This window comes from Ensifer sp. GW823-FHT05D09, from assembly GCF_058795755.1.
This window is the reverse complement of sequence record NZ_JBXAIA010000007.1, coordinates 114,880-171,269: the sequence shown is the minus strand read 5'-3', so window position 1 is coordinate 171,269 and position 56,390 is coordinate 114,880. Positions and strand designations below refer to the sequence as shown.

Annotated in this window: 57 protein-coding genes; 34 read left to right on the top strand and 23 right to left on the bottom strand. The window is 62.3% G+C overall.

From position 1 onward, the window contains the following. The first annotated feature begins 44 nt into the window (after positions 1-44). From AC1Q80_RS20330 to AC1Q80_RS20285, 10 genes are all read left to right on the top strand, one after another. Entirely contained in the window at positions 45-1,526 is a 1,482-nt protein-coding gene (locus AC1Q80_RS20330; RefSeq protein WP_492361603.1) for an aminotransferase class V-fold PLP-dependent enzyme, read from the top strand. Between the two features lie 3 nt (positions 1,527-1,529). Further along, positions 1,530-2,408, top strand: a complete 879-nt coding sequence (locus tag AC1Q80_RS20325; protein WP_492361602.1) for an MBL fold metallo-hydrolase — start codon at positions 1,530-1,532, stop codon at positions 2,406-2,408. Between the two features lie 97 nt (positions 2,409-2,505). Further along, positions 2,506-3,282 (top strand): sulfite exporter TauE/SafE family protein, encoded by a 777-nt coding sequence (locus AC1Q80_RS20320; protein ID WP_209788916.1) that lies wholly within the window; start codon positions 2,506-2,508, stop codon positions 3,280-3,282. 241 nt (positions 3,283-3,523) lie between these two features. Beyond that, positions 3,524-4,540: an ABC transporter substrate-binding protein gene (locus tag AC1Q80_RS20315; RefSeq protein ID WP_209788913.1), complete on the top strand. Its 1,017-nt coding sequence runs from the start codon at positions 3,524-3,526 to the stop codon at positions 4,538-4,540. Positions 4,541-4,560: 20 nt separating this feature from the next. Further along, positions 4,561-6,249, top strand: coding sequence for an ABC transporter permease (locus AC1Q80_RS20310; RefSeq protein ID WP_492361601.1), 1,689 nt, complete (start codon positions 4,561-4,563; stop codon positions 6,247-6,249). 4 nt (positions 6,250-6,253) lie between these two features. Continuing rightward, positions 6,254-7,360, top strand: coding sequence for an ABC transporter ATP-binding protein (locus AC1Q80_RS20305; RefSeq protein ID WP_492361600.1), 1,107 nt, complete (start codon positions 6,254-6,256; stop codon positions 7,358-7,360). Continuing rightward, on the top strand, positions 7,357-8,214 hold the full coding sequence (locus AC1Q80_RS20300; RefSeq protein WP_173421291.1) for an inositol monophosphatase family protein: 858 nt from the start codon (positions 7,357-7,359) through the stop codon (positions 8,212-8,214). Before AC1Q80_RS20305 ends, AC1Q80_RS20300 begins: the two co-directional genes overlap by 4 nt. A gap of 61 nt (positions 8,215-8,275) precedes the next feature. Further along, positions 8,276-9,061: a MurR/RpiR family transcriptional regulator gene (locus AC1Q80_RS20295; protein ID WP_209788900.1), complete on the top strand. Its 786-nt coding sequence runs from the start codon at positions 8,276-8,278 to the stop codon at positions 9,059-9,061. Between the two features lie 171 nt (positions 9,062-9,232). Beyond that, positions 9,233-10,018: a DUF899 domain-containing protein gene (locus AC1Q80_RS20290; RefSeq protein ID WP_492361599.1), complete on the top strand. Its 786-nt coding sequence runs from the start codon at positions 9,233-9,235 to the stop codon at positions 10,016-10,018. A gap of 242 nt (positions 10,019-10,260) precedes the next feature. Further along, positions 10,261-10,851 (top strand): 3'-5' exonuclease, encoded by a 591-nt coding sequence (locus AC1Q80_RS20285; protein ID WP_173421288.1) that lies wholly within the window; start codon positions 10,261-10,263, stop codon positions 10,849-10,851. 170 nt (positions 10,852-11,021) lie between these two features. Here AC1Q80_RS20285 and AC1Q80_RS20280 read toward each other — a convergent pair whose 3' ends face one another. The 8 genes from AC1Q80_RS20280 to AC1Q80_RS20245 all read right to left on the bottom strand — a co-directional run bounded on the left by AC1Q80_RS20280 (position 11,022) and on the right by AC1Q80_RS20245 (position 19,290). Then, positions 11,022-12,041, bottom strand: a complete 1,020-nt coding sequence (locus tag AC1Q80_RS20280) for a hypothetical protein (RefSeq protein WP_492361598.1) — start codon at positions 12,039-12,041, stop codon at positions 11,022-11,024. Then, positions 12,038-12,940 carry an SMP-30/gluconolactonase/LRE family protein gene (locus AC1Q80_RS20275; RefSeq protein WP_492361597.1) on the bottom strand — a complete coding sequence of 301 codons (903 nt, stop codon included), beginning with the start codon at positions 12,938-12,940 and terminating at the stop codon, positions 12,038-12,040. The genes AC1Q80_RS20280 and AC1Q80_RS20275 overlap by 4 nt, the downstream gene beginning before the upstream one ends. 9 nt (positions 12,941-12,949) lie before the next feature. Then, a complete protein-coding gene (locus AC1Q80_RS20270; protein ID WP_209788888.1) occupies positions 12,950-14,068 on the bottom strand; it encodes a mannonate dehydratase in 1,119 nt (372 codons plus the stop codon). Positions 14,069-14,088: 20 nt separating this feature from the next. Beyond that, on the bottom strand, positions 14,089-14,874 hold the full coding sequence (locus tag AC1Q80_RS20265) for an SDR family NAD(P)-dependent oxidoreductase (protein WP_492361596.1): 786 nt from the start codon (positions 14,872-14,874) through the stop codon (positions 14,089-14,091). Between the two features lie 19 nt (positions 14,875-14,893). Then, entirely contained in the window at positions 14,894-15,886 is a 993-nt protein-coding gene (locus AC1Q80_RS20260; RefSeq protein WP_209788883.1) for an ABC transporter permease, read from the bottom strand. Beyond that, positions 15,883-17,418, bottom strand: coding sequence for a sugar ABC transporter ATP-binding protein (locus AC1Q80_RS20255; RefSeq protein ID WP_492361595.1), 1,536 nt, complete (start codon positions 17,416-17,418; stop codon positions 15,883-15,885). Before AC1Q80_RS20255 ends, AC1Q80_RS20260 begins: the two co-directional genes overlap by 4 nt. A 61-nt stretch (positions 17,419-17,479) precedes the next feature. Further along, entirely contained in the window at positions 17,480-18,445 is a 966-nt protein-coding gene (locus AC1Q80_RS20250; RefSeq protein ID WP_492361594.1) for a substrate-binding domain-containing protein, read from the bottom strand. Between the two features lie 89 nt (positions 18,446-18,534). Beyond that, complete coding sequence (locus AC1Q80_RS20245; RefSeq protein WP_173421280.1) at positions 18,535-19,290, bottom strand: FCD domain-containing protein; 756 nt, start codon at positions 19,288-19,290, stop codon at positions 18,535-18,537. Positions 19,291-19,495: 205 nt separating this feature from the next. On the opposite strand from AC1Q80_RS20245, the gene uxuA reads away from it, so the two are divergent. The 3 genes from uxuA to AC1Q80_RS20230 all read left to right on the top strand — a co-directional run bounded on the left by uxuA (position 19,496) and on the right by AC1Q80_RS20230 (position 22,147). Continuing rightward, positions 19,496-20,701 carry a mannonate dehydratase gene (uxuA, locus tag AC1Q80_RS20240; RefSeq protein WP_492361725.1) on the top strand — a complete coding sequence of 402 codons (1,206 nt, stop codon included), beginning with the start codon at positions 19,496-19,498 and terminating at the stop codon, positions 20,699-20,701. Then, the gene (locus tag AC1Q80_RS20235) at positions 20,698-21,390 is read left to right on the top strand and encodes an RraA family protein (RefSeq protein WP_492361593.1); all 693 of its coding nucleotides are present in this window, start codon (positions 20,698-20,700) and stop codon (positions 21,388-21,390) included. The genes uxuA and AC1Q80_RS20235 overlap by 4 nt, the downstream gene beginning before the upstream one ends. A 217-nt stretch (positions 21,391-21,607) precedes the next feature. Continuing rightward, positions 21,608-22,147 (top strand): ribonuclease H family protein, encoded by a 540-nt coding sequence (locus tag AC1Q80_RS20230; RefSeq protein ID WP_492361592.1) that lies wholly within the window; start codon positions 21,608-21,610, stop codon positions 22,145-22,147. 57 nt (positions 22,148-22,204) lie between these two features. Here AC1Q80_RS20230 and AC1Q80_RS20225 read toward each other — a convergent pair whose 3' ends face one another. After that, positions 22,205-22,510 carry a hypothetical protein gene (locus tag AC1Q80_RS20225; protein ID WP_492361591.1) on the bottom strand — a complete coding sequence of 102 codons (306 nt, stop codon included), beginning with the start codon at positions 22,508-22,510 and terminating at the stop codon, positions 22,205-22,207. A 367-nt stretch (positions 22,511-22,877) separates the two neighbouring features. Between AC1Q80_RS20225 and AC1Q80_RS20220 the strand changes: the two genes are divergently transcribed. From AC1Q80_RS20220 to AC1Q80_RS20205, 4 genes are all read left to right on the top strand, one after another. Beyond that, positions 22,878-24,485, top strand: a complete 1,608-nt coding sequence (locus AC1Q80_RS20220; RefSeq protein ID WP_492361590.1) for a sensor histidine kinase — start codon at positions 22,878-22,880, stop codon at positions 24,483-24,485. Continuing rightward, positions 24,482-25,081, top strand: coding sequence for a response regulator transcription factor (locus AC1Q80_RS20215; RefSeq protein WP_327795817.1), 600 nt, complete (start codon positions 24,482-24,484; stop codon positions 25,079-25,081). The genes AC1Q80_RS20220 and AC1Q80_RS20215 overlap by 4 nt, the downstream gene beginning before the upstream one ends. 116 nt (positions 25,082-25,197) lie before the next feature. After that, a complete protein-coding gene (locus AC1Q80_RS20210) occupies positions 25,198-25,686 on the top strand; it encodes a GlcG/HbpS family heme-binding protein (RefSeq protein WP_492361589.1) in 489 nt (162 codons plus the stop codon). 564 nt (positions 25,687-26,250) lie between these two features. Next, positions 26,251-26,511, top strand: coding sequence for a DUF1127 domain-containing protein (locus AC1Q80_RS20205; RefSeq protein WP_492361588.1), 261 nt, complete (start codon positions 26,251-26,253; stop codon positions 26,509-26,511). 161 nt (positions 26,512-26,672) lie between these two features. Here AC1Q80_RS20205 and AC1Q80_RS20200 read toward each other — a convergent pair whose 3' ends face one another. Continuing rightward, positions 26,673-27,476, bottom strand: coding sequence for an APH(3'') family aminoglycoside O-phosphotransferase (locus AC1Q80_RS20200; RefSeq protein WP_492361587.1), 804 nt, complete (start codon positions 27,474-27,476; stop codon positions 26,673-26,675). A 216-nt stretch (positions 27,477-27,692) separates the two neighbouring features. Between AC1Q80_RS20200 and AC1Q80_RS20195 the strand changes: the two genes are divergently transcribed. From AC1Q80_RS20195 to AC1Q80_RS20165, 7 genes are all read left to right on the top strand, one after another. Then, positions 27,693-28,097, top strand: coding sequence for a VOC family protein (locus AC1Q80_RS20195; protein ID WP_492361586.1), 405 nt, complete (start codon positions 27,693-27,695; stop codon positions 28,095-28,097). Between the two features lie 180 nt (positions 28,098-28,277). Continuing rightward, the gene (locus tag AC1Q80_RS20190) at positions 28,278-28,601 is read left to right on the top strand and encodes an ArsR/SmtB family transcription factor (RefSeq protein ID WP_173421271.1); all 324 of its coding nucleotides are present in this window, start codon (positions 28,278-28,280) and stop codon (positions 28,599-28,601) included. Continuing rightward, the gene (locus AC1Q80_RS20185; RefSeq protein WP_209788855.1) at positions 28,598-29,008 is read left to right on the top strand and encodes an SRPBCC family protein; all 411 of its coding nucleotides are present in this window, start codon (positions 28,598-28,600) and stop codon (positions 29,006-29,008) included. The genes AC1Q80_RS20190 and AC1Q80_RS20185 overlap by 4 nt, the downstream gene beginning before the upstream one ends. Positions 29,009-29,084: 76 nt before the next feature. Continuing rightward, a complete protein-coding gene (locus AC1Q80_RS20180; protein WP_209788852.1) occupies positions 29,085-29,297 on the top strand; it encodes a hypothetical protein in 213 nt (70 codons plus the stop codon). Between the two features lie 11 nt (positions 29,298-29,308). Next, positions 29,309-29,794 (top strand): DUF1801 domain-containing protein, encoded by a 486-nt coding sequence (locus AC1Q80_RS20175; RefSeq protein WP_209788849.1) that lies wholly within the window; start codon positions 29,309-29,311, stop codon positions 29,792-29,794. Positions 29,795-29,948: 154 nt separating this feature from the next. Then, complete coding sequence (locus tag AC1Q80_RS20170; RefSeq protein ID WP_173421267.1) at positions 29,949-30,149, top strand: hypothetical protein; 201 nt, start codon at positions 29,949-29,951, stop codon at positions 30,147-30,149. A gap of 91 nt (positions 30,150-30,240) precedes the next feature. Then, positions 30,241-30,429 carry a hypothetical protein gene (locus AC1Q80_RS20165; protein ID WP_209788846.1) on the top strand — a complete coding sequence of 63 codons (189 nt, stop codon included), beginning with the start codon at positions 30,241-30,243 and terminating at the stop codon, positions 30,427-30,429. Between the two features lie 83 nt (positions 30,430-30,512). On the opposite strand, the gene AC1Q80_RS20160 is transcribed toward AC1Q80_RS20165, so the two are convergent. From AC1Q80_RS20160 to AC1Q80_RS20115, 10 genes are all read right to left on the bottom strand, one after another. Continuing rightward, positions 30,513-32,195, bottom strand: a complete 1,683-nt coding sequence (locus tag AC1Q80_RS20160) for an ABC transporter ATP-binding protein (RefSeq protein WP_492361585.1) — start codon at positions 32,193-32,195, stop codon at positions 30,513-30,515. Further along, positions 32,192-33,136, bottom strand: a complete 945-nt coding sequence (locus tag AC1Q80_RS20155) for an acetamidase/formamidase family protein (protein WP_492361584.1) — start codon at positions 33,134-33,136, stop codon at positions 32,192-32,194. Before AC1Q80_RS20155 ends, AC1Q80_RS20160 begins: the two co-directional genes overlap by 4 nt. 60 nt (positions 33,137-33,196) lie before the next feature. After that, positions 33,197-34,816: an ABC transporter substrate-binding protein gene (locus AC1Q80_RS20150; protein WP_492361583.1), complete on the bottom strand. Its 1,620-nt coding sequence runs from the start codon at positions 34,814-34,816 to the stop codon at positions 33,197-33,199. A 30-nt stretch (positions 34,817-34,846) separates the two neighbouring features. Continuing rightward, positions 34,847-35,767, bottom strand: a complete 921-nt coding sequence (locus AC1Q80_RS20145; protein WP_209788838.1) for an ABC transporter permease — start codon at positions 35,765-35,767, stop codon at positions 34,847-34,849. A gap of 110 nt (positions 35,768-35,877) precedes the next feature. After that, entirely contained in the window at positions 35,878-36,726 is an 849-nt protein-coding gene (locus AC1Q80_RS20140; RefSeq protein ID WP_173421261.1) for an ABC transporter permease, read from the bottom strand. Beyond that, positions 36,726-37,307: an ANTAR domain-containing response regulator gene (locus AC1Q80_RS20135; protein ID WP_492361582.1), complete on the bottom strand. Its 582-nt coding sequence runs from the start codon at positions 37,305-37,307 to the stop codon at positions 36,726-36,728. The genes AC1Q80_RS20140 and AC1Q80_RS20135 overlap by 1 nt, the downstream gene beginning before the upstream one ends. Continuing rightward, positions 37,304-38,440 carry a transporter substrate-binding protein gene (locus AC1Q80_RS20130; RefSeq protein ID WP_209788831.1) on the bottom strand — a complete coding sequence of 379 codons (1,137 nt, stop codon included), beginning with the start codon at positions 38,438-38,440 and terminating at the stop codon, positions 37,304-37,306. The genes AC1Q80_RS20135 and AC1Q80_RS20130 overlap by 4 nt, the downstream gene beginning before the upstream one ends. 320 nt (positions 38,441-38,760) lie before the next feature. Next, positions 38,761-41,253: a TonB-dependent receptor gene (locus tag AC1Q80_RS20125; protein ID WP_492361581.1), complete on the bottom strand. Its 2,493-nt coding sequence runs from the start codon at positions 41,251-41,253 to the stop codon at positions 38,761-38,763. A 96-nt stretch (positions 41,254-41,349) separates the two neighbouring features. After that, positions 41,350-42,342, bottom strand: a complete 993-nt coding sequence (locus AC1Q80_RS20120) for a FecR family protein (RefSeq protein WP_492361580.1) — start codon at positions 42,340-42,342, stop codon at positions 41,350-41,352. Then, positions 42,342-42,866 carry an RNA polymerase sigma factor gene (locus AC1Q80_RS20115; RefSeq protein ID WP_492361579.1) on the bottom strand — a complete coding sequence of 175 codons (525 nt, stop codon included), beginning with the start codon at positions 42,864-42,866 and terminating at the stop codon, positions 42,342-42,344. The genes AC1Q80_RS20120 and AC1Q80_RS20115 overlap by 1 nt, the downstream gene beginning before the upstream one ends. A 543-nt stretch (positions 42,867-43,409) precedes the next feature. Here AC1Q80_RS20115 and AC1Q80_RS20110 point away from each other — a divergent pair. The 5 genes from AC1Q80_RS20110 (at position 43,410) to AC1Q80_RS20090 (ending at position 47,820) form a co-directional block, all read left to right on the top strand. Next, positions 43,410-43,706 (top strand): hypothetical protein, encoded by a 297-nt coding sequence (locus AC1Q80_RS20110; protein ID WP_209788822.1) that lies wholly within the window; start codon positions 43,410-43,412, stop codon positions 43,704-43,706. A 97-nt stretch (positions 43,707-43,803) separates the two neighbouring features. Next, positions 43,804-44,187, top strand: a complete 384-nt coding sequence (locus tag AC1Q80_RS20105; RefSeq protein ID WP_209788820.1) for a hypothetical protein — start codon at positions 43,804-43,806, stop codon at positions 44,185-44,187. An 87-nt stretch (positions 44,188-44,274) separates the two neighbouring features. After that, the gene (locus AC1Q80_RS20100; RefSeq protein ID WP_173421255.1) at positions 44,275-44,949 is read left to right on the top strand and encodes a response regulator; all 675 of its coding nucleotides are present in this window, start codon (positions 44,275-44,277) and stop codon (positions 44,947-44,949) included. Further along, positions 44,946-46,415 (top strand): sensor histidine kinase, encoded by a 1,470-nt coding sequence (locus AC1Q80_RS20095; RefSeq protein WP_492361578.1) that lies wholly within the window; start codon positions 44,946-44,948, stop codon positions 46,413-46,415. The genes AC1Q80_RS20100 and AC1Q80_RS20095 overlap by 4 nt, the downstream gene beginning before the upstream one ends. A 163-nt stretch (positions 46,416-46,578) precedes the next feature. Next, entirely contained in the window at positions 46,579-47,820 is a 1,242-nt protein-coding gene (locus AC1Q80_RS20090) for an adenylate/guanylate cyclase domain-containing protein (protein WP_173421253.1), read from the top strand. Positions 47,821-47,864: 44 nt separating this feature from the next. Here AC1Q80_RS20090 and AC1Q80_RS20085 read toward each other — a convergent pair whose 3' ends face one another. Beyond that, positions 47,865-48,503: an alpha/beta hydrolase family protein gene (locus tag AC1Q80_RS20085; protein WP_173421252.1), complete on the bottom strand. Its 639-nt coding sequence runs from the start codon at positions 48,501-48,503 to the stop codon at positions 47,865-47,867. Positions 48,504-48,700: 197 nt separating this feature from the next. Further along, positions 48,701-49,456, bottom strand: coding sequence for a histidine utilization transcriptional repressor HutC (hutC, locus tag AC1Q80_RS20080; protein ID WP_173422210.1), 756 nt, complete (start codon positions 49,454-49,456; stop codon positions 48,701-48,703). Between hutC and AC1Q80_RS20075 the strand changes: the two genes are divergently transcribed. Next, a complete protein-coding gene (locus AC1Q80_RS20075; protein ID WP_173421251.1) occupies positions 49,367-49,597 on the top strand; it encodes a hypothetical protein in 231 nt (76 codons plus the stop codon). The genes hutC and AC1Q80_RS20075 overlap by 90 nt on opposite strands. 453 nt (positions 49,598-50,050) lie before the next feature. Here the strand turns inward: AC1Q80_RS20075 and AC1Q80_RS20070 are convergent, their stop codons facing one another. Continuing rightward, on the bottom strand, positions 50,051-50,230 hold the full coding sequence (locus AC1Q80_RS20070) for a hypothetical protein (protein WP_492361577.1): 180 nt from the start codon (positions 50,228-50,230) through the stop codon (positions 50,051-50,053). Between the two features lie 419 nt (positions 50,231-50,649). Between AC1Q80_RS20070 and repA the strand changes: the two genes are divergently transcribed. From repA to AC1Q80_RS20050, 4 genes are all read left to right on the top strand, one after another. Further along, the gene (repA, locus tag AC1Q80_RS20065; RefSeq protein ID WP_173421249.1) at positions 50,650-51,846 is read left to right on the top strand and encodes a plasmid partitioning protein RepA; all 1,197 of its coding nucleotides are present in this window, start codon (positions 50,650-50,652) and stop codon (positions 51,844-51,846) included. 3 nt (positions 51,847-51,849) lie between these two features. Then, a complete protein-coding gene (repB, locus tag AC1Q80_RS20060) occupies positions 51,850-52,854 on the top strand; it encodes a plasmid partitioning protein RepB (RefSeq protein WP_492361576.1) in 1,005 nt (334 codons plus the stop codon). A 155-nt stretch (positions 52,855-53,009) separates the two neighbouring features. Further along, entirely contained in the window at positions 53,010-54,305 is a 1,296-nt protein-coding gene (repC, locus tag AC1Q80_RS20055) for a plasmid replication protein RepC (protein WP_492361575.1), read from the top strand. A gap of 237 nt (positions 54,306-54,542) precedes the next feature. Further along, positions 54,543-54,884: a hypothetical protein gene (locus AC1Q80_RS20050; protein ID WP_492361574.1), complete on the top strand. Its 342-nt coding sequence runs from the start codon at positions 54,543-54,545 to the stop codon at positions 54,882-54,884. Positions 54,885-56,390: the final 1,506 nt, after the last annotated feature.

Below are 56,390 nucleotides of genomic sequence, written 5' to 3'. Positions count from 1 at the left end.
ACCGATCGATTAGACTTATCGTCTGTCCGACCCGGGAGGAAACGATGACGATGCCGTGCCCACGCCAGCCACGCATGAGCGGCCCGCTCGATGCGTTTCGGGAAAGCCTTGCCGGCGACGATACAATCTCGGCGCTGCGGGCGGGGCTGGTCGGCAAGACTGCCAAAATCGAGGGTCCCTTCGGCGTCAAGAACCTCGTCTATGCCGACTATGTCGCCTCCGGCCGGGCATTGATGCAGATCGAGCAATTCATTCTCGAGCAGGTACTGCCCTACTACGCCAACAGCCACACCGAAGCGTCCTACTGCGGCGGCTTCATGACCCGGCTGCGTCGCGACGCGCGCGCGGTGATCGCCGGTTGCTGCGGAGCCGGACCTGAGCATGCCGTAATTTTCGCCGGCTCCGGCGCCACCGCCGGCATCAATCGGCTCGTGAACCTGTTGGGGGTCACCGAGGCGGTCGCCACTGGGCGGCGTGTTCGCATCCTGATCGGACCCTATGAACATCATTCCAACATCCTGCCCTGGCGTGAAAGCGGCGCCGAAGTGGTCGAGATTGCCGAATGTCCAGCGGGTGGGCCAGATCTCAGCGCGCTCGGCGACGCGTTGCTACAGCCGGCCGATCTCACGATTTGCGCCTTCTCCGCCGCCTCCAATGTCACGGGCATCGTCACCGACGTTGCAGCCGTCACCCGGATCGCCAAGGCTGCGGGCGCAAAGATGGTGTGGGACTATGCCGGCGCCGGCCCCTACCTGCCGATCGACATGTCGCCCGACGACGACGCCAAGATCGACGCGGTGGTCGTCTCGCCGCACAAGTTCATCGGCGGGCCGGGCACGTCGGGTGTCCTGATCCTGCGACGCGACGCGGCTGTCACGGCAAAACCATCCTGGCCCGGCGGCGGCACGGTGAAGTTCGTTTCGCCGACCGGCCATGACTACAGCCAAAGCCTCGAGGCGCGCGAGGAAGCCGGCACCCCGAACGTCGTCGGCGATATCCGCGCGGCACTCGCCTTCCTCGTCAAGGAAGCGATCGGGGCTGCGGCAATGCAGGCCAGAAACGCGGACTTGACCCGCCGCGCAATCGCCGCATGGCGCGGCAACGAGCGACTGGAACTACTTGGTCCTCTCGGGCCGGAGCGGTTGCCAATCTTTTCCTTCCGCGTCAGGGACGGCAAGGGCGGCCATGTTCACCAGCAACTGGTAACCCGCATGCTCAGCGACCGCTTCGGCATCCAGGCACGCGGCGGCTGCGCCTGCGCCGGACCCTATGTGCACCGGCTCCTGGGAATTGACGATGGCCAGTCGCAGCGCCTGCGCGAGGCCATTCTTTCAGGACAGGAAATGCTGAAGCCGGGTTTTGTCCGGCTGAACTTCAGCGTCCTGCTTTCGGACGAGGAAGTGGCGTTCATCCTCGAGGCCGTCGGCCAGCTTGCGGCCGACGCGGCCAGCTACGAGCAACATTATGATTTCGATCCGTCGCGCGCCATTTTCTTCCCGCGCGCCGCACTTGCACTGGGGGCGTGAGCGATGACGAGGCCCGACATTGCGGCTTTCTTCGATCCGCGAACCTGGTCCGTGCAATATGTGGTCAGCGATACGAAAACGCGGGCCTGCGCAATCATCGATCCGGTGCTCGACTTCGACGAGAAGTCCGGCGCGGTAGCGACTGGCAATGCCGACCGGCTGCTCGACTTTGTCCGCGCGCAAAACCTCGACGTCCAGTGGATCCTGGATACCCATCCGCATGCCGACCACTTTTCGGCCGCCGCCTATCTGAAGGCCAAGACCGGCGCCCCCACGGCCATCGGCGCGCATATCGTCGATGTGCAGAAACTCTGGGCCGACATTTACAACTGGCCAGGCCTGAAAACGGATGGATCGCAATGGGACCGGCTGTTTGATCGCGGCGACACGTTCCGGATCGGCACTCTCGAGGCCGGAGTGATGTTCTCGCCGGGGCATACGCTGGCGTCGATCACCTATCGCGTCGGTGACGCGGCCTTCGTGCACGACACGGTGTTCATGCCGGACAGCGGAACTGCGCGCACCGACTTCCCCGGCGGCAGCGCCAACGCGCTTTGGACGAGCATCCGCGATATCATGGCTCTGCCTGACGACACCCGCATCTTCGTCGGTCATGACTATCAGCCTGGTGGCCGGGAACCGCGCTGGGAAAGCACCGTCGCCCAGCAGAAGACGGACAACATCCATCTGACGCGCTATGCCTGCGAAAGCGAGTTCGTCGCGTTCCGCGAGGGACGGGATCGAACGCTGCCGATGCCCAAGCTCATCCTCCACGCCCTGCAGGTCAACATCAACGGCGGCCGGCTCCCGGAGCCGGAGGAGAACGGCCGGCGCTACCTGAAATTCCCGATCGATGCGCTGCGAGGGGCGGCATGGTCCTGAAGCCATTGCCTTCAAGACAATGCTCGGCACCAGGGCTTTCCACCGGCCCGGGTGCATCGCTGGTGCCGTCGGCTCACCCTCGACGGAGCTGTCGACCATGACGCTAGACGTTGTCCAGTTCGTGTTGGCAGCATTGTGCGGCGGTCTCGTCGGTTTCAGCCTTGGATTGTTTGGCGGCGGTGGCTCGATTCTGGCCGTCCCCCTGCTCGTTCAGGTCGTCGGCGTCAGCAACGTGCATGTGGCAATCGGGACCAGCGCCGTCGCGGTTGCGGCGAACGCGCTGTCGGGATTGGCGATGCATGCGCGACACGGCACGGTCAAATGGCGCTGTGCTAGCCTTTATTGCATCACCGGCATCGGCGGTGCGTGGATCGGCGCCACGCTCGGCAAGGCACTGGATGGACAAAGGCTCTTGCTGCTGTTTGCGGCGCTCATGGCCGTCGTCAGCGTGACGATGTTGAGGCGGCGACACCTGGTCGGTGATCCGGCGTCGAGCTGCACGCCCAGAAACGCACCGAAGGTGCTCTCGTTTGGAGCCGGAACCGGCATTGTCTCCGGCTTCTTCGGGATCGGTGGCGGCTTCCTGATCGTGCCGGGCCTGATGGTTTCCACAGGCATGCCGACGATTAACGCAATCGCCACATCGCTGGTGGCGATTTCCGCATTCGGCCTGACCACCGGGGCGAGCTACACATTCTCCGGCCTTGTCGATTGGCCTCTCGCTTTTTCATTCATCGGCGGCGGAGCGCTTGGCGCCCTCACGGGTTGCCGCGCCGCCCATGGCTTCAGCAAGTATCAATCCACGTTGAACCTGCTGTTTGCGGCACTCACTTTCGCCGTCGCAATCGGTCTGGCGCTTTATGCCTTGCGATAGGATCGCAGGCGCTTGCCGGAAAGCGTTTCGGCGACACTCTGGCGCCACAGAACGATGCCCCACCGAGAACAGTATCTGTGACGTGTCTTCGTCGCCCGGCGACAAATGTAGCTAACCTACATTTCTTTTGACATATGTAGCTTTCTTCATTATGACGATGATCACGCACGGCGAGTGAGACCATGAGGGCCCAAGAAGGGCTCTCGGATGAGGCCGATGCGATCGTTCGGAGGAAATCGATATGTCACGCCGTTTCGCGCTGGCTTCAGCGCTTGTTGCCCTATGCTCAGTTTTCTCGTCCGGCAGTGCGCAAGCCGCCGGAATGACCGTCTATTGCCCGATGTCGGAAGACGATTGCGCCTCCGTCCTGAAGGCGTTCAAGGACGATACCGGCATCGAAGCGCAGTTCGTGCGCATCGGCGCCGGCGAAATCCTCGCCCGCATTCGGGCGGAAAAGAGCAATCCGCAGGCCGGGCTTTGGCTTGCAGGCGCTGCCGACAACTTCATCCAGGCCGCCAATGAGGGCCTGCTGGCACCGCACAAGAATGCCGGCATCGATAAAGTTGACCAGCGCTACACCGACAAGGACGGCCGCTGGACCCCCATCTCCCTCTCGCCAATCGTCTTTGCCTACAGCCAGGCGGTTCTCGATGAAACCGGCGCCAAGCCGCCGACAAGCTGGAAATCCTTTGCCGATCCGGCCTTCAAGCAGAGCGTCGCTCTGGCTCATCCGGCATCGTCGGGAACAGCCTATGTGGCTCTCGCCTCGATGGTGCAGCTTTTCGGCGAGGAGCCTGCCTTCGAGCTTATGAAGACGATCGACGAGAACGTGGTTCAGTACACGCGCTCCGGCGTCGCGCCATCGCGCATGGTCGCCAACAACGAGATCGCGCTTGCCATGGCCTATACGCAGGACATCGAGGCCGCATTGGCACAGGGCTATCCGGTCGGCTACGCCTTTCCCGAAGAGGGAACCGGCTTCGAGGTGAATGCGGCGGCGGCCATCGCCAACGCGCCTGAGGAGCAGTCCAAGGCTGCCGCCAGCTTCCTCGACTGGGTGCTCACCGAGAAGGGCCAGGCTGCCATCGGCGCAACGTTCCGCGGGCCGATCGTGCCGGGCTACAAGAACCCTGAGGCCAAGATCGACCTCTCCAACGTGAAGATGATCGACTACAACTTCAGCTGGGCCGGCGAGAATCGCGCGCGCCTGCTGGAGCGCTACGAAAACGACGTGCGCCACAAGGCCGACGCCAAGTAACGCCGGCAAGGAGCCTCGCCATGACCCTCGTCTCGCAAGCGACCCCGTCCGGGCGGACGGGGGCATCGCCGGCCTTCCTGCGCAAGATTGTCGTCGATCCCTGGCTGTTCGGCATTTTCGCCGTCGTCACGGTCTCGGTGCTCGTCTTTGCCGCCTTGCCGATCTTCACCGTTCTGAAGCAGGCCGTCATCACCGACCGCGGCTTCGATCTCGCCGCGCTGGCCGAGGTCCTGTCCAAGTCCTTTGTCTGGGAATCGTTGTTCAATACGCTGTTGCTCGGGGCGACCTCGGCCGTGATCGCCACCTTGATCGGCTTCGTTCTCGCCTTTGCGGCAACGCGTACGACCATGCCCGGCAAGACCTTCGTGCATGGGGTGGCGCTGCTGCCGATCATCTCGCCGCCCTTCGTCATGGCGCTCGCGGTGGTGATCCTGTTCGGGCGCTCGGGCCTCATCACCCGTGAGCTGCTCGGCATCCGCAACGCCAACGTCTACGGCTTTCACAGCCTGGTCCTGATCCAGTCGCTTGCCTTCACGCCGATCGCCTATCTCAACATCCGCGGCATGTTGCAATCGATCGACAGTGCGCTGGAAGATGCTTCCGCCTCGCTCGGCGCCTCGCGCTGGGTCACTTTCTCGCGGGTGACGCTGCCGCTCGTCACGCCGGCGATCCTGAGCTCGGCGCTGCTCGTCTTCGTCAAATCGGTGGAGGATTTCGGCAACCCGATGCTGATCGGCGGCAATTTCAACACGCTTGCCGTCGAAGCCTATTCGCAGATGGTCGGTTACTTCGACCTGCATTCCGGCGCGCTGCTCGCGAGCCTCATGCTGGTGCCGTCGATCACCGCCTTTCTTGTCCATCGCTACTGGGTCAGCAAGCGAAGCTACGTGACGGTCACCGGCAAGCCGACGGCTCAAACGATCCGCATTTCCGGCGCGGCCGTGGTGCTGCCGCTTTCGATCCTCTGCTACGCGATCGTCTTTGCGATCCTGCTGTTCTACCTGACGGTCATCTACGTCTCGTTCACGCGGCTGCCGGGCATCGACAACACGCTGACGTTCGACCACTACGCAACGGTTTTCACCGCCGGATTCCAGACACTTGCCAACTCGTTGCTGCTGGCGGGGATCACCACGCCTGTGACAGCCATTGCGGGCATGTTCATCGCCTATCTCTTGGTGAGGAAGGCATTTCCCGGCAGTTTTCTTCTGCGCTGGGGCACGCTGCTCTCTTTCGCCGCGCCCGGCACCATTCTCGGCATCGGCTATGTCAGCACCTTCAACGCGCCACCGCTGCTCCTGACCGGCACGGCTTTCATCGTGGTCGCCGCCATGGTGGTGAAGAACCTGCAAGTGGGCATCGAAGCAGGCTCGAACCAGCTTCGCCAGATCGACAAGTCGATCGAGGAGGCCTCGATGACGCTCGGCGCTTCCAACACGCGGACCTTCTTCCAGATCACCCTGCCGCTGCTCAAACCGGCGCTGTTCACCTCGCTATCCTATGCCTTCACCCGGTCTCTGACGACGCTCAGCGCAGTGATCTTTCTGGTTTCGGCCAACTGGACGCTGATCACGGTCACCATCCTGTCGCAGGTGGAAACGCTGAAGATCGGGGTCGCGGCGGCCTACTGCAGCATCCTCGTCTTCGTCGTGCTCGCCATCCTGGCGCTCATGCAACTTCTCCTGTCGTCGACATCGCCCAAGAGGTAATCCCATGTCGAAAGTCATTTTCTCCAATATTTCAAAGCGCTTCCCCGGGGCGGCCGGCGTGGCCGCAGGCCTTGCGGTCGATCGGCTCAACCTCGTCATCGAAGAGGGGACGCTGGTGACCTTGCTTGGCCCCTCGGGCTGCGGCAAGACGACGACGCTGCGCATGCTTGCCGGTTTCGAGACGCCCTCGGAGGGCGCCATCACAATCGGCGGGCGCGACGTCACCAATGTCCCCGTCAATGCCCGCAATGTCGGCATGGTGTTCCAGAGCTACGCCCTCTTCCCGCACATGACCGTGCGTGAAAACGTCGAATACGGCGTGCGGCTTCTCAACCTGCCGCGGCAGGAGATGAAGGACCGGGTCGGCTCCGTCCTTGCGACGATGGCGCTCGAGACCTACGCCGACCGCTCGCCCTCACGGTTGTCGGGCGGCCAGCAGCAGCGCGTGGCGCTTGCCCGCGCCGTCGTCACTCAGCCGAAAGTGCTTTTGTTCGACGAACCGCTCTCCAACCTCGACGCACAGCTCCGCGAGCGTATGCGCGACGAACTGCGCGCCATCCAGCTTCGTCTCGGGATCACCAGCCTTTACGTTACCCACGACCAGAGCGAGGCCATGGCAATTTCGGACCGTGTCGTGGTGATGCGCAACGGCGTCATCGAACAGGACGACACGCCGCTCAACGTCTATTCCCGTCCCGGCACCGGCTTCGTCGCCGAATTCATGGGCAAGGCAAACATTCTGAATGGCCGTATCGAGGCGGTTGACCAATCCACCCTGTCGATCCGCATCGCCTCCACGGTTGCCTTCACGTTGCCGCGCGGCAGCCGTGCCTTCAGACCGGGCGAAGAGGTGCGCTGCGTCGTTCGGCCGGAGCATATCCGTGTCGATGCAGAAGGAGCGATGCAGGCAAAGGTGCGCCGCGTTGTGTTCCAGGGCGCCTATGTCGAATACCTGACTGATCTGGAGGGGCAGGAATGCGTCTTCCTCGACAGCAATTACTACCGCACGGGCGTGGCTGAAGTCGGCCAGATGCTGCGCCTGTCCGTCGACAGCCAGCCCGTCTGGATCCTGCCGAACAGTGAAGCCGCCGACATGGGAAAAGCCGCATGACCATCAACCAGCCCATCCTCCACAGTCTCTACGAAACGATCACAAGCGTTGCCAAGGAAGCCGCGCTCGCTGCAGGCGCAGTGGCGCGCAAGGGCTTCATCGAGGCGAGCCCGGAGACGCTGCAGACCGAGCAGAAGGCGGGTTTCTTCGACATCGTGACCGCCTGCGACAAGGCGGCGGAACGGGCCGCCTGCGACATCATCTGGTCGCGACTGCCGCAGTCGCGCATTCTCGGCGAGGAAAGCGGCTGGCAGGGTGAGGGCGAGACGACCTGGATCATCGACCCGATCGACGGTACCAGCAATTTCGCCTCCGGCCTGCCGTTCTTCTGCGTCTCGATCGCTGCCTACTATGCCGGCGAGCCGGTCTGCGGCATCGTCTACGATCCGATGCGGGAAGAGCTGTTCATGGCGAGCGACGGACGCCTGACGCTGAACGGCGACGTCGTCTCGCCTTTTGCGCGCGCCAACAGCGATCGCCATGTCGAACTGCTGAGCAACGCCCCCTATGAAGGCGAACGGCCCGATCTGGCGGCGCTCGAGGCCTATGCCGATCTCGTCACCTCGTTTCGCGCCGTTCGGCGCCTGGGCTCCTGCGCGCTCCACCTTGCCTATGTGGCGGTCGGCCGCGTGGCCGTTTCCTACGAGTCGAAATTCAGCGCCTGGGACATCGCCGCCGGCGTACAACTGGTTGCGGCCGCCGCCGGGCAGATCATCGCTCAGGACGCAAACGGACGACGCCTCGAGGCAAACGAGCAGGCGCTTGGCGCCGTGAAAAGGCTCGTTGTCGCGCAGGCCGGTTTTGACTATCAATCGTCCTGCCTGTCGAAGCTGATGGCAGACGGCAGGTTGTAATCCGCAATTGCGAAAGACGCTTCATGACACGAGCATCCGAGATGTCGGTACGATGGGTCCCATGCTGGATCTGATCAGGCAATCCCTGTCCCAGTTCACGCCCGCCGAGCGCAGGATCGCGGAAGCGATCCTCGACACGCCGAGCACGGCGATCACCTGGTCGATCACGGATGCTGCGCGCGTCGCCAAGGTCAGCGAACCCTCGATCATCCGCTTCTGCCGCAGGCTCGACTGCGACGGATTTCCGGATTTCCGCCTGAAACTTGCCCAGCAGCTCGCCGTTCGCCAGTCCACGGCGACCGTCGCCGAGAGCGGAACCGATCCGTTCGCCGGCATGGTGGACGACATCTTCAATCGGGCGGCGGAAGCGTTACGGGAGACGCGGCATGACCTCGACCTCGATTCCCTGCGTCGTGCGGTCAGCCTTCTGGCGCGCGCCCGCCGGATCGACGTCTATGGCTACGGCGGATCCGGTTTTCTGGCAGGCGAAGCCCAGCATCGCATGGCCTCCCTCGGGATCGCGAGCGTCGCCTATTCCGATCCGACCTTGCAGATGGTCTCGGCGGCACGCCTGTCCCCCTTGGATGTGCTGTTCGTGCTCTCCTTTTCCGGCCGCACCAGCTATCTGATTTCCAACATCGAGATCGCCAAGAAGTCGGGCGCGCGCATCGTCGCCATCTCTCCAGGCGGCTCGATCGTCGCCTCGCTTGCCGACGAGAACATCAATCTCAATGCCTACCGCACGTCCGCGGGGCCACTCATCGTTCCGACCGGCCGCGCGCCGATGTATGTGATGCTCGACGTTCTCTTTGGGCTGCTGGCACCGGAACTCGGAAAGACCGATTGAACCGTCCCGGGTGAGGCGCTGCTGCGTGCTGCAGCGTCCCGGGCGCAGGACACGCCGGCAACCGGAATGTCGTCACACTTGTTACTCCCATCGAACCCGTTCCGGTGCGAAACTACCTCCAGAGCAATCTTGCGCGAAAACGCCCGCGCCAACGAGGAGGTTTCAACCGCCATGACGACATCTGCGGAAAAAGGCGGTCACCCCGCCATGCTGACACCACCGGTCGTGTCGCCACGGGCCTGGGAGGACGCCCGCCAGCAGCTGCTGGTGAAGGAAAAGGTCCAGACCCGCGCGCGCAACGCACTTGCCGCCGAACGCCGGCGCATGCCGTGGATGGCGGTGGAAAAAGCCTATGGCTTCGACGGCCCTGCGGGCAGGGCCAGCCTCATCGACCTGTTTGCCGGTCGACGCCAATTGATCGTCTACCGCGCCTTCTTCGAACCGGGCGTGTTCGGCTGGCCGGATCATGCCTGCAGGGGTTGCTCCATGGTCGCCGACCAGGTTGCCCACATCGCCCACCTGAACGCGCGTGACACAACACTCGTCTTTGTTTCGCGCGCGCCGCAGGCCGACATCGCGCGGCTCAAGGCGCGCATGGGCTGGGAAATCCCATGGTTCACCATCACCGACGATTTCGATGCCGACTTCGGCGTCGCCGAATGGCACGGTACCAACGTGTTCTACCGCGACCGCAAGCGTGTGTTCCGCACCTACTTCATCAACAACCGCGGCGACGAACAGATGGGGAGCACCTGGAACTATCTCGACATCACACCGCTCGGGCGCCAGGAGGTCTGGGAAGATTCCCCTGCGGGCTACCCCCAGACGCCGACCTACAAATGGTGGAACTGGAACGACAACTATGGCGCGGACGCCGTGCCTGACAAGAAATGGGTCGAAGTGTCGGATGCCGGCGAAGCGGCGTTCCGGGACCGGCAACAAAACGAGATGCCATGAGCGTGCCAATCGCATACGCAAAGTGTTTTGCCGGCTGTTGAGCTGCGCAACATCGGCAAGGGTCGCGAAATAGGGGCTATGGCGACGGCATCAAGCGCTGGGCGCGGTTGTCGCGCCAATACCGAGCGAGCTTTGCCGAATCGCCTGCATATCGCTACAGCATTCGTCGCACGTTCAACAGAACGGGCGAAGGGTGTTGCAGCGCCTCGGTCCTGCTGCACAAGACCAGCCGGAAGAATGCCTTGAAGACCATCGCCATCGATTTCGAAACCGCCAACGAGCAGCGTGGCAGCGCATGTTCCGTCGGTCTGGCCTGGATCGAGGATGATCGTGTCGTGCGGGTCGAGGAACGGCTGATCCGCCCGAAAGACATGCGCTTTTCCTCCTTCAACATCGCCATTCACGGCATTCGCCCGGAACACGTCGAAGATGCGGGTGAATTTCCCGAGGTGATGGACGAGTTCGCCGACGACTTTCGCGGCGCGACCATGATCGCCCACAATGCGGCCTTCGATTTCAGCGTCTGGCGTTCCTGTCTCGATCTCTACCGGCAGGATTACCCGGACCTGTCCTATCTCTGTTCTGTGAAGATGGCGCAAAAGGTCTGGCCGCATCTCGGATCGCACAAGCTCAACATCCTGGCCGGCCATCTCGGCCTGACCTTCGCGCATCACAACGCAGCCGAAGACGCGGCCATCTGCGCCGAGGCGGCCCTTGCAATTACCAGATCTCTGCGCGTTTCAGAGGTCCGCGACGTCCCGGTGGCAATTGGCATGAGGCCCGGCCGATTGTTTGCCAACGGCTACGACCCCTGCACCTGCCGCAAGAAGTGATCGGCAGGCAGGCGCCCGAACGAAAAACCGTTCCAGTTGACGAGGGCCTTACGCGACCCTTGTGTAACCTTCATGGTGGCACCGCTTGTCCCGATGGATACAGAACCGGCAGCGACAGAGGCGCAAGAGGTCAGGAGCGGTCCAGACGCCGACGAAATGACGTAAGGACTTCAGCCCAGGGCTGCGGCTTCAACCGAGAGCCGGTAGCGCGTGATGAATGGCTGATCGGGATGGAAAGACAGCGAGGTCGGGCTGGCCGGCGAAGCCACCGGGTTGTCGGCCGTCGACACCGCGGGGCCGAGGTCCAGGGCCGAGCAAACCGGCTCAACGCCAAGTGCCAGATGTTTCCCGTCCCATGGATAGGCTTTCCGGCCGCGATTGCTGTACCAGAGCAGCAGACTTGGAAAATGCTCCTTCTGCCACGCGAGCCGTGCACGAAACCCCTCGTCCCGATAGTGCAAGGCGACCGTGCCGTCGACGCCGACAAGCTGCAGCAGTTCCTCGGCATTCTGGTCAAGCGGTACGGATGTCGCATCGACGGTGGTGCCGTCGCGGGCATCGACGCTCTGGAGCTTCGACCATCGGCGATCTGGCGCAAACAGGGCAGCGCCCGGCTCCACATCACCGGGAAAGCTGTGCGTCTCGTTGTACTTTCCCGGTTCGAGCCTGACGGATCCGGGGCGGGGCGTCAGGCGGAAGGTGGGGTGCAGGCCGATCGGCAACCGGCACGGTCGCCGCACCTCGATTTCGAGCGTGATATCGATCGCGGCGGCGTTCGGGTCCGGCACGATGGACCGGCGCACTTGCCTGACCGGATGGTCCTCGGGGTAGCTGCACGTCAAGACGATCTGCCGATCGCCGCAGTCGCCCCAGTTCCAATGCACGTTCGACCCGTGGCCGTGCGGCACATCCGCGCCGGCGAAAGTCTCGCCTGCATCGGACCAGCCGGTGCCAAGCGGGCGTGAACCATCGCTGCCAAACGGCACGCAAGGCCATTCGCCGCGCAATTCCTGAAGGATCGGTGGCAGCGCCGTTCTGTTCGGATCCCCGCCCCAGGGCGCCACATGCAACGGGTTGACCTGCCGCCCGTCGGGCAGCAGGAAGGTGACCGGCCCGAGCATGCCGCCCAAAGATTGTACCGCCAGGCATCCATGCGCCCAGGCCAGGCCGCGCCTTGTCGTCTCGGTCATGCCGAAACGATCCTGCCAAAACGGTTCTCCGCCAGCCCTGGAACCTCGACCCTGAGAGAGTACAGGCTACCGGCGAGCCGCTCTCCCGGTTTCGAGAGGATGCTCGCCGTCGTGACATAGAGCGTCTTCAGGTCCGCGCCGCCGAAGGTGCAGGTCGTGATGTTGGTAACCGGCATTTGGATGACCTCCGTCACCGCGCCCTCAGGCGACACGCGCGCGATGCAGCCGCCGCCGAAACGGCAGTTCCAGAGATAGCCATCGCTATCCATTGCCGAGCCATCCGGAGAACCGCGGGAGAAATCGGCAAGGAAGGCCCGTTCGTTCGAAATCGAGCCATCAACCACTGCGTAATCAAAGGCGTAGATCTCGTTTGCGAGCGTATCGGCGAAATAGAAGGTGCTGCGATCGGGGCTCCAGCACAGCGTGTTGGAAATGCCGAGCCCATGCCGCCATTCGCTCACATTTCCATCCGGTGCTATGCGGTAGAGAATGCCCTCGCCTGCTGCCGTCTCGCCAAGTTCCCCATTGGGCAGAACGTTGTTCTTCATCGACCCGACCCAAAAATGTCCGGCCGGATCGGCGCGCCCGTCGTTCAGGCGCACGCGCGGGTAACCGGGCAAGCGGAAACCATGCTCCTCGCGCCTGTCGCCCTGCGGCCACCACCAGACGAGCTTCGAGGCGAGCGCCAGAAGGAACCGGCCAGGCTCGCTTGTCAGTGATACCGCCACCACCGGCTCTTCGAACATCCAGGAGCGCACGGCACCGCTCGCCTCATCATAGCGATGGACGAGGAAGCGGTTGATGTCGCTCCAGTAGAGCACCTGCTCGGATGCCGCCCAGACGGCGCCCTCGCCGCATTTGTCACCGACCGGGGCTACACAGGTGATCGACCTCTCCATCCGCGTCTCCTATTCGGCCGCGATATCATGGACAAGCGACCGGGACGGTCCGAGCGCATGGGCGTTCTGCACCAGCGCCCGCATGTACCCAAGCGCAAACGCCTTGCCCGCATGCCAGGAGGCGGCACAGGTCATGGCCGGCGTATGGTCGGGGATCATCACGCCTTGATAGTTCTCGTCGCGCAGGATGCGGACGATTTCGGCCATGTCGATATCGCCTTCGTCGACGAATGTTTCGACGTAGCGCGGCATCTTGCCCCTGACATTGCGGAAATGGATGTAGCCGATGCGGCCCGAGCGCGCGAACCGGCGGACATGTTCGTAAATATCGCCGCCCGGCATTTCCTGCAGCGAGCCGAGGCAGAGCTCCAGCCCGTTCGATGGGGAATCGACGATCGACATCAGCCGATCGTACTTCTCCGGCCGGTTGACCAGACGGGCCGTGCCACGCAGCACTTCCGCCGGCGGGTCATCGGGATGGGCGCCGAGCATGACACCAGCCTCTTCGGCAACCGGGACGACTTCCTTCAGGAACCGGGAGAGACGGTCCCAGATCTCGGCATTGCTGACCGACACCGGCTTTGCGCCAGGCAGCCCGCGCCGATAGCGCATGTTCCAGACCATGCCGTCGGGGATCGGCGCATCCGGATCGGGCACGGCACCCGGCGCATCCTCGACGCCGAAGCCGACGGATTCCGCACCGCCGCGCGCATAGGGGCCGCGCGTCCAGCCGTAGACGCCGGCGAGCGAGAAGTTGTAGCCGATGCAGGGCACGCCCGCCTTCCCGGCATCGCGGATCAATTGCTTCAACGCCTCGATCTGCGCGCCGCGTTCCGGACCGTCGAGAAGGATGTCGTGCCAGAAGCGCGGCGAAAAATTCTCGATCGCGGCAAGCTCGAGGCCGGCAGCACGCACGTCCTGAACGAGCGCCGACAGCTCCTCATAGGTCCAGAGGCGGTCGGCCGAGCAATCGCCCCACCCACCGGTGTCGCCGCTGTCGATCTTCGGGTCCTTGCCGGCGAAATAGTTGGTCAGGTGCGCAACGATATGGGTCGCGCCGGACTGAAGTGCGAAGCGATAATTGTCGGGCGTGAGCTGTTCACGGTAGAGGCCAAGGCCGATTTTCATCTTGTTCTTTCCCTGTGCGATTATTTCACGCCGATGCCGGCGGTGAGCCCGCCGTCGATGCGGAAATCCGATCCGGTGATGAAGCCGGCACGATCGGAGGCGAGATAGGCAACGAGTTCTGCGACCTCCTCCGGCTCGCCGATGCGGCCGACCGGGTGGGCCGCACCGAAGCGGGCGAAGGCGTCCTCTTCGCTGACGCCCTCGCCGCCATAGGTGCGCGCGGCCAGCGACAACAGCGGCGTGCGAACGGAGCCTGGGCTGACGGAGTTCACCCGCACGCGGATGTCGGCGTGATCGAGCGCCATTGCGCGGGTCAGCGCATGGATGGCGCCTTTGGTGGCGACATAGGCTGCGACGTTCTGTTGGCAGTTGTGACCCTGCACCGAGGAGATGTTGACGATCGCCCCGCCGCCGCGCTTGTCCATCTCCGGGATGGCAAAGCGTCCGGTCAGATAGATAGAGCCGACATTGACGGACAGGCACCGGTTCCAGGTTTCGAAGCTGGTGTCGAGAACGGTGCCAAAGGGATGGACGGCGGCGGCGTTGACGACAATGTCGAGCCCGCCATGGCGCGATACGACGTCGGCGACGGCGGCCGCCACCTCTGCCTCGACCGACACGTCGGTCAGTCGCGAGGCCATGGCAAGGCCGCGCTCGCCGGCGATCCGGTCGAACGCCGCGTTCGCCGCGGCATCGTTGCCGCAAGCGAGAACCTTGGCGCCGGCCGTAGCAAGCCGGATCGCCGATGCCAGCCCGATGCCGGAGGTTCCGGTGATGAGCGCTATTTTTCCTGCAAATTCAGTCATGATCAGCTCCGAATTCCCCTTAGCGCACACGTTCCAGGACTTGATTGAGAAGCACGGCGCCAAGGATGATCCCGCCACGCACGACGTACTGCCAGTACTCGCTGACATTCATCAGCGTCATGCCGTTGGAGATGCAGCCGAGGAAAAGCACCCCGATCAGGGTTCCCCAGATCCGGCCCTTGCCGCCGAACAGCGAGGTGCCGCCGATGATGACGGCCGCGATCACGTCGAGTTCCATGCCGGTGGCGGTCGTGCCGGTGCCAGCGCCGATCTGCGAGGCGATCAGCGTTCCCGAAATCGCCGTCAATGCCCCGGTAAGACCGAGCGTCAGCGCCTTCACCTTCCAGATGTCGATGCCTGAAAGCCGCGCTGCCTCCATGTTGCCGCCGACCGCATAAACCTCGCGGCCGAAGCTGGTGTATTTCATCAGGAAATGCATGGCGGCGAAGGTGAGTGCGAAGATGTAGACAGGGAACGGTATGCCGAAGAGATAGCCGCCGCCGAGGAAATCGAAGCCGGCCGGAAAGGTCGACAGCGGAAATCCGCCGGTGATGAGATTGGCGACACCGCGAAGGGCGGCAAAGAGGGCGAGCGTGGTAATGAAGGTCGGCACGTTGAACCATTGCCGGAAGCGGCCGGTGAGATAGCCGAGCGAGAAGCCGACAGTGAGTGCCACGGCAAAGCCGAGGATGACCGCACTCCAGCCGCCGATTGCGTCCGTGTAGGCATCGGCGAACCAGGCGACGATGCAACCGGCCAGCGCCACCCCGGCGCCGACAGAAAGATCGATCTCGCCCGAGATGATCACCGCCGTCATGCCGAAGGCGATGATCCCCAGCATCGCCACGGTTCGCAGCACGTTGAGGATGTTGGCGGTCGAGGCAAAACCCGGTGCCATCAGGATGAGGAACAGGACCAGAGCCGCGAGGATGATCTCCATCGGGTAGGTCTTGAGCAGTCGCAGCGAGACGTTCTGTCCCCTGTCTTCTGCGGTCTGGCTGACAAGTGTCATTGGGAGGCCCCTTCCATGCATAGGCCGTAGAGTTGGGTAAGGTCGATGCTGGTGGGGTCCACCTCTGCCACCACATTGCCGTGGTGCATCACCAGAATGCGGTCGGCCACTTCGAGGACCTCCTCGAGCTCCGTCGAAACGAAGATGCTCGAAAGACCCTGCGATGCCTTCTGCCATATGATATCGAAGATCTGCCGCTTGGCCTGGACGTCGACGCCACGGCTCGGCTCGTCGAAGAACATCACCGACGGAGCCCTGTTCAGCCACTTGCCGATCACCACCTTCTGCTGGTTGCCGCCCGAGAGCGAAGACACCGGCAGTTCCGGATCGCCGCACTTGATGTGCAGGTCGGCGATCTGGCGGTCGATAAACGGCTGTTCGCGCCGGCGGGAAATGAGACCATTGCGTGCAATCGGACCGAGACTTGCCATGCACAGATTGTCGGCGGTCGGCAGCGACTGCACGAGGCCGACCTCCTTGCGGTTCTCCGGCGTATAGCCAAGGCCGGCGGCGCGCATCTGACGCGGCGTCGCCCCCGTCATCGACCGTCCCTCAAGGTGAACCGTGCCGGCATCGATCCGGTCGGCGCCGAAGATCGCGCGCATGAGTTCGGTCCGGCCCGAGCCGAGCAGACCGGCGATCCCGAGGATTTCGCCGCGATAAAGGTCGAAGGAGACGTCGTTGAAGTGACCTGCCCGGGTCAGGCCGCGTACTTGGAGCAGCGGCTTCACCCGGTCGATCGTCTGTCGCGGCGGACGCGTCGCGCGGGCGGCGTCGCCGAACATCATACCGACGATCTCGGAGGGCGAGGTCGCGCGCATCTCGACCGCGCCCATATAGTGACCGTCGCGAATGACCGTGCAGGTGTCGGCGATCTCGAAAAGCTCGCTCATCCGGTGGGTGATGTAGATCATCGTCACGCCGCGCGCCCGCAACCGCTCGATCAGCGCGAAAAGCTGCTTGACCTCTTTCGAGGCCAGCGCCGATGTCGGCTCGTCGAGCAGCAGGATCGACGGGTTGAACGACATCGCCTTGACGATCTCGACCACCTGCTGCTGCCCGACGCTGAGCGCTGAGACCGGCTGACGGGAATCGATCGAAAGTCCCATGTCGGACAGAAGGTCAGTCGCGCGGCGATGCAGCCCTTTCCAGTCGACGACGCGAAAGCCGGCACGCCTGGTGTGCGGCAGGCGACCGAGAAAGATGTTCTCGCCGACGGAGAGTTCCGGCACCAGCGACAACTCCTGGTGCACGGTCACGATACCGGCATCGAACGCATCGTGCGGCGAGGTAAATGTCTGGTCTCGTCCGTTGACGCTGATCGTGCCCGAGGTGGGTTCGGTGACGCCGGCGAGAAGCTTGATCAGCGTCGATTTGCCGGAGCCGTTCTTTCCCATCAGGGCATGAACGCGTCCCGGGGCAAAATCATGGGTAAACTCCGACAGGGCGACCGTCGGGCCGTAACGCTTCGTGACGGATCGGAATTCGAGCCGCCCTTGAGCGGCATCTGTCCGGGGTTGTGAGTAGGTCATCCGTGGTTTCCGGTTGGCGCAGCAATGGATGGGCAGGGCCAAAAGACCCCGCCCCGCAACCTTACTTCAGAGCCTTCAGGCCTTCCTTGTAGGCAGCCACGCCGTCGGCATTTGCGCGTGTGAGCGGAAGGACGGGAACATTGACCTTCGTTTCGAACGTCTTGCCTTCCAGCAGTTTCTGCGCGGCCTCGATCGCCTGCTTGCCGACCTCGAGAGGCTGCTGCGCCGTCGTCGCCTGCAGCACGTTGTCCTTGTCGAGCAGCATGTTGGCGAGCTGCTCGGAACCGTCGGTGCCGAAGACGAACACCTTGCCCTCGAGCCCGGCCTTCTTCACCGCCTGGACGGCGCCGATCGTGCCACCTTCATTGGCGGCATAGATCACCTTGATATCCGGATTGGCGGTCAGCATGTCGCTGGCAACGGCCAATGCCTTTTCGGCGAGCCAGGCATCCTGCTGGGCAACGATCTCGACCTGATCGGACACCACGTGCAGGAAGCCGTCGACGCGGGCGTTCGACTGCTCCGGCAACAGCGCCTTGAAGGCGAGGGTACCGATCTTGACCTTCGCGCCATTTCCAAGCGTCTTCAGGAACGGAGCGGCCGCCTCGCCGGTGCCGATGCCGATATCCCGATCCGAACTCGTCACCGTTGCCTGGGCGACATCGCCATTGGCCGACGTGCCGTAGGTGACGACGGTGATGCCGGCATCGCGCGCCTTCTTGAGGGCCGGAACGGAAGCGTCGGCCGAAAGCGGCGCGACAACGATCGAGTTGACGCCGCGGGCAATATAGGTGTCGATCAGCTGCGCTTCTTTTTCGAGCTTGCTGTCGCTGTTTCCGGCGAGAAGCTCGTCACCGGCCGCTTCCGCCGCCTTCTCCATGCCGATCTGGATACCGCGGAAATACTGGTCCTGCTGGAAGACAATGCCGGCGATGGCCTTGCCATCAGCAAGGGCGGCATTGGGTGCGAAGCTGGCGCTCACCAGAAGGGCTGCGAGCGTCAGGACGTGGCGTTTTGCAATGATCATTTTGGGTCTCCTCCCCGATGCCCTTGATCGTATTGCCGGACCCGCGGGCATAGGGGCCGGTGCTGACTGAATGCTGAAAACGATGCCGCCTATGTCTTGATCGCAGCGGGTTGGGCGCCCGATGGCGCACCGACGAATTTGAGGCCGAATTCGAGATGACGGCTCATGAGATAGGCGTAGGCAATCCGGTCGCGCGCTCTCAGCGCATCGATGATTTCGGCATGGGCCTCGTAGGTCGCCGACTGCACCGGCCGCTCCGCCTTGCCCAGACGCATGACCTCTTCGATCACCGAGCGCATCATCCGGTAGGCGGCGAGCGTCGTCCTGTTGCCTGAGAGTTCGACGATCGCCTCGTGGAATTCGTAGTCGTAGCGAGCCGCTTCCTCGACGCTCTCAGCCGTCCGGATCCGGGCGTTGGCCGCTTCCAGCCTGTCGAGGTCGGTTTCGCTTGCATGAAGGATGATGTGATCGCCGACGCCGGTCTCGATGATGCGGCGGAAGCCTTGAAGGTCGCGAAAGGAATCGGGCGATATGCCATTGTGAAAGGCAAAGAGCCGGCGGATCGCCTCGCCGTGACCGCCACTGATGACGGCGCCGACCTTGGGCCGCGTCTCGACAAGCCCATAGGCGCGCAAAACCTGCAGCGCCTCACGCACCGTGTTGCGCCCCGCCTGAAACTGTTCGCCGAGATCGCGCTCGGTCGGCAGCGCGTCGCCAATGCCGAGACCGCGTTCGGCGATCAGATCCCTGATCTGCTCGACGAGCCTGTCGACCGCCGACGTCTTGCCGACCTCAGCTGGCTCGACGCCTGTCGAATGCTCCGGTTTTGCGGAATTGTGCGCCACGCTCTCCTCCTTTGCGTTGTTCTATTTGTTGGTCCAGATTGGAAAACATGTCAAGCACCCTGCGGCGATTTCAGCGTCACTAGGAAGAATTCGGCATTATCCGCTCATTTTTACTTGAATTTATCTCTGCGTCGCTCCTTAATGCATCATCTGGTCCAACAATAAAGATCATCATCGAGATCGCAGGAGTTCAGAAATGAGGCCGATGGAAGAGTGCTTTCGCTGGTATGGCCCCGACGACCCGGTGCCGCTCAGCCATATCCGGCAGGCGGGGGCGACGGGCATCGTCACTGCGCTCCACCACGTCTATGACGGCTCACCCTGGTCCGACGATCAGATCCTGAAGCACAAGGCGCTGATCGAGACGGCAGGTTTGCGCTGGAGTGTGGTCGAGAGCATTCCGGTGCACAATTCGATCAAGCTCAAATCATCGGACAGCGCACGCTACGTCGGCTGGTACAAGGACACGATGCGGGCGCTTTCGCGCTGCGGCATTCGCACGGTCTGCTATAACTTCATGCCGGTGGTCGACTGGACCCGCACAGAACTCATGCACCCGCTGCCAACAGGTGGATACGCGCTGCGCTTCGATGCCATCGATTTCGCCGCCTACGATCTCTTCGTCTTGAAGCGGCCGGGCGTCGAGCAAAGCTATTCGCCGGCCCAGATCGAAGCGGCACAGGCGCGCTTTGCTGCGATGACCCCTGCAAAGATCGAACGGATCGAACGCAACCTGATTGCCGGCCTGCCGGCATCGGAGCGCAAGTTCGATCGCGCTGGCTTTCTCGGAGCACTCGCGGAGTACGATGGCGTCAGCGCCGAGGACCTGCATGAAAACCTCGCGCACTTCCTGCGCGAGATCGTCCCGGTGGCCGAAGAGATCGGGGTAAAACTCTGCATCCACCCCGACGATCCGGCCTTCCCGCTCTATGGCCTGCCGCGGATCGTTTCCACGGCCAATGATGCGCGCCGCATCCTGGCGGCGGCCGACAGCCCCGCCAACGGCCTGACCTTCTGCACAGGATCCTACGGCACCCGCGCCGAAAATGACCTGCCCGCGATGGTGCGCGAGTTTGGCTCGCGCATTCATTTCGCCCATCTGCGCAACGTCCAGCGCGAAGCGGACGGCTCGTTTCATGAGGCCGACCATCTTGGCGGATCGAGCGATATCCCGGCCGTCATCCTCGCTCTCCTTGAGGAGCAGGAGCGCCGCCACGCTTCCGGACGCGACGACTGGCAGATTCCCGTTCGCCCAGACCATGGGCATCTGCTCGCCGACGATATCGGCAAAGAACGGATCAACCCCGGTTACTCGCTCATTGGCCGTCTGAAGGGGCTCGCCGAAATTCGCGGCGTGATGCAGGGCATTTCTGCGGCCAGGGCCGCACAGAACGGACAGGTGACACGATGAAGACTTTTGAGAACGATGCCGATTTGTTCGCGGCCATGCGAAGCCGGCTTTTTACCGCCGTGGTCGGCGACATCCTGGACACGATGGGGCTGCAGCACCAGTTCCTGCCGCCGCGGATCAAGGCCCTGCGTGACGACATGGTGGCAATCGGCCGTGCCATGCCGGTGCTGGAGGCGGATTTCTTTACGACCGCGAGCAACGGCGGCCACGCCGAGATCAGCGCCAAGCCATTCGGCCTGATGTTCCATGCCCTCGACAGCCTGAAACCCAACGAAATCTACGTCTGCGCAGGCTCCTCGCCACGTTATGCTGTCTGGGGTGAACTGATGTCGACGCGCGCAATCCAGCTGAAGGCTGCGGGCGCGATCTGCGATGGTTATTGCCGGGACAGCGGCGGTATCCTGGCCCTGGACTTTCCGACGTTCTGCTATGGATCCTATGCCCAGGATCAGGGTCCGCGCGGCAAGGTGGTGGATTACGCCGTCCCGATCGAGATCGGCAGCATCCGCATCCGGCCCGGCGACATCCTCTTCGGCGATCGCGACGGCGTACTCGTTATCCCGCGCGAGGCGGAACAGGAGGCGATCGCCCTCGCCTTCGAAAAGGCCGAGACGGAAAACAAGGTTCGCCTGGCGATTGAGGCCGGCATGAGCACGGTCGAGGCGTTCGAGCGCTTCGGCGTCATGTAGTCGGCGAGGGCAGGAACCGCGACGGTACCCGCGTTCATGGGCGAAAGGCCCTGCCTGCCCCCAACGCCGGACTTTGCTATCACGGCGACCGTCTAAGACAGGGGGTTGGTCAGCCGTCGAGGATACCGGCGGATTTAGGGATGCGATGTGTAACGGGCAACATTCCTGCTCGTCTGGTAGATATGGGCAAAGTGGCACACAGGATCAGACCAGCGATATGAACGACGCCCTCACCATGCTCGGCTCCCGCACCCATACGGCCGAGGCGCAGCCTTCCTCCGCAGGCTTCCACGTCTTCGCCGACGGCTCGTACGAACCGAGCTCCGGCGAGGGCGGCTGGGCATTTGTCGTCTATCACGATGGAACGGAGATCGCGTCCGAGTTCGGTGGCGCCCGGCGTTCCGCCGACAACACGATGGAGCTGACAGCGCTGCTCAAGGCTACGCTGTGGGTCAACGGCAACGCGTCTGCCAAGAGCGCAATTGTCTGGTCCGATTGCGTTTACGCGGTCAATGGCTGCAACAGCTGGCGCTTGATCTGGAAGAACAACGGCTGGAAGAAAATTGTCCCGAATGCGAGGGTCCGGAGCCGAAGAATAGCGAATGCCGAGCTTTGGATGGCGATCGACCTTCAGCTCTCAAGCAACCCCGAACTGACTGTCGCCTGGTGCAAGGGCCATTCCGGGCTCGTCGGCAACGAGCGCGCAGACAGGTTTGCGGCGCTTGGGCGCCAATCTGCCCGGACCGGCGCTCGCTGATCCCGCAAATGTCTTTCGCCAGCATGGTCGCGCCAATCGCGACGGTGCTCGGAAACGCTAGTGACAGACTCGCACATTGTGGGACATCGTGGTCTCGGCATCGGCCGATCTCGTCGACGACAGATGGACGAGCGTAATGCCAAGCTCGAGAAGAAGCTCAGCAGACTTGATATCTTGGGCCGCAAGATTGTCAGTGTATCCGCGGATCGTGCAGGCGACGCATTTCGAGTGGGCCGCGAAACGGATGTCGCCCAGATCCTCCGCCTCTTCGGCAACGGCCTCCAGTGCTCCGGCGACCGTTTCCAGCATGCCGTACCGCTCACACGCACTCATGTCTTCCAGCGTCTTTGGGATCCCGATCATGTTATCTCCTTCGCGCCCGGCAGGATAAACTGCGGCGCTGGCATCACGTCGAATTCAGGTGTTGGTCTAGATATGGAGATCGCAGCGTCCATTAGCAAATCATGTCGGCCATGCGACTGCTGCATGACAGGCGCCGGCAGTTCAGTTCGAACCGGAGACCGCTTCAGCCGGGTTTCATCTTTACGCGTGCGTGCTATCAGATCGGACGGCCTCAATTTTGCCTGCGCAGATTGTCGGGCTGGAGATGCGTTGACCCGCAAAGCAGAGGCATGTTCGAATTGACCGCCCCATTTCCCTTGCACGCGCCGGACCAGGTGGAAGACGCCGGTAGGCCGGTCACGTCGCCTTCGACCGTGGAACCGTGAACGTGAGTAGCGGCCTCCTGAAATCCGGGCTCTTCGCTACGGCGCTGTGGCTCGCCGCGGTCCTGGCCTTTGCGTTTTATTCCGTCGAAGCGTCGCGGCAGCGCCTCGGCGATGAACTGACGACTGCGGGCCGGACCTTGCACCGCTTGATATCCCAGCGCGCGGCGCAGCACGACGCACATATGACCAGCCTGATCGCGCTTGCCGATGACACCGAACCGGCACGGCTGGACGCCACCCGGCAGGTAATGGAGAGCGTTGCGCGGTTTTATCCGCGCATCGCCTGGCTCGCACTCGTTTCGCTCGATGAGAAGATCGGGAACGAAGCGACGCTGACGGCTCAAAGTGGCAATGCACTCGAACCGCTGATCCAAGTCCCCTTCGGCAAAGGCGAGGATCTTTCGCCGCTGCGCGACGCGATCTCACAACAACAGCCCGGCAAGGTCTCGGCCTATGTCGGCCGAGACGGCCATTATCTACTGGCCAAAAGGGCGCAAGCGCCATCGGACACCGCGCTGGTACTTTCCATCGATGCGCGCCATTTGCTGGAGCCGGAAGAGCGGCCGCGATGGGCGCATCTGACGCTCACGCTCGACAACCATCTCCTGGTCGACCTGCCTGCCGAGGCGACAGCCGGCGCAGCCGTCTCCTTCGTCGCGCCTGCCCATTTCGAATCGACGATCGACAGCGCCAGTCAAAGGATCTCGCTATCGCTCGACCGGCCGATGCCGACCGACGCACTCCTGCCGATCAGACAGCTGATCGGCTTTGCCGCCATGGCCGGACTGGCGTCCTTTGCGCTGATGTTTGCGCTTCGCCAGCGGGCTGCCGTCCAGAAATCCCGAATGTCGACCGAGGAGGCCGAGGCCCGCGCGCTGTTGCAGGAGCGACAGGCGCTTCTTGCGCACGCCTCGCGCGTCAACGCCATGGGCGAGCTCGCGTCGGGCATCGCGCATGAACTGACGCAACCCCTGACGGCGATGCTGAGCCGCAGCCAGGCAGCACTCCGATTGGCCAGCGCCGACAAGCCCGATATCGGGCTGATCTCCGAGGCGCTTGAGGTCAATGTCCGCGAGGCGAAACGGGCGGGTGAGATGCTGAGGCGGATGCGCGATTATGCCTCCAACCGAACGCCGGAGCCTGTCACAAGCGCGATCAACGAAATCGTTGCCGAAATCGCAGCGCTGACCGGTGCCGATCTTCAGGGGCGCGGCATCCGGCTCAAACTCGATCTGACGAAGGAGGCGCTTCTGGCCGACGTCGACCCGATCGAGCTGGAGCAGGTGCTGCACAATCTGATCCGCAACGCGGCCGATGCGCTGGAGGACGCGAAGACTGCAGACCCGTTGGTCGAAATCGAGACACGAGCCATTGGTGACGAGATGAAGATCATCGTTCGCGATAACGGGCCCGGGATCGCCGCAACTGCGTTTCCCAAACTGTTTCAACCCTTTTTTACGACCAAGGCCGATGGCATGGGTCTGGGGCTCTCGCTGTGTGCGACATTGGTGGAGCGCGTCGATGGCCGAATTGAAGCGGAGAATGCTCCAGATGGCGGGGCATGGTTTACGATTACGCTGCCACGCACGGGGAAACGAGAGACGCTGTGAGCAAATACCGGGTCTATCTGATCGACGACGATGAGGCGGTACGGGCTGCTATCGCCTTTCTGCTGCGCACCTACGGCATCGATGTCGAGACGTTTGGCGATCCCCAGACTTTCCTGACGCATGTCGACGAGGAGAGACCGGGCTGCCTTCTTGTCGATCTTCGCATGCCGCTGGTTTCGGGGCTGCAACTGCATGCAAAGCTGGCCGAGCGCGGCATTGACTGGCCGACGATCATGATCACCGGCCATGGCGACGTCGCAGCCTGTCGGCGCGCCTTCAAGGCGGGGATCCAGGACTTCCTGACCAAACCGGTCGACGGTGAAGTGCTGGTGGAGGCTCTGCAGCAGGCATTCGCCAGCTTCGACGCGCGGCTCGAAAAGCGCGAGGCACGACTGCAGCTGGCCCGATTGACCGAGCGCGAGCGCGAAGTCCTCGACATGGTCGCCATGGGCTGGGCGAGCAAGGAGATCGCGGCGGCGCTCAACATCTCGGCACGGACAATCGATGCGCACAGGGCCAAGATCGCCGACAAGCTCGGCACCAGCTCAGTGGCCGAGTTCGTTCGGTTGACGATGGCGGAGAAGGGGTCGGCATAGGTTGTCCTACCTATGCCGGGTGGTGGCATCGCGGATTCTGCCGCTCGGGCTGATTGGGTAGTGCTGGTTTCGGAAAAGCGAAACGCTTCCTCCGGAACAAGGATAGGAACCACGCCATGATCAAGACCCTCCTCGCAACGGCTTGCGCACTCGTCGTCGTCAGCGGCACCGCAAAGGCCGAACTGCTCACCGAAAAGAACATCCCGTCGAGCCTTGCCGTCGAGATCGCTGTGAATGCCGTTCAGGCCTGCGCCGCCGACAAGTACAATGTGACGGCAGCGGTGGTCGATCGCGCCGGCGTGCTGCGCGCGCTCGTGCGCGCCGACAATGCCGGCCCTCACACGGTTGGGGCGGCGCGCGCCAAGGCGTTCACGTCGGCATCCTCGCGCACGCCGACCTCGAAAATGGCCGAGAACGTCGCCAAGAACCCGGCAGCCGCCGAACTGGTCAACATCGAAGGCTTCCTGGTGCTTGCCGGCGGCGTCCCGATCAAGGCCGGTGACGTCACCATCGGTGCGATCGGCGTGGGTGGCGCTCCCGGCGGTAATCTCGATGAGGCTTGCGCCGCCGCTGCCATCGAAAAAGCTTCCGGACAGCTGAAGTAATCTGAAACCACCGGTGGCCGGCTCTCCCGGCCAAGATCGTCGCGATCCCCCAGGACGGTTGCACCGCCCTGGGGCGGAAGCGTGTGGGCGATCCGGGGTCGCCCGGCACCGGCCAGTGGCGCTGAGGCGGCCTGCGACAACCAAGATGTTCTGGATCGGAACGGTGCCGCCGCGTGCGCAGAGGCCTGCCGATAGACCGGCGACAGTAACGTGTTGCCGACGAGCAACATATCCGTGACGATATAATTGCAATTCGAAATTGCGCCTTGCCGTGCCGGCAATCCCATGCGAGGTTACATTGTCTGCAACCCACACTGAAGGAGGCGTGAGATGACATATACTCTCTTTAATATGCGCACTTCTGGTGGAACCGTTGCTGTACTCCGGATGCACCGTGCATCCTGCTTTGCCCCGTCGGGTTCACAAAGCGCCTGAACGCTGGCCTTCAACGGCCCGGCATTTCCCAACTGACCTAACGTTACCGGCCCATGACGCGACGAATCGCGTCCAAGCCCAAATCAACTTTTAGAGGACCCGATCGCGTCGCAGCGTCGGGATAAACACATGCGTGAGACATCTTTGCCTGTTGCCGGCACTCTGCCGGCAGCCCTCGACGACCTGTGCCGTACGTTCGGCATCTGGAAAACAACAACCGGCCTCGTTCGGGCGGCCTGGCGGCATCACCGGCTGGTCAACCAGGCGACCGGCCTCTCCAACAGGATGCGCCGCGATATCGGGCTTCCCGAAATCGACGAACCGCCCGACGACCCCTGGATCGCTGCCTGGGCATCGCCCCGGTGGGCTCCGGCCGTCCGTATCAACTGACCTGATGCATCAACCGTCAAACCCGTCAGGGTGAGACGGTTGATGCCGCTCATGCAACACGGGCGCGACGCCAGTCGTGCCCGTGGCCTGCCCTTGCTACAGCAACGCAGCCCGTGCCGAGCACCAGGTACCGCGCAGCGGGCTCGCACCTGAGGTCCAAATCAACCCCATGTCAGGGGATCGAGACGCAGGTAGAAATCCAGACGCCCGAGATCGGGCATGGCGATGCCGAGCGCCTCGAACAAGATTGCGGTCGCCCGTTGTGCCTGATCCAGCTCAGTCCAGCTTTCACCGGCGTTGGCGGTCATCAGCGCCAGGTCAGCGTAACGGTCCGCCGTTCCCAGACGCCCGAGATCGATCATGCCGGTGCAGCGAAGGGTCTGAGGGTCGATCATGAAGTTCGGCATGCAAGGATCGCCGTGGCAGACCACCCGGTCCCTCGCCTCTTGCTCGAGGCGAACTGCAAGTTCCCGCTCCACCCGTGCCAGCAAGTCTGTCGCGGGCGTCTGCCGGTCGTCGTCGGACAGGAAATCGGGATTGACGGCATTCCGCCCGACCACGTCTGCGGCGCGCGCAAACATCGGCGCAAGGCTGCGATCGAAAGGACATTGACCGGTATCCAGCGCATGGAGCGCTCCAAGTTGCCGGGCCATGGAGGGCCAGGCCTGCAGCAAGTCGGCCGCCGAAAGCGCGGCGGCCGGCACGCCTTCGATTGCCGAAATGACCAGGCATGCACCGCACTCGGCGATATGCCAATCGATCACTTCAGGGACGAGTATGCCTTTGCCCTGCAACCACAGGAGCCGATCGCGTTCCCCGGAAAGCTCTTCGGAGCGGAGAGCCGTTGCGACTTTGGCGTAGGCGTGCCCGTCGCCGCGGCGGTAGACGAAATCTCCGGACTCGCCGGTCATGACAGGCTTCCATTCGAAGGGCAAACGCCCGAGCAATTCCTGTGTCCAACTCAAAGCGACGGCTCCCACGGTCTTGAAACGGCTTGTGTTAGCTGGGTGCCGCCAGCAAAGATTGCAACCATGGAACGACCGATAAGTTCGGCGTCATCGGCTGCCTTCCGCACTGATGCAGCTGCTGCCGATGACGGCTTGCAATGAAATGGCCACCGGTGGTCGACAGATGGTTGTCCGACCGAGCGGCAAGGCTCAAACACATGACAAGGGACGGAAATGAACCAGGCGCTCGCACTCATCGCTCTTGTCGTCCGTGACTACGACGAAGCGATCGACTTCTATGTGAACACGCTGAAGTTCGTCCTGGTGGAGGATAGCTACCAACCGGAACAGGACAAGCGCTGGGTTGTCGTCAAGCCTGCAGGTGACGGCAATACCTCCTTGCTTCTTGCGCGTGCGTCCAATGCCCATCAGCAGGACTATATCGGCGACCAGGCGGGAGGACGGGTCTTTCTCTTCCTGCGAACCGACGACTTCTGGCGCGACTACAAAGCTCTCGCGGCGCGACGCGTCGAATTCGTGAGGGAACCCAAGGAGGCGCCCTACGGGACTGTCGCGGTCTTCAAGGACCTCTACGGCAACCTTTGGGATCTTGTTCAGTTTACGGACGGCAGGGCCTGAGCGGCAGCCGAAGGCAAGACGGCGCAACAGAATATGGCGTTCGTGCCCGTCGATCCTGCGATCAGGCCGGACGGTGAAGCGTCCGATTTCAGGTCGCGGTTTTCCCGCGAGTCGGGCTTGACTTAATCATAGCTCGCCGGTTATGGATTAAACCCATAGCCAGCGAGTTATTGAATTGCCATGCCACTGCCACACGAAATCCTGTTCAAGACACTTGCCGACCCAACGCGGCGGGCCATTTTTGAACGGCTCTGCCGCGAAGGCGACCAGACCGTCGGGGCGCTTACGGCGCATGCGGGGATTTCGCAGCCGGCGGTTTCCAAACACCTGGGGGTGCTGAAGCGCGCCGGCTTGGTCAAGGACCGGCACGAGGGCCGGCTGACGCATTACAGCGCTGAACTCGGCGCGCTTGACCCGCTGGTCGGCTGGGCAAAAGAGATGACCGGGTTCTGGCAGAACCGTTTTGACGACCTTGAAGACCTGCTCAAAAGGATGGATCAATGATCGAAACTGCAACCGAAACGCTCACCGTCGTCGTTGAACGGGAAGTGCCCTATCCGGCCGAAAAAATCTGGCGCGCGCTGACCCAGCCGCACCTGATCGAGGAGTGGCTGATGAAGAATAATTTTAAGCCAGACCAGGGCCACCGTTTCAATCTCACGGCCGACTGGGGCGCGGTAGATTGCCAGGTGCAGACAGTCGAGGCCAACAGGTCGCTGTCCTACACCTGGGACACCAAGGACCTGAAGAGCGTCGTCACCTGGACGCTCACGCCGACGGGCGCCGGCACCCACCTGCGCATGGAGCAATCCGGTTTCCGGCCGGACCAGCAGCCCTACTATCACGGTGCGCAGGCTGGATGGCCAAGGTTCGTTTCGGCCCTCGAGCAGGTCTTGGAGCGGCTGGACTGACGATCTGTACCGCGCCGCGTGTTCGTGCCGGGCGGATCATCCGATCCGTTCCGGCTGGTACGTTGAGGATATGCCAATGAACTGGAACAATTGCATACGACAGGTCCACCGCTGGACGTCTCTTGTCTTTGCGGCGGTGGTCTCCGCCATCTTCGCCACCCTGGGGATAGGCAAGCAGCCGGCCGAGTGGGTCTATTTCCTGCCGCTTTTTCCGCTCGCGATCCTGCTGACCACCGGCCTTTACATGTTCTTGCTGCCCTATCTTGGCCGACGGCATTCGGCGGGTTAGGAGCACGCGGCATGGCCGGCAAGACGACAAAGCCATCGGAGAAGCCGACGGCCAAGAAAGCCAAACCTGACGGGGCGGCTCCGGTTGCGCCCAGCGAAGTCCCACTGCTGTCCGGCGGCAATCCGCAGATCGCCAAGGGCCATGGCGACGCCCCCGTCCAAGCTTACATCGCGGCGATGCCGGGCTGGAAGAGCGATGCCGGGCGGCGGCTGGACGCGCTGATCGAACGCGCCGTCCCCGGCGTCTGCAAGGCTGTAAAATGGAACTCTCCCCTCTATGGCCTTGAGGGCGAGGGCTTTTTCCTCGGCATCCACGTCTTCACCAAGTACATCAAGGTGGCGTTCTTCCGCGGCGCGTTGCTCGATCCGGTTCCGCCCGGCCAGTCGAAGCAGAAGGACGTGCGCTATCTCGACATTCGCGAGAACGACGATCTCGATGAAGAGCAATTCGTCGACTGGGTTAGGCAAGCGAGCCAATTGCCCGGTGAACGCATGTGACAATCGCCAGCGTTAACGCTCCATTAAGCATAGCGAGAATGCAGCCGTCCTACAGGCTTGGGAACGCGCGGGGCTTCACCTAAGTACACGCTCCTCACCCGATGCTGGGTGATTTGCCCGATGCCGGGTGATTTGATGGAGTGACATGATGTCAATGGAAAATGAGGCCGCCGCGCAGGCGCTGGCGCTCGATCGATCGGTCAGCGATGCCGAAATCAATATCGCCATCTCCCATGCACAAAACGCCATCGAGGCCGCGGGTGAGACCCAGTCCCCGGGGTTGCGCCGCGCGCTGCAGGTCAAGGATGCGCTCGAAGGCGCGCTGCGGCTGCGCGGCCGGGCTATTGGCCTGTGATCTCATGAATTCCGCAGGCTGAATGGCCGTCGCACAGGTCGCCAACACTGCGCACGGCCGATAGGCTCCGCACCGTCAAACAGGATCTACGATGCAACTGATGTCCATGCCGGCTGTTGCCGGCATATCCCTGGGCGTTGCGATCGCCACCATCTTCTCCCGCAAGCATCGTGGAAAACCCGGTGGCGAGAGAACCCTCGCCGCCCTGGGAAGTTTCCTGGCAACGCTTCTCGGACTGCTCGCTCTCAACTTCGGGATCTTCTGCTTGCAGCAATCCTAGATGCCGCGCACTGAAGACGCGGTCGGTCTGGCTGCTCACATCTCCCGTGCACAGCAATATCGCCGCGCTGGACACCCTCGTCGTCAGGCGACCGCTCTGAGTGCCGGATCGGGAATGGGGACTGCAGCCATCAATGCCCGCGTATAGGGCTCCTGCGGATCTTCGAACACGGCCCGGCGCGTGCCCATCTCGACGATGCGGCCCGCGCGCATGACGGCGACGTAGTGCGACATGCGTTCGATCACAGCCATATCGTGAGAGACGAAGAGGTAGGCAAGGCCCATCGTCTCCTGCAGTTCCAGCATCAGGTCCAGCACGCGGGCACGCACCGAGACGTCGAGTGCAGCAACGCTTTCGTCGGCAACAATCAGCTTCGGGTTGACGGCGAGTGCCCGGGCAATGCAGATGCGCTGGCGCTGGCCGCCAGAAAACTCGTGTGGATAGCGGCTGGCTGCATCCGGCCCGAGCCCGACGCGCCGCAGAAGATCGGCAACCCGATCGTCCTGCTCGCTCCTGTTGCCGATACCGTGGATGATCAACGGCTCGGCGATCGCCGCGCCGACCGCCATGCGTGGATCGAGCGAGGCATAGGGGTCCTGAAAGATCATCTGCGCCGAGCGCCGAACTGGCCGCATTTGGCGCTGGCCGAGCGGGCCTATATCGCAGCCATCGACGAGAACCTCGCCGCTGAACGGCACCAGCCCGAGTACCGCCTTGCCGGTGGTCGACTTGCCCGACCCACTTTCGCCAACCAGCCCCAGGGTCTGGCCGGGCAGGATCTCGAAGGATACGTCGCTGACCGCCGGGCGGCTCTCCTTGGCTTTCGAGAACCAACCCGCTTTCTTGCCGTAGTCAACCTCAAGGCCGCGCACCAATAGCACCGGGCTTGCCGTCTCCGGGTTCCCGACCAGCGGCTCAGACCCCACGCGCGGTGGTCCATCGGTGCCGGCATGGGCGCCCAATCTCGGCACCGCCGCCAGAAGCTCGCGGGTGTAAGGTGCCCTTGGCGTCTCAAAGATCGGTAGCACCCCGCCCTGCTCGACCACCCTGCCCTGCTGCATGATGACGACGCGGTCGGCCATTTGGGCGACCACGCCCATGTCATGGGTGATCAGGATGATCGAGGCGCCGAACTCCTGCTTCAATTCCTTCATCAGCTTCAAGATCTGGGCCTGCACTGTCACGTCGAGCGCCGTCGTCGGTTCGTCGGCGATCAGCACCTTCGGCCGGCAGGAGAGCGCCATGGCGATCATCACGCGCTGGCGCATGCCGCCCGAGAGTTCATGCGGATATTGCGTCAACCGTCGCGCCGGCTCGGTGATGTGCACGGCATCGAGCATGCGCAGTGCCACCGCCTCGGCCGAAACACCTTCCGAGCCCTGGTGCTCGCGGATCGCCTCGGTCAGCTGAGCGCCGATCGACATCACAGGATTGAGCGATGTCATCGGTTCTTGAAACACCATGGCGACATCGCCGCCGCGCACGCTGCGCATGGCGGAATTCGAAAGGCGCGAAAGCTCGCGTCCTTCGAGCTGGATGTTGCCGGACGCAATCCGCAGCGATGCCTTCGGCAGCAATCCCATGATCGCCAGCGACGTGACGGACTTTCCCGATCCGCTCTCGCCGGCAATGCACAGCGTTTCGCCGAGCTTCAGGTCAAAGCTGACTTCGTCGAGCACGCGCTTGGCGCCATCGGGCGTTCGTGCATCGACACACAGTCTGTCGACACGGAGAACCGGCGGGGGAGCGGATTGGGATGCTGTCACGAAAAGACGATCCTCGGGAAGTAGAAGGACACGACCCAGTTCGGGGCGTCGACGATTTCGCTGATCCTGAGATCGCCGCAGACCGAGCAGAGCAGATAGGCATCGACCGGGCTCAATCCATGCTCGGCGCCGAGCAGGTCGATCATGCGCATCAGGCTTTCGCGCGCGCCGGTCATCAGATCGGGACCGATGCCGGTGGTAACCTCGTAGCCTGCGGCGTCGAGATGGCGGGTGACCGGCCCCGGCGTTGTGAAGCGCGGACTTGCGAGACGCGCATCCTTGACGAGTTCGATGGTCGCATCGACCTCCATCTGGCTCTCGATGGCGGTGCCGCAGACTTCGCCGTCGCCCTGCGCCGCGTGCGTGTCGCCGATCGAAAACAGCGCACCCTCGACCTCGACGGGCAGATAGAGCGTCACGCCCGAGGTCAGGTCGCGAATATCGAGATTGCCGCCGACCCGACGCGGCGGCACGACGGAATGCAGACCCGGTTCGGCCGGCGCCACGCCGATCGTGCCGGCAAAGGGTTTGAGCGGAACGCGACCGCCCGGGCCGTAAAGCGCCGGCGCCATGCTGATGGCGTCATAGGACCACATGTGCAGCGCCGGCTCGCTGAACTGGTCGGCAAGCAGGCCGAAGCCCGGAATATTGGCGGTCCAGCCGACGCCGGAAGGGACGAAGCGGCGGATCGTCACCTTCAACGCGTCGCCGGGTGCAGCACCCTCGACAAAAACAGGACCGGTCACCGGATTGATCCGGTTGAAATCGAGCTTTGCCAGCGTCTCGAGCGTCGAGCCCGCACCCAACTGTCCGCCCGACGAATCCAGGCACTCGAAATGAATGGTCTCGCCCGGCTTGGCGATCAATGTCGGTTCAAAATCGCGGTTCCAGCCGAAGTGGTGTTTGGCGCGGTGAATGGTATGGGTGCAGGCAACGCACATTTTTCTCTCCCCAGATGATAAGAGGCTCCCCGGACATCGAGGTCCGGAGAGCCCAAGGGCTTATTGCTTCACGTAGATCGCGTCGTAGTTGATGACGCGGGTCGGATCGACGTAGATCTCGCCGGCACCGCCCATGCGCGGCGACTTGGCGACGACCCGGCGTTCGTTGGTCACCGGCACCCAGGGCGCATCCGCCATGATGTCGGTGAAGATCTTGCCCCACGCCGCCTGGCGCTCGCCAGCCTTGGCCGGATCCGACATGGAATCGGCAGCAACCGCGCGTGCGTCGAGATCTTCGTTGCAATACCAGGACCAGTTCCAGCCGCCCTGGACAGCACCCGAGCAGCCGAGGATCGGACCGTAGAAGTTGGACGGATCCGGGAAGTCGGCGATCCAGGCCATGCCGCCCGACCAGATCATCGGTGCTTCGCCTTCGGTGCCGCCGGCAGCAATCACGTTGGCCTGGGCCAGAGCGCGAACCTCGGCCTTGATGCCGACGGCTGCCAGATCCTGCTGGATCGCCTGGGCGATGCGCGGCTGCGGATCGGTGTTGGTGGAATAGAGGATCGTCTCGAAGCCATCGGGGTGGCCGGCTTCGGCGAGCAGGGCCTTCGCCTTTTCGACGTCGAAGGCGTAGCCGGTGAAGGCCTTGTCGTAGCCCGGCATCAGCGGCGGCAGCGGCTGGTTGGCGGGCGTTGCCCGGCCGTTGAGGATGCGAGTGATGCGTTCCTTGTTGATCGCCATGTTGACAGCCTGACGCACCTTGACGTCGTCGAAGGGCTTGACCTTGGTGTTGAGCGTCACATAGCCGGTGTGCAATTGCTGGCCGTCGACGATGATCTCGGCGCCCTCGGGCGAGTTCTTGATCTCGAGGAACTTTGCCGGCGGAATGCCGTCGCCGGCGATGTCGACCTCGCCTTTCTGCAGGCGAAGAAGCGCGACCAGCGGCTCCTGCCCGACTTCGACGGTGAACTTGTCGATGTGCGGCATGTCCTTGATGAAATAATCCGGATTGCGCTCAAAAGTCAGGCTCTGGCCGACGGTCCAATCCTTCAGGATGAAGGTGCCCGAGCCGACCGGCTTCTTGCCGAAATCGCCGGCGGCGGCTTCGACCGCTTCCTTCGGCACGACGGAGGCGAAGTTGACGGCGAGAACATGCAGGAAGGTCGCATCGGGGCGCGACAGGCGGAAGACCACCGTCGACGCGTCCGGTGCCTCGATGCCTTCGAGCGTCGTCGTCTTGCCGCCGGTGACGTCGTCGAAGCCCTTGATCGCGCCGAAGAAGCCGGCGCCGGGCCCTTGCGTCTTCGGATCGACGGCGCGCTCGATCGAATACTTCACGTCGTCAGCGACGATTTCGCGGCCGTTGGTGAACTTCGCGCCCTTGCGCAGCTTGAACGTATAGGTCAGGCCATCGGGCGCGACCTCGAAGCTTTCGGCAAGCGACGGCACCAGTTCCGTGGTGCCGGGCGTGTAATCCATCAGCCGCGAGAACAGGCTCTTGATCATCGACCAGTTGACCCAGTCGTAGCCGATGGCCGGATCGAGCGTGGCGATGTCGTCCTTGTAGGTGATGACGATATCGCCGCCCTGCTTTGGCGCGTCCTGCGCGAAGGCAGGTAGCGGCGCAAGCATCAGCGCCGTTGCGACTGTTGAATTTCGAAGCCAGCTTTTGAACATTGTTGTTCCCCTTTTTGGTTGCTGCATAATTTAACGGGCGCGAATGCGCGGATCGACGAGCGGAGCGAGAATGTCTGCAAGCAAATTGCCGAGCACGATCGCGAGCGCCGAGACGAGCGTCACCCCCATGATGATTGGAATGTCGACCTGCTGGATCGCCTGCCAGGCGAGCTGGCCGATGCCGGGCCAGCCATAGACGGCCTCGACCACGACGACGCCGCTCATGAACTGGCCGATATCGATGCCGATCATGGCGATGATCGGCAGCAGCGCGTTCGGCAGTGCATGACGAAAGATGATGCGCGCCGACGACAGGCCCTTTGCCCGGGCAGTGCGGACATAATCCTGGTTGAGCACGTCGATCATCGCCGAGCGCACCATGCGCGCATACCAGCCGGCACCGAGAACACCGAGCGTCAGCGCCGGCAGCACCACATGCGCCGGCGTGCCGAAGCCGCTCATTGGAAACCAGGCGAGCGTGACAGCGAAGACGTAGAGCAGCAAGAGTGCCGCCACGAACTGCGGCGCCGAGACGCCAACGAAGGACGCCATCATCACGGCGCGGTCGACGAAGCCGCCGCGACGGACGGCCGCGAGCACGCCGAGGAACACGCCGAGCACCACCTCGACGGCGATACCCGCCGCCATCAGGATCAGCGTCGCCGGCAGCCGGGCGGCGATCAGCGCGCCGACATCGGTCTTCTGCGCGTAGGACCGGCCGAGGTCGCCCTGAAACAGGCCCTGCAGATAGCTCCAGAACTGCACGAGCAAGGGCTGGTCGAGGCCGAGTTCTCGCCGGATGTTGGCGACCGTCTGCGCCGTGGCGCTGCGGCCGGCGATCATGCGGGCGGGATCCGCGGGAAGCGCATAGAGCAGCAGGAAGGTGATGGCGGCAACGCCTAAGAGAATGAGCGCGGTCTGCACCAGACGGCGAAGCAGCAGGAAAACCATCTCAGCCCCTCCCCCGCTGCGTCGGGTCGAGTATGTCGCGAAGCGCATCGCCGACCAGATTGAAGGAGAGCGCGGTCTGCACCAGACGGCGAAGCAGCAGGAAAACCATCTCAGCCCCTCCCCCGCTGCGTCGGGTCGAGTATGTCGCGAAGCGCATCGCCGACCAGATTGAAGGAGAGCGCGGTCAAAAGGATGACGGCACCGGGGATGAAGACCAGCCAGGGAGCGGCCTGAAAATAGCTCTGGCTTTCGAAGATGATATTGCCCCAGGACGGTGTCGGCGGCTGCACGCCGATGCCGAGAAAGGAGAGCGTCGCTTCGAGCAGAACGGTCGTGGCGATGCCGAGCGTTCCCCAGACGATCGCCGTCGGGATCAGATGCGGCAGGATGTGATGAAAGAGGATGCGGCCATGCCCGGCGCCAAGCGAGCGCTCGGCCAGGATGAAGTCGCGCTCCACCAGCCCACGCGTTTCGGTGTAGACGATGCGCGCCACCTGCACCCAGTTGACGAGCGCGATCACCATGGCGACGATCCAGAGACTGGGGCGCAACAATGCTGCGAGAACGATGGCCAAGAGCAACGCCGGAAAGGCCATCATCAGATCGGTGAAGCGCATCAGCGCGCCGCCGACGATGCCGCGCATATAGCCGGAGAGAATGCCGATCAGCAGCCCGATCGTCACGGCGATGCCGTTGGCGACGAGACCGATGACGAGCGAGGTGCGCGCGCCGTAGAGAAGCCGGGAGAACAGATCGCGCCCGAGCGTGTCGGTGCCGAGCAGGAACTGCGCGCTCGGCGGCAGCGGCGCGCCCTCCAGCGTCAACCCGTCGAACATCTGCTCATCCGGACTATAGGGCGCGATCAGCGGCGCGGCGATCGCAAGGAACACCACAAGGGCAACGACGATCAGGCCGAACAATGCTGCCGGCTGGCGGACCATGGCTTTCAATGCCTGCATCAGCCCGCCTCCGGCAGCGGCTCGGCGCCGCCCACGATCGAGGCAGCGACCTGCTCCATCGACAGCCGCCGCTGCATGGCGCAGTTGCGCAGGATCCGGTAAGCCTGCTCCTCATCCAGCTTGCGGGCTTGGCTGATTTTCTGCACAGCGGCATGGACCAGCGGGCGCATGCGAACCCGCTCTTCCAGATGGGCGATCTTCTCCACGACGGCCTGGCGCTCGCGATGGATGGCAAGCGCCATGACCAGCGCGGGATAGACCGCCGACGAGGCTAGCGGCTTGGCGATGATGGCGGAGGCACCCTGATCCATCGCCCAGGCGACACGGCCGGGAGCTTCAGACCCAAGCAGGGCAACGAGGGGTCGCGGCGCGCGTTCGTCGGTCCATGGCAACAGTCCGGTCCAGCCCTGATCGGCGTCGACCAGAATGAGATCGGGCAGATGGTCGGCGGCAAGCGGCGTCCACTGCACAAGGACGTGGAAACCGAAGAGCTTCAGCTGGCGAGTGAGCCGCTCGGTCGTTGCATCCTCGCGATGGAGGATCGTGGCACGCCAGCCGGCAAAGTTGGGTGTTTCCCTCATGAGACGATCCGGAGCTGGGGTGGCTTGCGCGTGCGACGACCCGTCAGATACGGATCGGCAACGATGGCGGGCTCGGAAGCGATGATATCGAAGCCACCCTCGTCATTGATGCGCCCAAGGTGGAAGGGAAGTGCCGCGTGGCGGGTTTCGGCATCGATCCGCAGCGGGCCGAGAACGGTCGAGCGCGGCGCCGCACAAAGCAGGCGGGACACCACGGCCGGATCGTCGGTGCCGGCATCGATGATTGCCTCGGCACAGAGCTTGACGGCGGCATAGGCACTGGCAAAGACGCTGGAAATCCGACGCGAAGCGCCGAACCGCGCGCTCACTTCAGCCTTGAATGCCGCATTTTCGGCGGAACTTACCGTGTCGAAATAGGCGGCGGCACAGAGCTGGCCGGTCGCCACGCCGAGGCCGATGTCGATGAGCTCGCATTCCTGCAGATCGCAGCTGACGACCGGGCAGTTTTCAGGGCGGAAGGCGGGATCGCGTTCGCCGAGCGCCCGGATCGCGGCGTGCAAGGCATAGCTCGACGGGCCGACGAGATTGTTGAGGATGAAGCTCGGCCGCCGCTGCTCGATCTCGGCGACGATACGCTCGACCGCGGTTTCCTCGAGCGGCAGATAGCGCTCGCCGAGCACCGATCCGCCCGCCTCTTCGATCAGCTCGCGCGCGAGCCGGTTCATTTCCCAGCCCCAGACATAGTTGGCACCGACGAGATAGGGCCGGCGACCAAAGCGCGGCAAGAGATAGTCGAGCAACGGCAGCAGATGCTGGTTCGGGCAGCCGCCGGTGTAAATGACGTTGTCGTTGGCCTCGAAACCCTCATAGGGGCACATGTACCAGAGCAGCCCGTCATGCTTTTCGACGAGCGGAATGACCTCCTTGCGCGCCAGCGACGTGATCGTGCCGACGATGTGCCGGCAGCCCTGATCGCGCAGCAGCGTGCGCGCGCCTTCGAGGTACTGATCGATATTGGCGTGCGGGTCGACGAAGACAGGCTCGATGCGGCCGGGGTGGCGCGCCGCAATCTCTTCGATCGCCAACTCGGCGCCATCGCGGCAGTCGCGGCCCATCGTCCCGTAGGGGCCGGTTGTCGAATACAGGATACCGATCTTCACCGCGTCACGCATGGACCTGCCAAAAACCAAAAACCCCATGACGCGTTTCCCATCGGAGATGGGGCATCATGGGGCGAAACTGCCCGTCGACCATAAGGGTCATGTGAAAAGGACTGAGCTGCTCATTCCGTAGACAAGATTAAGATACGGGCAATGGACCTCTGTCAAGCAAGGATTGACAAGGATGCGGCACCCCGTGCGCAAGTTTACACATCCGAACGAACTGAGCGCAGCAACAAAGGGTGGCGTCGTACTGCCTGCCGCCGGCGAAAAGCAATGCATCGCCACGGGCAACCGGCCCGCAAGCGGGCCTGTCTAATCCGATTGAAGGCCTAGAACTTCCGGCTGATGGCGATCTTGAAGTTCCGCCCGGGCATCGCTGAGATACCGTCGCTGAGATAGGGCTCGTAGTATTTGTCGAAGATGTTGTCGACCGCCAGGTGCACTTCGCCGCCCTCCATCAGCCCGGATGTCGGTGTCCAGTCGAGGAACAGGCCGTGCACCGCATATCCCGCGCTCGGCGGACGGGCGTAGGTCTGTCCGCCCTGATTGTAGGGCGTGCGGTTCTGGTCGTCGACGAAGGTTCCCGTCCAGCCAAAGGCAAGGTCCTGGTCCGGTACCTTGATCCCGGCGGTGGCGATCACGGTCAGGGGTGCAAGATCGTTGATGTAGGTGTCGGGACCCCAGGCATTGTTGACGGCACCCGTGCGCTGACCCGTCATCCAGGAGACGCCGAGGTCGGCGAACATTCGCTCGGTCTCATAGTGCGATTGCAGCTCGATACCGCGGATATCGTAGGACGGGGTGTTCCAGTAAAACGGGACGTTGTCTGGAGCGCCGACAAAGTTGGCCGTGCCGAAACGACGCGTCACCGGATTGGAGACGTGGTTGTTGTAGGCCGAGATCCGCGTCGACAGAATATCGTCCGCTGTCAGCACGTCATTGAAGCTCATGTCGACGCCGATGTTGAACGTGCTGTTGCGCTCGACGTCGAGATCGCGGCTGGTGCCTGACGCTTTTGTCAGCACGCTTTGCGTCGAATAGATCTCGTCGATGTTGGGAACCCGCATCGCATAGGCCCAATCGGCAAAGAACCGGACCGAGGGCGTTGCTTCCCACGAGAGGCTGATTGCCGGCGTCACGCCCTGATGCGAGACGGCCGAATAGTCGTGTCCGGCCAGCGGATTGTTGAAGCGTGGTGCTTCATTCGGCACGCCCTTGGAGCGCACGTGATCGTAGCGAAGGCCCGGCGTCACGGTCAATGTGTCGGTGAGTTCGATCCTGTCGCGAACGAAGGCGGCAAACGTCTTCTGCGTGCCCTCAGGCATGAACCAGGGGGCATAATAGCCGTAATTGTACTGCGCCTGGGTGCGGTTGGCGATGTCGTACATCCAGATGTCGCGGTCATGGTTGAAGTACTGGACGCCGTAGTTGAGGCTGTGCGACAGGCCGCCAAGCGTGAAGTTGGAGGTGTTTTCGGCCTCGAACTTGATGTCGGTATAGGCGGCATCGTTCTCATAGCCGCCGACGGATGCGCTGGGGTTGAGCCCGAGAATATCGGGCCGTGTCGCGTGCTGGCTGGTCGATGAGAAGCTTGCCATCATACGGTAGTTCACCAGCTCGCTGTCGCCGGTGTAGCTGTAATTCAGCGTCGAAGTGAAATCCTCGATCTCGCGCCAGGTGAGAAGGCGGCGCATCGCTTCCTTGTAGCCGTAGCGGGTGATGTTGAAATCCGATGGCGCCGACTGGCCGCGGATGGCGGCCACTGGGCCCCAATTGTCGTTCTGGCCATAGGCGACCGTGCCCCTGATCTCGTGACCGTCGTATTCGGCACCGACATTGGCGAGCACGGTCGTGAGCTTCGAATTGGAATAGTTGTAGATCTCGCCGCCGCCGACGCGCATGTCGTCGCTCTTGCGCCACGTTGCCGCGAGAAGGCCATCATAGGTCACCGGACCGCCGAAATCCGACTTGCCGTAGAGCGCGCCGGTTTCGAGAAACTGCTTGTTGGCGCTCTGGAAGCCGGACTTGGCCCACACACCCCACTCTTCGCCCGGTCGCAGCATGTCGGTCGCGCCCTTGGTTTCCATCAGCACGGTGCCGCCGAAGCCGCCGTTGCCGTAACGCACCGAGGTCGCGCCTTTTTCGATCTCGACGCGCTTGAGCAATTCGGGCTCGATGAAGACCGTTCCCTGGTCGTATTTCTCAAAATTCTTCGGTGCGCCGTCGAGGATGATCCTGACGTCGGACTGCCGGGCGAAGCCGCGAATGGCAATCGTCTGCCCTTCGATGCGCACTCCACCGCCCAGCGACACGCCGGGGGTTTTCTGCAGCAATTCCGGCAGGCTCGAGGCTTGCGCCCTCTCGATGTCTTCGGCATCGAGGATGGCGACATTCGGCGCCCGATCGCCGCGATTGGCATCGCCGCGCACGACGATCGGCGCGAGCTTGGTCCCGTCGGCGTCGACCGGCTCGGAGGTTTCGGTGGCGCCCATGAGCTTTACCGTCGACCCGCCGACGAAGCGATAGCGGACGCCGGTTCCACTCAGCAACCGCGAGAGCGCCTCATCCGCCGTCATCTCACCGGAAAGACCAGATGCGCTGACCCCTGACGCAACCGAGCTGTCGAACACGACCTGCAGCTTGAGTTGGCTCGCGAGGCGGTTGACGGCGGCGGTCAGCTTGCCGGCCGGCACATCGACATGATGCACCGAGGCATCCTGGGCAAGCGCACCCGTGGCCGTAAAGGCAAACACCGTACCTGCCATCAGCAGGTTGAAAATTCCGGAGTGGCGGCGTCCGCCGGTCGCATTCGAATATGGCATGATGGTCCCAGACAATGAAGGATGGCCGAGAAGAGGCCGGGTCTGGTTTCTGGACGAACGAGGTCCCGATACAGGGACACCTCGCGTCCGATTTTTTTAGCGCAGGATCGTGACGTAGGGTCCGATCCGGGTGACCTTGATGTCGAAGGCTTCGGCAAGACCCTGCAACGCCCTGACCGGATCGGAGAGATCGAAGCTGCCGGAGACACGTCTGGCGCCGACCGCGGCATCGGCGATCAGGATTTTGCCCGGGATGTAACGACCGATTTCCTCGACGACGGACGCGATGGTGCGCCCGTCGAAGACGAGACGCCCGTCGCGCCATGCGGCCGCCAACAGCGGATCAACCGGCTTGATGTCGCCGAGCCTGCCTTCATGATTGTAACTCACCTGTTCGTTGACCTCGACGCGGCTTGGCGATGTCACGCGGTCTGTCGCAACCGACACCGCGTGCTCCAATACCGTGACGCTGGCCCCGTCGTCGGTGAGGTTGACGTCGAATGCCGTTCCGAGCGCAGTCGTCGTTCCCGCTCCCGCCTCGACGACGAACGGCCTGTCCCTGTCTGTCGCAACCTGAACAAACACCTCGCCACGCAACAGAACGATCCGGCGTTCGCCTGGGGTGAAGTCATAGGCGATGGCCGATTGGGCGTTGAGCTGCAGCGTCGAGCCGTCGTCGAGCCTCAGGGTCGGTCGTTCGCCCTTGCCGGCGATGACGTCGGCGCGCATCCACATTGCGCCGTCGAGTGCGAGAAAGGCGCCGGTGCCGACGATAAGGACGGCGGCAAGCGAGGCGAGGGTCTTTCGACGATTTGCAGGTGCCTGCACCGCCCTCTCGGCAAACTCCGGCTCGCGCCGGATCAACAGCGTGGCGTCGCCGACCGCCCTCTGCGCCCGCGCAAAGATCTCGGCATGGACAGGGTCTTCCGCACGCCACCGCTCGAACGCCAGCTGCAGCTCTTCGTTCGAAGGCTCGCCGTTCAGGAGCACGAGCCAGTCCACCGCCTGCTCACGCGCCCGCTTTTCACGCGTCTTGTGGTTACGATCCGGTGCTTTGCCAGTCGGCGGATGCCGTCTATCAAGCGCCATCACGACACCTCCTCCAGCCGATCCAGGCAATGCAGGTAGGCTTTGCGCAGATGCCGGTCCACCATGTTGCGGCTGATGCCGGTGCGCATCGCAATTTCGTCGGAGCTCAGATTGCCGATCCGATTGGCGAGAAAAACGCGCCGTCTTTGCAGCGACATCTCCATGATCGCCGTTTTCAGAATCTGCAGCCTGCGGCGAAGGTCGATATTGGCATCGGGAGCGGCGATATCGCTCGCGACGGCAAGCGCCTCGTCTTCGCTGCCGGAGAAAAGCTTGAGTTCGAAGCGGTCGCGGCGCAGCCGGTCGATGCCGAGATTGGCGCAAGCGCGACGCAGAAACGCACGCAAGGACGATTTGCCCTCAAGCGAAGTGCGTCGGTCCACCAGCCGCACATAGAGTTCGTGAACGACGTCGTTTGCTGTTGCCGACGCATGGCCGCGCTGCCGCGTCATCGTGCAAAGCTCGTCGTAGTAAGCCACGATCGCATCGTCGAGCATCAAATGCGAAGCTGATTTCTCTGACATGTCTGTTTTCAGGACGGATCCGGACCGGCCGGCGGGAAGAGGATGGATGGCAATGCGCCGACAGAAGGCCGGCCGCGGCGTTCATTAGCGCGTCCGTGCAACGCACACAACAAATATGAGCTAAAAACTCATCTTTATCGCATTACGGCCGCGCGGACCTCCCCTCCGTCTGAATGGTGCAGCATTCGAGCCGAAAACCGTCTCGACGAAGGTCCGTCAGTCGTCCTGCACCACGGTCGCCTGACCGGTCGAAACGGATGGCCCTGCCCTGGGCGGGGCACAGCGCCTTACGCTTTCCTTATGCCCAAGCCGCATCTTACCAAGCGATTTTCTATGGGCGGTCGGATTAGGCTTTCTGCGGGTACGGCGTTCTTGGATGACCCGCGGTGCAGCGAAATGACGAACGAGCGCAATCTTGAGCGCTGTTGCCATGCTCATGCCGCTTTCACGTGACTTCAGACGGCCGCCTTCTCTTTACCCGGCACGCATGCCCGAAACGGTGCCTCGAAGAGCAAACGAAAAACCTACGACGAGTATCACGCGATGAAGATCAGAAGCACATTCAAGCTCGCTGCGAAGCAAAGCCGGAACTTGCCCACCGAGTATTTCATCCTGGCGAATGTGCGCTTCGAAGGGCAGGTCGTCGGATACCTCGCCGGGCGGCCCATCCGCGAAACGGTAACCGACGGCAGCGGGCTTCGGTATCGGTTCGTCGGCGTGGCCGCGCGCAACGCTGGTGGCGGACCGGACGTGCAGTCGCTGCGGCAGGGCGAGTGGATCGTCCAGCCGGGACTTGTCTATGCCATCATCGACGACGCTCCCGCCAACCGGGCCGCCTGACGCCGACCGCGTGGCGCAACGCTCGAAGACGACCGCAATGTCTATGTAATCTTGGCAGATTAGCTCCGGGGCAGACAATTCGAACCCGGGATCGAACATGCCCTTTTGCAACGCGCGCGGCGTCTTCGCCGCCATCGCCACCACCACAGCCTTCGCTCTCACCGGCTGTGCTTCCACCGAAATGAAGAATTATATCGGCCAGCCGGTGGAATCGGTCATCATCGACTACGGTCCGCCCTCGGCGGTTCTCGATCTCGGCTGGGATCAGCGCGCCTACCAGTGGCGCAAGATCTCCACCAACGTTGTCTCCGGTTCGACCAGCGGCGAGATACGCGACACGCGGCGCGGCCAACGTTATGAAGAATACGTAACGCCCGGCTATGTTGAGGAGCAGGAATGCTTCTATACATTCTACGCCCGCCAGCAGGGCGGCCGCTGGTACGTCACCAATTTCCGTCAACCAAAGCTCGAATGCGAGTGAGCACTTCAACTCCGCTTTGATTTGAGAAATGATGCATTCGGCACCACGGCCACCGGCCGTCCGGAGCCGTAATCAGGAGAGATCGGCATGCGCATCTTGCTGCTAGAGGACGAGCCCGAAATGGCATCGGCCCTGAAGACCGCGCTCGAGCGTCGACAGGTGATCGTCGATCATGTTTCCACGCTCGCGGATGCCGAGGCCGTGGTCGAGCTCTGGTCCTATGATGTGATCGTGCTCGATCGCCGCCTGCCCGACGGTGAGGGCCTGAGCCTTATTCCGAAGCTGCGCGCGTTGCGCGTCGAGGCGCCGATCATGATGCTGACGGCGCTCGGCACCATCAACGACCGCGTCACCGGGCTCGATGGTGGCGCCGACGACTATCTCGCCAAGCCGTTTGCAGTCGAGGAGCTGATGGCGCGGCTTCGGGCACTCGGCCGCCGTCCCGTCACGCTCAAGTCCGACCAGATCCTGGTCGGCCGCCTGACCTATGATTTCCGCCATCGCGAGGCTGTTGTCGACGACAAGCCGCTTGATCTGTTGCGGCGGGAAAGGTTGGCACTGGAGGCGTTGATGCGCCGGCCGGGCCGCACCGTCTTGCGCGCAACCCTGGAAGATTCCGTCTACGCGATGGAAGATGAGATCGATTCCAACGCGCTTGATTCCCATCTCTCGAGGTTGAGGCGAAAGCTCGAGGAGGTTGCAGCCGGTGTCGAGATCAGGGCAATCCGCAACCTCGGCTACCTGTTGCGCGCCACGGCATGAAAAAATCTCGCCCACGCTCGCTTCAATGGGTGCTGGTGCGCCGCCTCATTTTGCTGCAGGCGGCGTCGTTCGTCGCCTTGATCGCCCTCTTGGTTGCGATCCTGATGATTGCCCAGCCTCGCCTGATCATCGACAACGAGGCGGCGATAAAGCACCTGTCTGAGGCCATGGCCCGCGATGAGAACGGCGGCTTGCTGGTGCGCGACACCGAGGAACTGCGTGCGTTTCGGGAGGATTTTCCCAATCTCTGGTTCGTGATCCGCGACACTGATGGACATGTGGTCCAGCAGGGAAGCGTTCCGCAGGCGTACGAAGCGGTTGGCGGCGAACTCTTGAAGAACATCGGTCGTGCAACCTTGCGGTTCGACGAGGGCGACCGGAGGCCGGAAGCAGCACTTGCCAATGTCGACACCGACGTCGGCCGGGTGCAGATTCTTACCTCTTCGATCTCGTCGCGCGACGAGAACGACGGGCTCGAAGTCGAGATCAGCGTCAATGCCGACATGGCAAAGGATGCCGACGGCAATCCTGATTGGCTGCGCGTGCTGCCGGTCCTGGCACTCCTTGTGCTTTGCCTGCTGCTGCCGATCATTGTGGTTATGGGGGTCGCCACACTGGTCACGACGCCGGCTGTCGTTCGACGGTCGCTTGCCGGTCTCGTTGCGACGGCCGATCAGGCCGGGAGGATCGATATCGACAATCGCGCGGTGCAGCTGGAAACGGCCCAGGTTCCGACCGAAATCGCGCCGATGGTACATGCCTTCAACAACGCGCTTTCCCGTCTGGACGAAGGTTACGACCAACGCAATCGCTTCCTGACCGACGCGGCGCACGAACTGCGCACGCCGATCGCCATCCTTCGCACGCGCGCCGAATTGCTGCAGGAAGATCCGCAGAGCGCACGGCTGAGGAAGGATATCGAGCGGCTATCGCATCTGGCGCAACAACTTCTGGAACGCCAGGTGCTCGAGCACAGCACCGGCAGCCGTGAGATCGTTGACCTCGTTGCCCTGGCCAAAACGCTTGCCGCCGATTTCGCGCCTCTTGCTTTCGAAGCCGGCTACGAACTGGCCTTCGAGGCGAATGCGACGAAACCGGTGCCGATCAGCGTTCATGTGCAGCAGATTGAACAGGCCGTTGCCAACCTCCTGCGCAATGCCGTCGAGCATGGTGGCAACCGCGGAACCATAACCGTTCTGGTCGACGCGCGGGGCGGCATCGAGGTTCATGATGACGGTCCCGGCATTCCCCACGACGAACGGGAGCGCGTCTTCGAACCGTTCTACCGTTTGCGCCCGCGTTCGAGTGGTGCCGGCCTCGGTCTCAATCTCGCCCGTGAGATTGCCCGGCTGCATGGCGGCCGCATCGACATCCTTTACGGCTCCTGGTCCGGCGCGCGGATAAGGCTGCAATTGCCGGTTCTCGACATCGATCATCCGGCGATCCTGTCGACCGCCAGCGCTTGAACCGGCACCGACGACCTCTCAACTTTTCAGATCACTTTTCGCCCTGGCCCTTATCAACGGCCGGCTGATGGTCCACATATGTCTCGGCGTTTCACGGTCGGCTTTCCCGGGAGTTCCCGTTTCGACAGCAGCAAGGACCGTCAGAACAGAGTGGAGAATTGCGATGCAGGCTTCATCCCAGGCCATGACAGGAGAACTGGAAGGAAGCGGCGGCCTGCCAACAGAGAGCAGAAAGATTCTCGATTGGCTGGTCACCGAGACCCGCGACCAGCGCTTCATTGACAATATCTTCGTGGATTTGTGCGAGCGGCTGGTGCAGGCGGGCGTGCCGCTTGCGCGCGCGACGTTGCACTTCCGGATCCATCATCCGCAATGGCTCGGTGCCCGCATCCTCTGGCGCAAGGGACAATCGGAGGCGGACATCCGCATGTACGATTATGGCGTCGAAGACACGTCGCAATATCTCAACAGCCCGCTCTATGCGATCAACACTGGCGCCAGCCAGGTTCGAAAGAATCTCGAGGCGCCGACCGATGACGAAATCCCGAACTCGCTTTACGACGAGTTGCGCGCAGACGGTCTAACCGAATACATCGCCTTGCCGCTCGAACATACGCTGGGCAAGCGCCATGTCGTCACCTTCGCCAGTGATCGGACGGGTGGTTTCGAGACGGCCCATCTCGAAACGCTTAAAGGCTTGCTGCCGGTTCTGGCACTTGTCAGCGAAATCCGATTGAAGAACCGGATGGCGCGAACGTTGCTTGAAACCTATGTCGGGCCGCATGCAAGCGAACAGATCCTTGCCGGCGCGACCACACGCGGAAGCGGTGTCACCGTCAGCGCCGCGATCCTGATCTGCGACCTTCGCGACTTCACCAAGCTCTCCGATCTCTGGCCACGGGATGACGTGATCGAGCTTCTCAACGGCTATTTCGACGCCATGTCCGAGCCGATCGAGCGGCATGGCGGCGAGATCCTGAAATTCATGGGCGATGGCCTGCTGGCGATTTTTCCGCTCAGCAATGCCCAAGCCAGTGAAAACCTCCTGCAGGCCATCGGCGAAGCGGAGGTCGCCATCGCCACCTTAAACCAGGAGAACGTGGCGAAAGGACGCGAAGCGCTGGGCTACGGGATCGGCGTTCACGTCGGCGACGTGATGTATGGCAATATCGGTTCGCGCCGTCGGCTCGACTTCACGGTGATCGGGCCGGCCGTCAATATCGCATCGCGGCTGGAAAGCCTGACCAAGCAGGCGAAGCGTCCTGTGCTGTTGTCGCGCGCCTTTGTCGAACTGGCGGGACGCACCCGCGAAATGGAGCATCTGGGCGCCTTTGCCGTGAAGGGACTCGATGACCCGATCGACGTCTTCGCATTTTCGTCCGGCACCGCTCAAGCGGCGGAATGATCAGATGGAGGCCGACGGCCTGCGTAATGAACGACAGCAGTCGTTTACGCCAGACGCTCGCCCACCCGGCGCGCGACGGTCTGCGCCATGGTTTTCAGGTGGTCCGCGGCGGAATAGCCGGAGATCGTCTTGCGCGGCTTGAGATCGTGATCCCCGTCCTCCAGCCATAGGATCTCTATTGCGCCAGAGAGCCGATATCCAGGAACCTCCTCGCGCGTGCCAAATTCGTCGCGCGTGCCCTGGACGATCAACGTCGGCGTCTTCAGATCTTCCAGGTGCTTGGTGCGCAGCTGCTCTGGCTTTCCCGGCGGGTGGAAGGGATAGCCAAGACAAAGCAGGCCGATGATTTTCCCCTCGGCATAGAGCTCATCTGCAATCATGCTGGCGACGCGCCCGCCCATTGATTTGCCACCGATCAGCAACGCGCCGGCTGCGCCAAGGGCATCTACCGCCGCCTTGAACTCCGGATTGAGCGTTTCGGCACGTGGTGGCGGCTTGCGGCCACCGGATCGGCGCGCTGCCATATAGTCGAATTCGAATCGCGCGACCCGAAAGCCTTCGGCGGCAAGCGCTTTGGCACAGGCGGTCATCGATGCGGAATCCATCGGCGCGCCGGCGCCGTGCGCAAGCAGGATGGTCACGGCTGCATTCTCCGGTCCATCAAACAGCATGATCTTTTCCATCTCGTCACCTTCCGCCGGCGAAATTCAGCCTGGCATCAAACCCGGCACAAGCGACCGTTCTTCACCCGGCTCTCGCCAGCCGCTTGAGCGCATTCTTCTGGATCGCCGCAGGTTCAGAAGAACGCTCCAAGGACACCAGCACTTTGATTCTCGGCCATATTTCGGCCCTCAGTCCTTCCACTTGAAGGCGGACCGCTCTAGCCGAGCGGGCTTGGCGCGAATTGCGCCACCAGCTCATGCCTGTCGCCGGGATAGGTCAATCGAACATGGGTTACCGGTGCACGGCCGCTCCAGGTGCGGCGCTCGATCACAAGGCAAGCAGCACCGCTCGAAATGGCGAGTGCCTGCGCCGCACCGCGCCCTGCCCCAACGGCCCGGATGCGATGCTCGGCCGTGCTCCACGGCACCTTGCCCAGCAACCACGAACCGGGCGCTGACGTTTCGAAGAGTTCCGTTTCGGCTTCGGGAACGGCTGCGAGGCTGATCAGCCGCTCCTCGAAACAGAAAGGCCGGCCGCCGGCGAAGTGCCGGCACGTGATCTCGATCAGTCTTGCAGACGGCGGCAGGTCGAGACGACCCGCATCCCTGCTCTCGGCCTTGCGGATATTGCGTTCGTCGAGCTGGAAACTGTACTCCAACCCGAGGGATTGAACCTCCAGCTTGACGTCATGGATTTCCATCACCGCCGATTGCACATGGGGAAAGGTGACGTAGCTCCCGGACTTGCGTCGACGCTCGATCAGTCCGCGCTTGACCAGCTCGGTCAGCGCCTTGTTCACGGTCATGCGCGAGCAGCCGTATTGTTCGGTCAATTCATGTTCGAACGGGATACGGTGGCCCGGCGGCCACGCGCCGGAGAGAATATGACCTTCGACCTCTCCGAGGATTCTCTGGTGCAACGAAAGCGACTGCGTTTGGTTGCCTGTTTCGTCGGCTGGCTGATCGCTCGAAATGTTGGCATCCTCGGTGGTTTTCTCTCGCCGGCAAGCTTAACCGTTTCCCAGCGCTGCGACAGCCCTCCCCTTGCCCTTTCCTGCTTTTCCACCATAGCTTCGCTGACAAGCGGCCTCGCCGAGCCGATAGGCGTCGTTTGACGCATCGGCCCATCAGCACTTCCCGTGCTCGCATCGCCACGAGCGCATGACGGTGGCAGGTCGTTGCGGGCCGTCGGTGACGTCATCGCATCGACCAGCATGGCCCGGCCGCCGTCGATTGAAAAGGATCCAGCATAACATATTGTAATTATTTGATTTATCACTGAAATCAGGCAGCAACCTGACCACCGAATACACCGGGTGTGTGTCGCCGCGATCCGGCTTGCGTCTCAAGCGAAGGAGTTATGGCCATAAGGTTGCGCAGCGTTGACAGCTGTCAACCACTGGCTCCTCGTTTGGTCATATTGTCAGCTCGGTGACCGTGCCTAGCCTATGACGGCATCTGCTTTCCCGCGTTTCGCGGGAACACGTCCTGGATCGCGGGCTGCTTTCGAAAAGCAGCGAGACCGCCGATCACCGTTCAGGCATGCGACCTCAGTGTCTGTACCTGTGTCAGTAAAACAGGTGCCACGGGGTCAGAAAGGCCCGAGCCCATTCCTGTTCGCGCTCGCGCTCACGATCGTCCGCAGGCTCGCGCGGCGTCAACTCGACGCGTGGCTTAACCGCCTGCACGACCGCTTTCGGTGCTGGAGGCTCAAGGTAGCCAAGCGTCATCCCGCCGAGATAGAACATGTTGCATCCCTTCCAGTCCGCCTGACATCATCGTCATCGCATCACGATCTTGCCACAATCCAGCCCCCTGTCAATAGTCGACTAAATCCATATTCTAATAGCGTGAATTACAGGCGTCTCGGGTTATGCAGCCGCGGCGGTGTCGCGGCCTCCACTCGGACCTTAAACACCTGGTCCGATGACGCCCGTGGCGGTGCTATTGTGGGGCAGTGGAATCGGTCCGCAAGGACAGCTCTCCGAGAGCCATCACCAGAGTTGTCCGCGGACAACAGATGATCTCTCCGGCGCGTTCACCGGTGCGTGGAGCAGTTATACAGGCGTTCGGCTATCCATTTGTACATTCACACCGAATCGGATCATAGTGCATCTGCGCATATTGCCCCGATATGACAATTTTTGCGCAGTTTTTGGAGAACTCGATGTTGCAGCATAAAATCCATGGCCTCGATGTGCAGGAGCATTTACCCACGCTCCTGGCTGCCGATGCCTTGGAACTCGCGCATCAGCTCCAGCAGCATCAGAAGAAGATCTTCCCGCCGCAAATGCAAAAGACGTTGCGTCTTTTCAGCCCGGCCGAGGCCGCTGCCTTTATCGGAATCGGCGAAGGCTATCTGCGCCAGATCGCTTCAGAGGGCCATGGCCCCGAGCCGTTGTCAAACGGCCGGCGCATGTATGCGGTCTCCGATATCGAGCGCATTCGACGTGTTCTGGACGAAGGCGGCAAGTCGGGCAAATACGTACCGCATCGTCGCGGTGACGAGAGACTGCAAGTCATCTCAGTCATGAACTTCAAGGGTGGATCGGCCAAAACAACGACCTCGGCACATCTTGCGCAATATCTGGCGCTTAGGGGCTATCGGACGCTTGCAATCGATCTCGATCCGCAGGCCTCGCTTTCGGCGCTCTTCGGCCACCAGCCGGAGCTGGACGTCGGTGAATCCGAAACGCTGTACGGCGCCATTCGCTACGAAAACCCGCGGCCAATCGCCGAGATCGTCCGCTCGACCCACATGCCCAACCTTCATCTGGTCCCCGGCAACCTTGAACTCATGGAGTTCGAGCACGAGACGCCAAAGGCGATGACCAGCGGCTCAGCCGAAACCATGTTTTTCGCGCGGATCGGCGATGTGCTTGCCGATATCGAGAGTTTTTACGACATCGTCATCATCGATTGCCCGCCGCAGCTCGGTTTTCTCACCATGTCGGCGCTGTGCGCTGCGACATCAGTGTTGATTACCGTGCATCCGCAGATGCTCGACGTCATGTCCATGTCCCAGTTTCTCTCGATGACCAGCGAGTTGATGCGCGTCGTCGAAGATGCCGGCGGCCGAACAAGCTACGACTGGATGCGCTATCTCGTGACCCGGTTCGAGCCGAACGACGGTCCGCAAAGCCAGATGACCGGCTTTATGCGATCCATCTTCGGCAACCGAATGCTGCACAACGCCATGGTCAAATCGACAGCCGTTTCCGACGCCGGCGTAACAAAGCAAACGCTCTATGAGGTCGAGCGGTCGCAGTTTGTCCGCGGCACCTACGACCGCGCAATGGATTCCCTGACGCTCGTCAATGGCGAGATCGAGGACCTGCTGCGCAAAGTGTGGGGAAGGAAGTAAACCGTGGCCCGCAAGAACCTCATCGGTGTTTCAGACAACCACTTCGCAGACGGCGAAGACGACCGCCCGCTGGCTGGTCGGCCAATCGTCGGCCTTAGTCCCGGCCAGCGGCCCTCGAGCCCGATCGGCGGCATTACGCGCTCGCTTTCGAATATTACGCAGAAGGTAGAGCGCGCACAGGAGCTGGAGCGCCAGCTCGCCGAAGGTCTGGCAATTATCGAGCTCGATCCCGCACTCGTCGATGCTTCCTTTGTCGCTGATCGTCTTGGCGTTGCAGCCGAAGCCGAGCAGTCGCTTCTTCAGCAGATCCGGGATCACGGACAACAGGTTCCGATCCTGGTTCGCCCGCATCCGAGCGAGGATGGGCGCTACCAGGTGGCCTATGGCCATCGTCGCCTTACCGCCATGCGAGAGCTCGGCAGTAAAGTCAGGGCTGTCGTTCGTGATCTCAGCGACGAGCAGTTGGTGATCTCGCAAGGCCAGGAAAACAACGCGCGCACCGACCTCTCGTTTATCGAGCGCTCGCTGTTTGCCGCGCGCCTGGAGGATCGAGAGTTTTCGCGTGATGTCATCATGTCTTCGCTGGGCGTCGACAAGGCTGCCCTGTCGAAGATGATCGCCATCGTGCGCCGCCTTCCCGTCGACCTCATCGAGGCAATCGGCGCAGCACCATCCATCGGGCGGCGGCGCTGGACCGAACTCGCCGATCTCGTGGCCAATGACGACAAGCGCACAGAAGCGCATGGTTACGCCCGCCGCTCGGATTTCCTGGCCCGCGAGAGTGATCAACGTTTCGAGACACTGTTTGCGTTCCTGAGCACCGTAAAGGTCAGGAGCCAAGCGGTTGCATGGGTGGCGCCGGATGATACCCGCCCCGTGCGCATCCGGGAGACAAACAGCGAAACGACGCTTTCCTTCAACAAGAAGGCCGCGCCGGGTTTTGCAGATTTCGTGAGGCAGAGGCTCAAATCTCTGTACCTCGAATATCAAGAGGAAACAGGAGACTAACAGAGCAAAAGAAAAAGGCTTCCGAACGACTAGCGCTGCGGAAACCCTTCTCTCGTGTAGCAACTAGAGAATCCCATTTCCGCGAATCACTGTCAAGCGTTTTTAACGTCGTTTCGGCGAACGAACTTCTTTTGCCTTTGAAAAGGTGAAGAAAGATGGAGCGTGGAAATGTGACGACGCCCTTTGGGCGGCGCGCGATGACGATTGGCATGTTCGCAAGCCAAGTCGTCGCGAGCGAAATCGATTCGCATCAGTCGATCGATAAATGGAAACTGTTTCGGACCGTCTGCGAAGCAAAGGCAATCGTCGGCGTATCCGACCGTGCCTTGGCCGTGCTGAATGCATTGCTAAGCTTCTATCCGAAGCTCGAGCTGACCTGCGGCAAAGGCCTGGTGGTTTTCCCGTCAAACAACCAACTGGCGTTGCGCACGCACGGCATGGCCGGTACGACCTTGCGCCGTCATTTGGCAGCCTTGGTGGAAGCAGGCCTTATCCTCCGCAAAGACAGTCCCAATGGCAAACGCTACGCCCGTCGAGACACAAAGGGGTCGATCGGCGACGCCTTCGGATTCGATCTCTCTCCGCTGCTCGCACGCGCCCGCGAACTGCAAACAGCAGCAGCTGACGTCGCGCTTGCCCGCCAGGAGACACAGCTCGCCCGTGAGCGTCTCAGCCTTTGCCGTCGCGACCTCTTCAAGCTCATCGAAGTCCTGCGCGAAACCGATCCTGCGTCCGATTGCGACAGCCTGCAACAGCGTTACCTGCTCGCAGTCGAGCACCTACCAAGGAAACCAACGCTTGCTGAAATCGAACACGTGCTCAGCCAACTCGACCTATTGCGCGCAGACGTACTCAACCAATTGGAAAAACTGATAAATTTACAAAAACTGGCCACCAATGATAGCCAAAATGGCTGCCACATACAGAGTTCACATCCAGACTCTTCTACTGAATCTGAACGGGGCTTGGGACATGAAACGCAGGCAGGTTTGAGATCGAACAGCGGAAACAGCGTTCTCATCGAGGAAACGCTGATCAACGACACCCTGGCGACCGACCTTCGCGTCAGCCCCCGCCAGATGGCGACTGAACCGGGTCAATCCACACAGGCTTTCCCGCTATCGACGGTGCTGAAGGCGTGCCCTGACATCGTCGATTATGGTCCTGGTGGCGAAATCCGCTCCTGGCGCGACCTGATGACGGCAGCCGTGGTTGTCCGCTCCATGCTGAATGTCAGCCAAGGCGCCCATGACGAAGCTTGCCGCGTGCTCGGCCCGGAAACGGCGGCGGCGGTGCTTGCATGTATTCTGCAGCGCTCGGCGCACATCACGTCGGCTGGCGGTTACCTGCGCGATCTGACCCGCCGCTCACTCCGGAAGGAGTTTGCCATCGGTCCCATGATCATGGCGTTGCTGCGATCTCATCCTGGCAACGTGTCGCTAGCAAGCTGACGTCGAAGCATCGTTCGGTTTTGGAGCAGGTTGACAGCTGTCAACCGATCTTTACCCGCGCCCGGAGTTTAACACGCCGAGCGCATTGTATCTGTCCCGGCGCAGCCATACCTGGCCATCAGACGTCAATCGTTCAGATTGCGCGATAGTAATTGCCTTGCGTTTCGACGAAGGCTGCGCGTAACTTCTCTCTGCGCGCGGTATTAGCGCTGACATGCGTCAACCTCGGGGACGATTATGTATTTCAACAGGATGACATTTAGATCTTCGTTCGTCTCGCTGATGATTTCTCTGGCGGTCGTCGCCTCACCGGCGGCTGTTCCCGGTAAAGCAAGCGCTCAAACCAACATCAATATCAACATCGGGGTTGGTACCAGCCTCAACAGCGGTCGTGGCATAACGTGCAGTCAGGGAGAACGGTTGCTCCGTAACCGCGGCTTCCGCGATATTCGTCGGGTCGACTGCCGTGGCCGATTTTTTGTCTATCGCGCATGGCGCGGCAATACCCGCTTCGAAATCGGAGTTCGTCAATTTGACGGCAGGATTGTCGACATGCGGCGTATCGATCGCCGGAGATAGACGGGCTTTACAATGTCCGTGGGTGAGTGTGCCCCATGAGGATCGATCCGGAGGCATGGCCATTTGACGTCACGGCCACCATCCGGCCTCGGCGAGTAGTTGGGGGGCATATCAATAATCCCAGCCCTCGCTGACCCTGAGGGGCAAGTTGGATGGCATACTTTTCGCTATTCCGCCGAGTCTGCAGCCGTTAAACAACGCAATGCGGCTCTGGTGGATGGATCGGATAAGGCCTTGTCCGGCAAGCGGGACGGCGCTCGAAAGGAAGTTAAATCAGCGATAACTTCCCTCACCCGAAGCCCTGGTCTGCCTATGTCGATCGACGCAAGACAATTGGACTTTTGTACGAGGTGAACTGCATATCAGTCGATTGAGGCTGGATATTCTTTTGCGCCACAAGACCTGCCGTACCGTCTACGTGCGGTGTGAGCCCGGGAGATCTGCGTGCGGTCAAAAGCGCTATGCTATCCTCCGAGATACGAGAGGGCGAAACGATACTGCGGATCTCCACGGGGGTAGACAGTTGGGCTGTGCCTGCCGCAGTCATCCAGCGTGTTGACAGCTGTCAACTCTGCTGGCCGCATCCATCTGGATTTCGACCCAGTGGAACAAGGCTTGGTTCTCCCGTGAATGATCCTGTTTGTCGAAGCAGCAGCGTTCGATTTGGCTGCGGCAATGGCACCATGTGGGCCATCGGATTAGCGCGGCTGGCGGTCAAGTCAGGGTGACGGCGCTCTGGGGCAGCGCACAAGCAAGGGTTCATTGTTCGATTTTGGAGAATGAGAAGCGGGCAAGAACACCATGGCAGCGGTGACATCACACTGAATGTGGGCTGTCTCTTCGGTCGCGTCTGCGGGGGATGGCTTCTGTCCGGACTGACGGGGGGGCCGCCGCCGTCCGCGTACGAGGGTTTCGGTCAACGTCATTGGTATCCCTAGCCATCGGCATGCATTGGGTTCCTTCGTCGCTAAGATTTCCTGAAGTGGGTGTGTGGGCAGGAGTGCGCTATTCTGTGATCTCAGGGTCGGAGGAGGCGCGCCGCATTCGAGATTTTTCGGGCCACAATGGATGCCGTTGACAGCTGTCAACTCGTTGCGGAATAGCAGGGGGGCGTCTGCGAAACGATGCTGTTCGGCACGATGTAGATGCCATGACCTGGCCGCCGGTAGTGGCCGCCCCACCACCTGGCAATGGCTAAGGCGCTTTTGTTGTTCGGCATAGCAGCAACCTTTTGGACTGATGTCAGCGGTCGAAGGCGTCGGCAGTGCCTGTGGCTTTGGCTGAGTGGAGTTGCGCAACGCTTGGCAACGTGGTTGTCAAGGGGGCTCTGATCTCGGGTTATTCTGCGGATGGTTGGAGTGCATCTGAAGTGGTGTGATCACACAACTCCGGTCTCGCCGCCAGCAGTTGACAGCTGTCAACACGAAGTCCTGACGCACCCGTTGCCCTTACCGGCAGGCGAGACAGATCTGTCACTCCGATTGTTGTCTGCTGCCACTCCCGTCC

Coding starts and splice junctions, on each gene's coding strand:
- AC1Q80_RS20330 (WP_492361603.1), top strand. CDS start 45: ATGACGATGCCGTGCCCACGCCAGCCACGCATGAGCGGCCCGCTCGAT.
- AC1Q80_RS20325 (WP_492361602.1), top strand. CDS start 1,530: ATGACGAGGCCCGACATTGCGGCTTTCTTCGATCCGCGAACCTGGTCC.
- AC1Q80_RS20320 (WP_209788916.1), top strand. CDS start 2,506: ATGACGCTAGACGTTGTCCAGTTCGTGTTGGCAGCATTGTGCGGCGGT.
- AC1Q80_RS20315 (WP_209788913.1), top strand. CDS start 3,524: ATGTCACGCCGTTTCGCGCTGGCTTCAGCGCTTGTTGCCCTATGCTCA.
- AC1Q80_RS20310 (WP_492361601.1), top strand. CDS start 4,561: ATGACCCTCGTCTCGCAAGCGACCCCGTCCGGGCGGACGGGGGCATCG.
- AC1Q80_RS20305 (WP_492361600.1), top strand. CDS start 6,254: ATGTCGAAAGTCATTTTCTCCAATATTTCAAAGCGCTTCCCCGGGGCG.
- AC1Q80_RS20300 (WP_173421291.1), top strand. CDS start 7,357: ATGACCATCAACCAGCCCATCCTCCACAGTCTCTACGAAACGATCACA.
- AC1Q80_RS20295 (WP_209788900.1), top strand. CDS start 8,276: ATGCTGGATCTGATCAGGCAATCCCTGTCCCAGTTCACGCCCGCCGAG.
- AC1Q80_RS20290 (WP_492361599.1), top strand. CDS start 9,233: ATGACGACATCTGCGGAAAAAGGCGGTCACCCCGCCATGCTGACACCA.
- AC1Q80_RS20280 (WP_492361598.1), bottom strand. CDS start 12,041: ATGACCGAGACGACAAGGCGCGGCCTGGCCTGGGCGCATGGATGCCTG.
- AC1Q80_RS20275 (WP_492361597.1), bottom strand. CDS start 12,940: ATGGAGAGGTCGATCACCTGTGTAGCCCCGGTCGGTGACAAATGCGGC.
- AC1Q80_RS20270 (WP_209788888.1), bottom strand. CDS start 14,068: ATGAAAATCGGCCTTGGCCTCTACCGTGAACAGCTCACGCCCGACAAT.
- AC1Q80_RS20265 (WP_492361596.1), bottom strand. CDS start 14,874: ATGACTGAATTTGCAGGAAAAATAGCGCTCATCACCGGAACCTCCGGC.
- AC1Q80_RS20260 (WP_209788883.1), bottom strand. CDS start 15,886: ATGACACTTGTCAGCCAGACCGCAGAAGACAGGGGACAGAACGTCTCG.
- AC1Q80_RS20255 (WP_492361595.1), bottom strand. CDS start 17,418: ATGACCTACTCACAACCCCGGACAGATGCCGCTCAAGGGCGGCTCGAA.
- AC1Q80_RS20250 (WP_492361594.1), bottom strand. CDS start 18,445: ATGATCATTGCAAAACGCCACGTCCTGACGCTCGCAGCCCTTCTGGTG.
- uxuA (WP_492361725.1), top strand. CDS start 19,496: ATGGAAGAGTGCTTTCGCTGGTATGGCCCCGACGACCCGGTGCCGCTC.
- AC1Q80_RS20235 (WP_492361593.1), top strand. CDS start 20,698: ATGAAGACTTTTGAGAACGATGCCGATTTGTTCGCGGCCATGCGAAGC.
- AC1Q80_RS20230 (WP_492361592.1), top strand. CDS start 21,608: ATGAACGACGCCCTCACCATGCTCGGCTCCCGCACCCATACGGCCGAG.
- AC1Q80_RS20225 (WP_492361591.1), bottom strand. CDS start 22,510: ATGATCGGGATCCCAAAGACGCTGGAAGACATGAGTGCGTGTGAGCGG.
- AC1Q80_RS20210 (WP_492361589.1), top strand. CDS start 25,198: ATGATCAAGACCCTCCTCGCAACGGCTTGCGCACTCGTCGTCGTCAGC.
- AC1Q80_RS20205 (WP_492361588.1), top strand. CDS start 26,251: ATGCGTGAGACATCTTTGCCTGTTGCCGGCACTCTGCCGGCAGCCCTC.
- AC1Q80_RS20195 (WP_492361586.1), top strand. CDS start 27,693: ATGAACCAGGCGCTCGCACTCATCGCTCTTGTCGTCCGTGACTACGAC.
- AC1Q80_RS20190 (WP_173421271.1), top strand. CDS start 28,278: ATGCCACTGCCACACGAAATCCTGTTCAAGACACTTGCCGACCCAACG.
- AC1Q80_RS20185 (WP_209788855.1), top strand. CDS start 28,598: ATGATCGAAACTGCAACCGAAACGCTCACCGTCGTCGTTGAACGGGAA.
- AC1Q80_RS20180 (WP_209788852.1), top strand. CDS start 29,085: ATGAACTGGAACAATTGCATACGACAGGTCCACCGCTGGACGTCTCTT.
- AC1Q80_RS20175 (WP_209788849.1), top strand. CDS start 29,309: ATGGCCGGCAAGACGACAAAGCCATCGGAGAAGCCGACGGCCAAGAAA.
- AC1Q80_RS20170 (WP_173421267.1), top strand. CDS start 29,949: ATGGAAAATGAGGCCGCCGCGCAGGCGCTGGCGCTCGATCGATCGGTC.
- AC1Q80_RS20165 (WP_209788846.1), top strand. CDS start 30,241: ATGCAACTGATGTCCATGCCGGCTGTTGCCGGCATATCCCTGGGCGTT.
- AC1Q80_RS20155 (WP_492361584.1), bottom strand. CDS start 33,136: ATGTGCGTTGCCTGCACCCATACCATTCACCGCGCCAAACACCACTTC.
- AC1Q80_RS20150 (WP_492361583.1), bottom strand. CDS start 34,816: ATGTTCAAAAGCTGGCTTCGAAATTCAACAGTCGCAACGGCGCTGATG.
- AC1Q80_RS20145 (WP_209788838.1), bottom strand. CDS start 35,767: ATGGTTTTCCTGCTGCTTCGCCGTCTGGTGCAGACCGCGCTCATTCTC.
- AC1Q80_RS20140 (WP_173421261.1), bottom strand. CDS start 36,726: ATGCAGGCATTGAAAGCCATGGTCCGCCAGCCGGCAGCATTGTTCGGC.
- AC1Q80_RS20135 (WP_492361582.1), bottom strand. CDS start 37,307: ATGAGGGAAACACCCAACTTTGCCGGCTGGCGTGCCACGATCCTCCAT.
- AC1Q80_RS20130 (WP_209788831.1), bottom strand. CDS start 38,440: ATGCGTGACGCGGTGAAGATCGGTATCCTGTATTCGACAACCGGCCCC.
- AC1Q80_RS20125 (WP_492361581.1), bottom strand. CDS start 41,253: ATGCCATATTCGAATGCGACCGGCGGACGCCGCCACTCCGGAATTTTC.
- AC1Q80_RS20120 (WP_492361580.1), bottom strand. CDS start 42,342: ATGGCGCTTGATAGACGGCATCCGCCGACTGGCAAAGCACCGGATCGT.
- AC1Q80_RS20115 (WP_492361579.1), bottom strand. CDS start 42,866: ATGTCAGAGAAATCAGCTTCGCATTTGATGCTCGACGATGCGATCGTG.
- AC1Q80_RS20110 (WP_209788822.1), top strand. CDS start 43,410: ATGAAGATCAGAAGCACATTCAAGCTCGCTGCGAAGCAAAGCCGGAAC.
- AC1Q80_RS20105 (WP_209788820.1), top strand. CDS start 43,804: ATGCCCTTTTGCAACGCGCGCGGCGTCTTCGCCGCCATCGCCACCACC.
- AC1Q80_RS20100 (WP_173421255.1), top strand. CDS start 44,275: ATGCGCATCTTGCTGCTAGAGGACGAGCCCGAAATGGCATCGGCCCTG.
- AC1Q80_RS20095 (WP_492361578.1), top strand. CDS start 44,946: ATGAAAAAATCTCGCCCACGCTCGCTTCAATGGGTGCTGGTGCGCCGC.
- AC1Q80_RS20090 (WP_173421253.1), top strand. CDS start 46,579: ATGCAGGCTTCATCCCAGGCCATGACAGGAGAACTGGAAGGAAGCGGC.
- AC1Q80_RS20085 (WP_173421252.1), bottom strand. CDS start 48,503: ATGGAAAAGATCATGCTGTTTGATGGACCGGAGAATGCAGCCGTGACC.
- AC1Q80_RS20075 (WP_173421251.1), top strand. CDS start 49,367: ATGACCTTCGACCTCTCCGAGGATTCTCTGGTGCAACGAAAGCGACTG.
- AC1Q80_RS20070 (WP_492361577.1), bottom strand. CDS start 50,230: ATGTTCTATCTCGGCGGGATGACGCTTGGCTACCTTGAGCCTCCAGCA.
- repA (WP_173421249.1), top strand. CDS start 50,650: ATGTTGCAGCATAAAATCCATGGCCTCGATGTGCAGGAGCATTTACCC.
- repC (WP_492361575.1), top strand. CDS start 53,010: ATGGAGCGTGGAAATGTGACGACGCCCTTTGGGCGGCGCGCGATGACG.
- AC1Q80_RS20050 (WP_492361574.1), top strand. CDS start 54,543: ATGTATTTCAACAGGATGACATTTAGATCTTCGTTCGTCTCGCTGATG.